The 56354-nt window shown below is 68.9% G+C and carries 56 protein-coding genes (1 of these 56 running past the window's edge); 27 read left to right on the top strand and 29 right to left on the bottom strand.

From position 1 onward, the window contains the following. Positions 1 to 62, bottom strand: the 5' end (the start) of a protein-coding gene (locus AC07FN_RS02050) for an Lrp/AsnC family transcriptional regulator (RefSeq protein WP_478393932.1). It extends 439 nt beyond the left edge of the window; only the first 62 of its 501 coding nucleotides appear in the window; its start codon is at positions 60 to 62; the stop codon falls past the left edge of the window. Positions 63 to 278: 216 nt separating this feature from the next. Here AC07FN_RS02050 and hppD point away from each other — a divergent pair, with 216 nt between their 5' ends. Next, complete coding sequence (gene hppD / locus AC07FN_RS02045) at positions 279 to 1424, top strand: 4-hydroxyphenylpyruvate dioxygenase (RefSeq protein ID WP_478394076.1); 1146 nt, start codon at positions 279 to 281, stop codon at positions 1422 to 1424. Between the two features lie 156 nt (positions 1425 to 1580). On the opposite strand, the gene ilvA is transcribed toward hppD, so the two are convergent. Further along, positions 1581 to 2792, bottom strand: a complete 1212-nt coding sequence (gene ilvA / locus AC07FN_RS02040; RefSeq protein WP_478393931.1) for a threonine ammonia-lyase — start codon at positions 2790 to 2792, stop codon at positions 1581 to 1583. Between the two features lie 236 nt (positions 2793 to 3028). On the opposite strand from ilvA, the gene AC07FN_RS02035 reads away from it, so the two are divergent. After that, positions 3029 to 3268 (top strand): hypothetical protein, encoded by a 240-nt coding sequence (locus tag AC07FN_RS02035; protein ID WP_478393930.1) that lies wholly within the window; start codon positions 3029 to 3031, stop codon positions 3266 to 3268. Positions 3269 to 3406: 138 nt separating this feature from the next. On the opposite strand, the gene AC07FN_RS02030 is transcribed toward AC07FN_RS02035, so the two are convergent. From AC07FN_RS02030 to AC07FN_RS02020, 3 genes are all read right to left on the bottom strand, one after another. Further along, complete coding sequence (locus AC07FN_RS02030) at positions 3407 to 4546, bottom strand: cystathionine gamma-synthase (RefSeq protein ID WP_358575171.1); 1140 nt, start codon at positions 4544 to 4546, stop codon at positions 3407 to 3409. Between the two features lie 103 nt (positions 4547 to 4649). Continuing rightward, positions 4650 to 5717 (bottom strand): hypothetical protein, encoded by a 1068-nt coding sequence (locus AC07FN_RS02025; RefSeq protein ID WP_478393929.1) that lies wholly within the window; start codon positions 5715 to 5717, stop codon positions 4650 to 4652. A gap of 102 nt (positions 5718 to 5819) precedes the next feature. After that, positions 5820 to 7187: a cystathionine beta-synthase gene (locus AC07FN_RS02020; RefSeq protein ID WP_358575174.1), complete on the bottom strand. Its 1368-nt coding sequence runs from the start codon at positions 7185 to 7187 to the stop codon at positions 5820 to 5822. Positions 7188 to 7434: 247 nt separating this feature from the next. Here AC07FN_RS02020 and AC07FN_RS02015 point away from each other — a divergent pair, with 247 nt between their 5' ends. Together AC07FN_RS02015 and AC07FN_RS02010 are read left to right on the top strand one after the other, a co-directional pair. After that, positions 7435 to 8361 carry an SGNH/GDSL hydrolase family protein gene (locus AC07FN_RS02015; RefSeq protein WP_478393928.1) on the top strand — a complete coding sequence of 309 codons (927 nt, stop codon included), beginning with the start codon at positions 7435 to 7437 and terminating at the stop codon, positions 8359 to 8361. Between the two features lie 218 nt (positions 8362 to 8579). After that, positions 8580 to 9800 (top strand): acetyl-CoA C-acetyltransferase, encoded by a 1221-nt coding sequence (locus AC07FN_RS02010; RefSeq protein ID WP_478393927.1) that lies wholly within the window; start codon positions 8580 to 8582, stop codon positions 9798 to 9800. 388 nt (positions 9801 to 10188) lie between these two features. Here the strand turns inward: AC07FN_RS02010 and AC07FN_RS02005 are convergent, their stop codons facing one another. Beyond that, the gene (locus AC07FN_RS02005) at positions 10189 to 10983 is read right to left on the bottom strand and encodes a Bax inhibitor-1/YccA family protein (RefSeq protein WP_478393926.1); all 795 of its coding nucleotides are present in this window, start codon (positions 10981 to 10983) and stop codon (positions 10189 to 10191) included. Positions 10984 to 11411: 428 nt separating this feature from the next. Here AC07FN_RS02005 and AC07FN_RS02000 point away from each other — a divergent pair, with 428 nt between their 5' ends. Together AC07FN_RS02000 and AC07FN_RS01995 are read left to right on the top strand one after the other, a co-directional pair. Next, complete coding sequence (locus AC07FN_RS02000) at positions 11412 to 12815, top strand: MSCRAMM family protein (protein WP_478393925.1); 1404 nt, start codon at positions 11412 to 11414, stop codon at positions 12813 to 12815. Next, complete coding sequence (locus AC07FN_RS01995; protein ID WP_478393924.1) at positions 12812 to 13459, top strand: class F sortase; 648 nt, start codon at positions 12812 to 12814, stop codon at positions 13457 to 13459. Before AC07FN_RS02000 ends, AC07FN_RS01995 begins: the two co-directional genes overlap by 4 nt. 168 nt (positions 13460 to 13627) lie before the next feature. Here AC07FN_RS01995 and yidC read toward each other — a convergent pair whose 3' ends face one another. Next, complete coding sequence (gene yidC / locus AC07FN_RS01990; RefSeq protein WP_478393923.1) at positions 13628 to 14686, bottom strand: membrane protein insertase YidC; 1059 nt, start codon at positions 14684 to 14686, stop codon at positions 13628 to 13630. A 180-nt stretch (positions 14687 to 14866) separates the two neighbouring features. Next, on the bottom strand, positions 14867 to 15115 hold the full coding sequence (locus tag AC07FN_RS01985) for an FAD-linked oxidase C-terminal domain-containing protein (RefSeq protein ID WP_478394075.1): 249 nt from the start codon (positions 15113 to 15115) through the stop codon (positions 14867 to 14869). A gap of 232 nt (positions 15116 to 15347) precedes the next feature. Between AC07FN_RS01985 and AC07FN_RS01980 the strand changes: the two genes are divergently transcribed. Next, complete coding sequence (locus AC07FN_RS01980; RefSeq protein WP_478393922.1) at positions 15348 to 16325, top strand: cation diffusion facilitator family transporter; 978 nt, start codon at positions 15348 to 15350, stop codon at positions 16323 to 16325. A gap of 194 nt (positions 16326 to 16519) precedes the next feature. Here the strand turns inward: AC07FN_RS01980 and AC07FN_RS01975 are convergent, their stop codons facing one another. The 3 genes from AC07FN_RS01975 to AC07FN_RS01965 form a co-directional block, all read right to left on the bottom strand. After that, entirely contained in the window at positions 16520 to 17227 is a 708-nt protein-coding gene (locus tag AC07FN_RS01975; RefSeq protein ID WP_478393921.1) for a hypothetical protein, read from the bottom strand. 727 nt (positions 17228 to 17954) lie between these two features. After that, complete coding sequence (locus tag AC07FN_RS01970) at positions 17955 to 20504, bottom strand: AfsR/SARP family transcriptional regulator (RefSeq protein ID WP_478393920.1); 2550 nt, start codon at positions 20502 to 20504, stop codon at positions 17955 to 17957. Positions 20505 to 20564: 60 nt separating this feature from the next. Next, a complete protein-coding gene (locus AC07FN_RS01965) occupies positions 20565 to 20942 on the bottom strand; it encodes a peptidase associated/transthyretin-like domain-containing protein (RefSeq protein ID WP_478393919.1) in 378 nt (125 codons plus the stop codon). A gap of 297 nt (positions 20943 to 21239) precedes the next feature. On the opposite strand from AC07FN_RS01965, the gene AC07FN_RS01960 reads away from it, so the two are divergent. The 3 genes from AC07FN_RS01960 to AC07FN_RS01950 are packed head-to-tail and all read left to right on the top strand — an operon-like array spanning position 21240 to position 22455. Further along, a complete protein-coding gene (locus tag AC07FN_RS01960; protein ID WP_478393918.1) occupies positions 21240 to 21719 on the top strand; it encodes an anthrone oxygenase family protein in 480 nt (159 codons plus the stop codon). Beyond that, on the top strand, positions 21716 to 21859 hold the full coding sequence (locus AC07FN_RS01955) for a hypothetical protein (RefSeq protein ID WP_478393917.1): 144 nt from the start codon (positions 21716 to 21718) through the stop codon (positions 21857 to 21859). Before AC07FN_RS01960 ends, AC07FN_RS01955 begins: the two co-directional genes overlap by 4 nt. Positions 21860 to 21864: 5 nt before the next feature. After that, entirely contained in the window at positions 21865 to 22455 is a 591-nt protein-coding gene (locus AC07FN_RS01950; RefSeq protein ID WP_478393916.1) for an erythromycin esterase family protein, read from the top strand. Here the strand turns inward: AC07FN_RS01950 and AC07FN_RS01945 are convergent. After that, entirely contained in the window at positions 22452 to 23342 is an 891-nt protein-coding gene (locus AC07FN_RS01945; protein WP_478393915.1) for a helix-turn-helix domain-containing protein, read from the bottom strand. The two genes, AC07FN_RS01950 and AC07FN_RS01945, sit on opposite strands and share 4 nt — an antisense overlap. Before the next feature lie 204 nt (positions 23343 to 23546). Between AC07FN_RS01945 and AC07FN_RS01940 the strand changes: the two genes are divergently transcribed. Continuing rightward, positions 23547 to 23879, top strand: a complete 333-nt coding sequence (locus AC07FN_RS01940; protein ID WP_478393914.1) for a carboxymuconolactone decarboxylase family protein — start codon at positions 23547 to 23549, stop codon at positions 23877 to 23879. A gap of 68 nt (positions 23880 to 23947) precedes the next feature. Beyond that, positions 23948 to 24352 carry a (R)-mandelonitrile lyase gene (locus AC07FN_RS01935; RefSeq protein WP_478393913.1) on the top strand — a complete coding sequence of 135 codons (405 nt, stop codon included), beginning with the start codon at positions 23948 to 23950 and terminating at the stop codon, positions 24350 to 24352. A 63-nt stretch (positions 24353 to 24415) separates the two neighbouring features. Here AC07FN_RS01935 and AC07FN_RS01930 read toward each other — a convergent pair whose 3' ends face one another. The 8 genes from AC07FN_RS01930 to AC07FN_RS01895 form a co-directional block, all read right to left on the bottom strand. Further along, positions 24416 to 25435, bottom strand: coding sequence for an SIS domain-containing protein (locus AC07FN_RS01930; RefSeq protein WP_478393912.1), 1020 nt, complete (start codon positions 25433 to 25435; stop codon positions 24416 to 24418). After that, positions 25432 to 26403, bottom strand: coding sequence for an amidohydrolase family protein (locus AC07FN_RS01925; RefSeq protein WP_478393911.1), 972 nt, complete (start codon positions 26401 to 26403; stop codon positions 25432 to 25434). The genes AC07FN_RS01930 and AC07FN_RS01925 overlap by 4 nt, the downstream gene beginning before the upstream one ends. Positions 26404 to 26537: 134 nt before the next feature. After that, entirely contained in the window at positions 26538 to 27443 is a 906-nt protein-coding gene (locus tag AC07FN_RS01920) for a carbohydrate kinase family protein (RefSeq protein WP_478393910.1), read from the bottom strand. Positions 27444 to 27472: 29 nt separating this feature from the next. Beyond that, positions 27473 to 28945 (bottom strand): lyase family protein, encoded by a 1473-nt coding sequence (locus AC07FN_RS01915; protein ID WP_478393909.1) that lies wholly within the window; start codon positions 28943 to 28945, stop codon positions 27473 to 27475. Between the two features lie 41 nt (positions 28946 to 28986). Next, positions 28987 to 30711, bottom strand: coding sequence for an ABC transporter permease (locus tag AC07FN_RS01910; protein WP_478393908.1), 1725 nt, complete (start codon positions 30709 to 30711; stop codon positions 28987 to 28989). Next, positions 30708 to 31775, bottom strand: coding sequence for an ABC transporter ATP-binding protein (locus AC07FN_RS01905; protein ID WP_478393907.1), 1068 nt, complete (start codon positions 31773 to 31775; stop codon positions 30708 to 30710). Before AC07FN_RS01905 ends, AC07FN_RS01910 begins: the two co-directional genes overlap by 4 nt. 306 nt (positions 31776 to 32081) lie before the next feature. Continuing rightward, positions 32082 to 33110, bottom strand: a complete 1029-nt coding sequence (locus AC07FN_RS01900) for an extracellular solute-binding protein (protein ID WP_478393906.1) — start codon at positions 33108 to 33110, stop codon at positions 32082 to 32084. Positions 33111 to 33112: 2 nt separating this feature from the next. Then, positions 33113 to 34279 carry an ROK family transcriptional regulator gene (locus AC07FN_RS01895; RefSeq protein ID WP_478393905.1) on the bottom strand — a complete coding sequence of 389 codons (1167 nt, stop codon included), beginning with the start codon at positions 34277 to 34279 and terminating at the stop codon, positions 33113 to 33115. A 405-nt stretch (positions 34280 to 34684) separates the two neighbouring features. On the opposite strand from AC07FN_RS01895, the gene AC07FN_RS01890 reads away from it, so the two are divergent. From AC07FN_RS01890 to AC07FN_RS01875, 4 genes are all read left to right on the top strand, one after another. Further along, positions 34685 to 35374: a Crp/Fnr family transcriptional regulator gene (locus AC07FN_RS01890; protein WP_478393904.1), complete on the top strand. Its 690-nt coding sequence runs from the start codon at positions 34685 to 34687 to the stop codon at positions 35372 to 35374. A 113-nt stretch (positions 35375 to 35487) separates the two neighbouring features. Further along, entirely contained in the window at positions 35488 to 36198 is a 711-nt protein-coding gene (locus tag AC07FN_RS01885) for a hypothetical protein (protein ID WP_478393903.1), read from the top strand. Between the two features lie 140 nt (positions 36199 to 36338). After that, entirely contained in the window at positions 36339 to 38375 is a 2037-nt protein-coding gene (locus tag AC07FN_RS01880) for a hypothetical protein (RefSeq protein ID WP_478393902.1), read from the top strand. A 10-nt stretch (positions 38376 to 38385) separates the two neighbouring features. Next, a complete protein-coding gene (locus AC07FN_RS01875; RefSeq protein ID WP_478393901.1) occupies positions 38386 to 39468 on the top strand; it encodes an SPFH domain-containing protein in 1083 nt (360 codons plus the stop codon). 449 nt (positions 39469 to 39917) lie between these two features. Here AC07FN_RS01875 and AC07FN_RS01870 read toward each other — a convergent pair whose 3' ends face one another. Beyond that, positions 39918 to 40370, bottom strand: coding sequence for a Pycsar system effector family protein (locus tag AC07FN_RS01870; protein ID WP_478394074.1), 453 nt, complete (start codon positions 40368 to 40370; stop codon positions 39918 to 39920). A gap of 290 nt (positions 40371 to 40660) precedes the next feature. On the opposite strand from AC07FN_RS01870, the gene AC07FN_RS01865 reads away from it, so the two are divergent. Continuing rightward, on the top strand, positions 40661 to 41191 hold the full coding sequence (locus AC07FN_RS01865; RefSeq protein ID WP_478393900.1) for a DUF4166 domain-containing protein: 531 nt from the start codon (positions 40661 to 40663) through the stop codon (positions 41189 to 41191). Continuing rightward, positions 41191 to 41844, top strand: coding sequence for a TetR/AcrR family transcriptional regulator (locus AC07FN_RS01860; protein WP_478393899.1), 654 nt, complete (start codon positions 41191 to 41193; stop codon positions 41842 to 41844). The genes AC07FN_RS01865 and AC07FN_RS01860 overlap by 1 nt, the downstream gene beginning before the upstream one ends. Before the next feature lie 390 nt (positions 41845 to 42234). On the opposite strand, the gene AC07FN_RS01855 is transcribed toward AC07FN_RS01860, so the two are convergent. Continuing rightward, complete coding sequence (locus AC07FN_RS01855; protein WP_478393898.1) at positions 42235 to 42810, bottom strand: DUF4232 domain-containing protein; 576 nt, start codon at positions 42808 to 42810, stop codon at positions 42235 to 42237. Positions 42811 to 42902: 92 nt separating this feature from the next. Beyond that, positions 42903 to 43451 (bottom strand): helix-turn-helix domain-containing protein, encoded by a 549-nt coding sequence (locus tag AC07FN_RS01850; RefSeq protein ID WP_478393897.1) that lies wholly within the window; start codon positions 43449 to 43451, stop codon positions 42903 to 42905. 59 nt (positions 43452 to 43510) lie between these two features. On the opposite strand from AC07FN_RS01850, the gene AC07FN_RS01845 reads away from it, so the two are divergent. After that, positions 43511 to 44410 carry an alpha/beta hydrolase gene (locus AC07FN_RS01845; protein ID WP_478393896.1) on the top strand — a complete coding sequence of 300 codons (900 nt, stop codon included), beginning with the start codon at positions 43511 to 43513 and terminating at the stop codon, positions 44408 to 44410. A gap of 32 nt (positions 44411 to 44442) precedes the next feature. Next, positions 44443 to 45300, top strand: coding sequence for a lysostaphin resistance A-like protein (locus AC07FN_RS01840; protein ID WP_478393895.1), 858 nt, complete (start codon positions 44443 to 44445; stop codon positions 45298 to 45300). A 190-nt stretch (positions 45301 to 45490) separates the two neighbouring features. Here AC07FN_RS01840 and AC07FN_RS01835 read toward each other — a convergent pair whose 3' ends face one another. Continuing rightward, on the bottom strand, positions 45491 to 45763 hold the full coding sequence (locus AC07FN_RS01835; protein WP_478393894.1) for a hypothetical protein: 273 nt from the start codon (positions 45761 to 45763) through the stop codon (positions 45491 to 45493). Positions 45764 to 45794: 31 nt separating this feature from the next. Beyond that, on the bottom strand, positions 45795 to 46004 hold the full coding sequence (locus AC07FN_RS01830; RefSeq protein ID WP_478393893.1) for an HC3 family zinc finger protein: 210 nt from the start codon (positions 46002 to 46004) through the stop codon (positions 45795 to 45797). A 102-nt stretch (positions 46005 to 46106) separates the two neighbouring features. On the opposite strand from AC07FN_RS01830, the gene AC07FN_RS01825 reads away from it, so the two are divergent. The 3 genes from AC07FN_RS01825 (at position 46107) to AC07FN_RS01815 (ending at position 48370) form a co-directional block, all read left to right on the top strand. Then, positions 46107 to 47033, top strand: a complete 927-nt coding sequence (locus AC07FN_RS01825) for a helix-turn-helix domain-containing protein (RefSeq protein ID WP_478393892.1) — start codon at positions 46107 to 46109, stop codon at positions 47031 to 47033. Between the two features lie 21 nt (positions 47034 to 47054). Further along, on the top strand, positions 47055 to 47267 hold the full coding sequence (locus tag AC07FN_RS01820; protein WP_478393891.1) for a DUF397 domain-containing protein: 213 nt from the start codon (positions 47055 to 47057) through the stop codon (positions 47265 to 47267). Between the two features lie 257 nt (positions 47268 to 47524). Next, a complete protein-coding gene (locus AC07FN_RS01815) occupies positions 47525 to 48370 on the top strand; it encodes a hypothetical protein (protein WP_478393890.1) in 846 nt (281 codons plus the stop codon). A gap of 16 nt (positions 48371 to 48386) precedes the next feature. On the opposite strand, the gene AC07FN_RS01810 is transcribed toward AC07FN_RS01815, so the two are convergent. Together AC07FN_RS01810 and AC07FN_RS01805 are read right to left on the bottom strand one after the other, a co-directional pair. Further along, positions 48387 to 48956 (bottom strand): dihydrofolate reductase family protein, encoded by a 570-nt coding sequence (locus tag AC07FN_RS01810; RefSeq protein ID WP_478393889.1) that lies wholly within the window; start codon positions 48954 to 48956, stop codon positions 48387 to 48389. Positions 48957 to 49339: 383 nt separating this feature from the next. After that, positions 49340 to 50224 carry an NAD(P)-dependent oxidoreductase gene (locus AC07FN_RS01805; RefSeq protein WP_478393888.1) on the bottom strand — a complete coding sequence of 295 codons (885 nt, stop codon included), beginning with the start codon at positions 50222 to 50224 and terminating at the stop codon, positions 49340 to 49342. A gap of 50 nt (positions 50225 to 50274) precedes the next feature. Here AC07FN_RS01805 and AC07FN_RS01800 point away from each other — a divergent pair, with 50 nt between their 5' ends. From AC07FN_RS01800 to AC07FN_RS01790, 3 genes are all read left to right on the top strand, one after another. Continuing rightward, entirely contained in the window at positions 50275 to 50682 is a 408-nt protein-coding gene (locus tag AC07FN_RS01800; protein ID WP_478393887.1) for a MerR family transcriptional regulator, read from the top strand. Between the two features lie 255 nt (positions 50683 to 50937). Continuing rightward, positions 50938 to 51492, top strand: coding sequence for an ATP-dependent Clp protease proteolytic subunit (locus tag AC07FN_RS01795; RefSeq protein ID WP_478393886.1), 555 nt, complete (start codon positions 50938 to 50940; stop codon positions 51490 to 51492). 853 nt (positions 51493 to 52345) lie between these two features. Beyond that, on the top strand, positions 52346 to 52900 hold the full coding sequence (locus AC07FN_RS01790; RefSeq protein ID WP_132493197.1) for a response regulator transcription factor: 555 nt from the start codon (positions 52346 to 52348) through the stop codon (positions 52898 to 52900). 80 nt (positions 52901 to 52980) lie between these two features. Here the strand turns inward: AC07FN_RS01790 and AC07FN_RS01785 are convergent, their stop codons facing one another. Next, positions 52981 to 53751: a tryptophan 2,3-dioxygenase gene (locus tag AC07FN_RS01785; RefSeq protein WP_478393885.1), complete on the bottom strand. Its 771-nt coding sequence runs from the start codon at positions 53749 to 53751 to the stop codon at positions 52981 to 52983. Positions 53752 to 54194: 443 nt separating this feature from the next. On the opposite strand from AC07FN_RS01785, the gene AC07FN_RS01780 reads away from it, so the two are divergent. Beyond that, positions 54195 to 55733, top strand: coding sequence for a tryptophan halogenase family protein (locus AC07FN_RS01780; RefSeq protein WP_478393884.1), 1539 nt, complete (start codon positions 54195 to 54197; stop codon positions 55731 to 55733). A 186-nt stretch (positions 55734 to 55919) separates the two neighbouring features. On the opposite strand, the gene tnpA is transcribed toward AC07FN_RS01780, so the two are convergent. Then, positions 55920 to 56339 (bottom strand): IS200/IS605 family transposase, encoded by a 420-nt coding sequence (gene tnpA, locus AC07FN_RS01775; RefSeq protein WP_478394073.1) that lies wholly within the window; start codon positions 56337 to 56339, stop codon positions 55920 to 55922. Positions 56340 to 56354 lie beyond the last annotated feature (15 nt).

The raw sequence follows: 56354 nt of genomic DNA, 5'->3' as shown, positions 1-56354 counted from the left end.
TCGGACAGCAACAGCAGCAGCCTGGCGTCCAACGCGTCCAGGCCCTCGGCATTGGGAGCCATGTCATACCCCTTGTTCAGGTTGACCAATCCAGCCAGCGGTTCGGCTTGAATACTGAACAGGTTGCGCAGCGAAATCAACGAGTGTTGCTCAGGATGACCTGCCCAGCGCACGCTGAGCCTCGTCACCGCTTCGGCGAACAACGGGAGGACATCGTGACCGGCACCGTCAACCACGGCAGCCAGACCGAGCAGCTCGACGACGTCACGTTCGACCAGATGAAGCGCCTCGTCGGCCTCGTCGAACACGACGATTCGAAGGACCCGTTCCCGGTCAAGGCGCTCGACGCAGTGGTGTTCGTCGTCGGCAACGCCACCCAGAGCGCGCTGTTCTACCAGGTCGCGTTCGGCATGGAGCTGATCGCCTACTCCGGTCCCGAGCACGGCAACCGCGACCACAAGGCCTACGTGCTGAAGTCCGGGTCGGCCCGGTTCGTGCTGAAGGGCGCGGTGGACCCGGACAGCCCGCTCGCCGACCACCACCGCCGGCACGGCGACGGCGTGGTGGACCTGGCGATGGAGGTGCTCGACGTCGACAAGTGCGTGGAGCACGCCCGCGCCCAGGGCGCCACGGTGCTCGAAGAGCCGCACGACGTGTCCGACGAGCACGGCACGATCCGGACGGCGGCCATCGCCACCTACGGCGAGACGCGGCACACGCTGCTCGACCGCAGCCGCTACACCGGTCCCTACCTGCCCGGATACGTCGTTCAGCAGGGCAGCTACGTCAAGCCCGCCGACGCGCCCAAGCGGCTGTTCCAGGCCGTGGACCACTGCGTCGGCAACGTCGAGCTCGGCCAGATGGACAGCTGGGTCGAGTTCTACAACCGGGTCATGGGCTTCGTGAACATGGCCGAGTTCGTCGGCGACGACATCGCCACCGACTACTCGGCGCTGATGAGCAAGGTGGTGGCCAACGGCAACCACCGGGTCAAGTTCCCGCTCAACGAGCCGGCCGTCGGCAAGCGCAAGTCGCAGATCGACGAGTACCTGGAGTTCTACCGGGGCTCCGGCTGCCAGCACATCGCGCTGGCCACCGGCGACATCATCAAGACCGTCACCGCGATGCGGGCCGCCGGCGTGGAGTTCCTGAACACCCCGGACGCCTACTACGACGACCCGGAGCTGCGGGCGCGGATCGGCCAGGTGCGGGTGCCGATCGAGACGCTGAAGGAGCACGGCATCCTGGTCGACCGCGACGAGGACGGCTACCTGCTGCAGATCTTCACGAAGCCGATCGGCGACCGGCCGACGGTGTTCTACGAGCTGATCGAGCGGCACGGTTCGCTGGGCTTCGGGAAGGGGAACTTCAAGGCGCTCTTCGAAGCGATCGAGCGCGAGCAGGAACGCCGCGGCAACCTCTGATCCTCCTGGAATTCCGCGGTTCGATGTTTCCGCTGGTCACGGGTCCGTGAGTCTTTTGTGCTGCTATGGCGACCCAAAAGACTCACGGCCTGCGGACCTGCCGGAACGCCGCTCCGGAGGCCGGCCCGGCCAACCCACCGCACCCATGGCCGGGCGTCAGCCTTCGGCGGCGACGGTGAAGCCCGCGGCCCCGAGCTCCTCGACCACGTAGTGGCGGTGCTCGGGGCCGCGGGTTTCCAGCGATATCTCCACGTCCACCTCGCCCAGCGCAAGGGCACCGGAGATCCGGGAGTGCTCGATGTCGAGGACGTTCGCCGACAGCTCGCCCAGCTTCGCCAGCAGGCTCGCCAGCGAGCCGGGCCGATCCGGCAGCCGCACCCGCAGCGACAGGTAGCGGCCCGCCGAGCCCATGCCGTGCTGGATCAGCTGGAGCAGCAGCAGCGGGTCGATGTTGCCGCCGGAGAGCACCGCCACGGTCGGCGAGCGGACCTGCTCGGGGTGCTCCAGCAGCGCCGCGACCGAGGCGACCCCGGCGGGCTCGGCCACCAGCTTCGCCCGCTCCAGGCACAGCAGCAGGGCCCTGGACAGGGCCTCCTCGCTGACCGTCAGCACCCCGTCGACCAGCTCCGCGACGTGCGCGAACGTCACCGGGCCGGGCTCGCCGACCGCGATCCCGTCGGCCATCGTCTGGGTTTCGGCCAGCCGCACCGGTTTGCCCGCCGCCAGCGAAACCGGCCACGCCGCGGCCTGCTCGGCCTGCACCGCGAGCACCCTGACGTGCGGGTGCTCCGCCTTCACCGCCGCGGCGATGCCCGAGACCAGCCCTCCGCCCCCGGTGGGCACCACGATGCTGCGGACCTCCGGCAACTGCTCCAGGATCTCCAGCCCGACGGTGCCCTGACCGGCCACGATGTCGGGATGGTCGTAGGGGTGGATGAACTCCGCCCCGGTCTGCTGCGCGTGCTCCCGCGCCGCGGCGAGCGTCTCCTCCAGCACCGCGCCGTGCAGCCGGACGTCGGCGGCGTAGGACTTGGTGGCCGCGAGCTTCGGCAGCGGCACGCGCACCGGCATGAACACCGTGGCGTGGATGCCGAGCAACGATGCCGCGAGCGCAACGCCTTGCGCGTGGTTCCCGGCGCTCGCCGCGACGACCCCGGCGGCCCGGCGCGCCTCGTCCAACGCCAGCAGCCGCACGTAGGCGCCGCGGAGCTTGAACGAGCCGGTGCGCTGGAGGTTTTCGCACTTCAGGAAGACTTCGCCGCCGCAGTGCTCGCCGAGCACCCGGGAGTGCTCCAGCGGCGTGCGCCGCGAGATCCCGGCGAGCTGCTCGCCGGCGTCGCGGATTCGGTCCAGATCGACCAGCCGCATGGGCCAATCGTGCCACCGCGAAACGCAGGCGACCCGGGTAACACGTTCGGTACCCTCGGAGAAGCGGCCGGTCACCCGCAACCGGACGGCACCGCGACGAAGGCTGGTGGGGGCGAGCTGTCGCGGCGGGGATTCGGACGATCAGCGATCATCGGCGTACACCGGCCAGGTGTCGCGAGGTCCGCTGCCCGACGTCGGTGCCGGGGCTGCACACGGGAGGAAGCATGGCGCGGCTGATGCCAACGAATGGCGCGTTCCCGCTGGTCACCGGATTCGTCACGGCCGCGGCCCTGTCCGGCGCGGCGGTGCTCGCGGTGCTCCAGTCCGGCTGCGACGAACCGGGCTCCTACCGATCGCGCGACGGCGTGGTGGAGCTGATCGGCGGCTGCCTGAAACCGGACGACCTCCCGGTCAACCCCCGCCAACCGGCCGACACCCGCCCGCTCGGCAGCGGCGACCCGGCCCTCGAACGCTGATCCCGACTGCCGGGACCACCCGATGACGGTTCTCGGCGGTTCATCCGAAACTCCGCCCCGGAACGGGGAGAGCGGCGATTTCGCGCGAAATCGCCGCTCTCCCCGCGTGCCTGGCGCGAAATCGACCAGTCCGCCGGGTCAGCCGAGGGCCGTCAGGAGGTCCTCGACCAGGTCGTCGGCCTCTTCGATGCCGACCGACAGCCGCACCAGGTCGGACGGGACCTGCAGCATCGAGCCGGCCGTGCTCGCGTGCGTCATCCGGCCCGGGTGCTCGATCAGCGACTCCACGCCGCCCAGCGACTCGGCCAGGGTGAACAGCCGGGTGCGCGAGCAGACCTCCAGCGCCGCCTCCTCGCCGTCGGCGTGCAGGAAGGAGATCATCCCGCCGAAGTGGCGCATCTGCTTCGCCGCCACCTCGTGACCGGGGTGCTCCGGCAGGCCCGGGTAGAGCACCTTCGAGACCTTCGGGTGGCCGGTCAGCGCGGCGACGATGCGCTCGGCGTTGGCGCTGTGCCGCTCCATCCGCACCGCGAGGGTCTTGATGCCGCGCAGCGTCAGGAACACGTCGAACGGCCCGGGCACCGCGCCCGCCCCGTTCTGCAGGAACGCGACCTGCTCGGCGAGCTCGTCGTCGGATGTGATCACCGCGCCGCCGACCACGTCGGAGTGCCCGCCCAGGTACTTGGTGGTCGAGTGCACCACGACGTTCGCGCCGAGCTCCAGCGGCTGCTGCAGGTACGGCGAGGCGAAGGTGTTGTCCACGACCAGCTTCGTGCCGGCGTCGCGGGAAACCTGCGCCAGGGCGGCGATGTCGCCGATGTTGAGCAGCGGGTTGGTGGGCGTCTCGACCCAGATCACCTTGGTGTTCGGCCGGATCGCCGCCCGCACCGCGTCCACATCGGACACCGGGGCAGGCGTGTACTCGACGCCCCAGGCGGTGAGCACCTTGTCCACCAGCCGGAACGTGCCGCCGTAGGCGTCGTCCGGGATGACCAGGTGATCGCCCGGCTTGAGGGTGGCGCGCAGCACCGCGTCGGTGGCCGCCATGCCCGAGGCGAACGCACGCCCGTGCCGGCCACCCTCCAGCGCGGCCAGACATTCCTCCAGCGCGGTGCGGGTCGGATTGCCGGTGCGGGAGTACTCGTAGCCGCCGCGCATGCCGCCCACGCCGTCCTGCGCGTAGGTCGACGTGGCGTGGATCGGCACGATCACCGAACCGGTCGTCGGGTCTGCCTCCTGGCCCGCGTGAATCGCGCGGGTGGCGAAGCCGTCACTCATGTGGAGCAGCGTACGACCCGGCGGCGGATCCGCCGACTCGGGTCCGCGATGCGAAACGGCCCCCGACCGGGCAGGTCGGGGGCCGCTTCCGTGGATCAGCTCGTCACCACTGCGGAGGCTGCGGCGGCTGCTGCCCGCCGGCGGGCGGGAAGCCACCGGGCTGCTGGCCCGGCTGGCCGAACTGCTGCGGCTGGCCCGGCTGGCCGAAGCCACCCGGCTGACCGGGCTGGCCGGGCTGGCCGAAGCCACCGGCGGCGGCCGGAGCCGGCACACCGGAACCGGCGGCGGCGACGTACTGCCGGGTGCCCGGCAGGAACGCCAGCACACCGATCGCCGCGGCGATGAGGATGGCCACGATGGTGCCGACGATGGAGATGCCGGTGACGAAGCCGGTGAAGAGGGTCACCAGCTGGCAGATGGCGTACAGACCCGAAGCGGCGACGACCAGGATCGGGCCGATGTTCTTCTTGAGGATGACCATGATCCCGCCGGCCAGCAGCACGAGGCTGGCGATCACGAACCCGACGTACAGCGTCATCATCAGGCCGTACGGCGGGAGGTTGATCTCAGGAACCTCGATGCCGTATTCCTTGTACTGCTCCAGCTCGGCGGTGCTGGTCTCCAGGTAGGAGTACGCCGCACCGAGGCCGATCAGGCCGATCACGTTGAAGATGACACCGAGGCCACCGATGACCGTCGCGATCCAACCGGCGGTCAGGGCGAGGCCCTTGCTGCCCTGGCCCTGGGCCGCGGGCTGGCCGTAGGCGGCCTGCGGCGGCTGGGCGCCGAAACCGCCCTGGGCCTGCGGGGCCGGGAAGCCACCGCTGGGCGTGCCCTGCGGCTGCGAGGGGAAGCCGCCCGGCTGGCTCTGGGTGCCCGGCTGCTGGTACATCGGCTGCGGCGGCTGCATCGACGGCGGCACCATCGCGGTCGTCTCGGCACTAGCGCCCTGGCCGGCGAGGCCGGGCTGCTGGTACATCGGCTGCGGCGGCTGCATCGACGGCGGCACGACCTGGGTCGAGTCGGACGGTGGCTGCTGGCCCTGCGGCTGGACAGGCCTCACGACCTGCGTCGCGTCGCTGCCGGCCTGGTTGGGGTCCTGCGGGTCCATCCGGTTCGAGATGGGGTCCGAACCCTGCTGACCGCCGTCCGGCGGCTGCGGAGAGCTCATCGGGTTGTCCTACTCCCTCGGGGCGTAATGCGAAGTCTGGGGCATGCGATCACACACGCTAGCTGATCGACCTGCAGCGTAGTGCCGTTCCGTAACAAGTCGTCATCGGCCGGCGATGAATCCAAGCACATCCTGCCGGGTCACCACGCCCGCGGGCTTGCCGTCGATCAACACCATGGCCCCGTCGGCACCGGCCAGCGCGGACATCGCCGCGCTGATCTCCTCGCCCGCGCCGATGGTCGGCAGCGGCGGCGACATGTGCAGTTCCACCCGGTCCGCGAGGTTCGCGCGGCCGGCGAACAGCGCGTCGAGCAGGTCCCGCTCGTTGACCGCGCCGACCACCTCGGCGGCCATGATCGGCGGCTCCGCGCTGACCACGGGCATCTGCGACACGCCGAATTCGCGGAGGATCGCGACGGCGTCGGCCACGGTTTCGCTCGGGTGCACGTGCACCAGGTCCGGGATGGTGCCGTCCTTTCGGCGCAGCACGTCGCCGACCGAACCGCCGCCGTGGTCCGGCGAGAGGAACCCGTAGGACGCCATCCAGGAGTCGTTGAAGACCTTGGTCAGGTAGCCGCGGCCGCCGTCGGGCAGCAGCACGACGATCACGTCGTCCGGGCCGGTCGTCTCGGCGAGCTCCAGCGCCGCCGCGACCGCCATCCCGCAGGAACCGCCGACCAGCAGCGCCTCCTCGCGGGCGAGCCGGCGGGTCATCTCGAACGAGTCGGCGTCGGAGACCGCGATGATCCGGTCGCAGACGTCCCGGTCGTAGGTGGTGGGCCAGAAGTCCTCGCCGACGCCTTCGACCAGGTAGGGCCGTCCGTTGCCGCCGGAGTAGACCGAGCCCTCCGGGTCGGCGCCGATGACCTGCACGCGGCCGTCGGAGACCTTCTTCAGGTACGAGCCGGTGCCGGAGATGGTGCCGCCGGTGCCGATGCCCGCCACGAAGTGCGTCACCTTGCCGCCGGTCTGCTCCCAGATCTCCGGGCCGGTGGAGTGCACGTGCGACTCCGGGTTGGCCGGGTTGGCGTACTGGTTCGGCTTCCAGGCGCCGTCGATCTCCCGGACCAGGCGGTCGGAGACGTTGTAGTAGGAGTCCGGGTGCTCCGGCGGCACCGCCGTCGGGCACACCACGACCTCCGCGCCGTAGGCCTTGAGGACGTTGCGCTTGTCCTCGCTGACCTTGTCCGGGCAGACGAACACGCAGCGGTAGCCCTTGCGCTGGGCGACCATCGCCAGGCCCACGCCGGTGTTGCCGGAGGTGGGTTCCACGATCGTGCCGCCGGGGCGCAGTTCGCCGGATGCCTCGGCGGCCTCGATCATGCGCAGCGCGATGCGGTCCTTCACGCTGCCGCCGGGGTTCAGGTACTCGACCTTGGCCAGCACCGGGGTCTGCCCGCTGGCCACCGCGTTAAGCCGCACCAGGGGTGTGTTGCCCACCAGTTCGGTGACGTGCTCGACGTAGTCCACGTCCGGTCCTCGATCCTTCGTAACTGCTGCTCGCCGGGTGTGTGACGTCGAGCCTAATCGCCTGGTCACCGGCTAACTCAAGGGACCTGGAACGCGACACACCGTCAGGGAACGATTTCGGTCCGCGCCGCGTCTTGCCAGTGACGGGGGAATTCGCCGCGCGGGCCAGCGGCGGTGTGGGTGACCATTTCCCATCCCCCGTTGGCGCGGCCGTGACCCGGCCGCAGGACTGGTGAGGGAGGGCCGAATGATCGCGGCGAAGGCATTCCGGCTCGCACTGCTGGCGGCGGGCACCGCCGGCGGACTTTCCGGCGCGGCGTACGGGCTGCTCAACGGGCAGGCCGGGTACGCGCGGCGGGTGATCGGCCCACCGGCCAACGATCCCCTGCGCGCCGACGGCATCCACCTGCCCAACGGCATCGGACCGGTGCCGCGCAGTGACCTCTCCGACGGCTCCGAGCCGCTGGAGTTCGCCGTGCTCGGCGACTCCGCCGCGGCGGGGCTCGGCGTCGATTTCCAGGCGGATCTGCCCGGGGTCCGGCTGGCCCGCGGCCTGGCCGAGGAGCTCGACCGGCCGGTCGCGCTGACCACGCGCGCGATCGTCGGCACCACGTCGCAGGAGCTGGCCGCGCAGGTGGATGCCGCGCTGCTGCGCCCGCCGAGGCTGGTGCTGATCATCATCGGGGCCAACGACGTCACCTCGAAGCTGCCGGTGTCGGCCTGCGCGGAACTGCTCGGCGACGCGGTGCGGCGGCTGGTCGACGCGGAGGTCGCGGTCGTCGTCGGCACCTGCCCGGACCTGGGCGCGATCCGGCCGATCCCGCAGCCGCTGCGTTCCATCGCGCGGCGCTGGAGCCTCGCGCTCGGCCGCGCGCAGCGGCGCGTGGTGGAGGCGGCCGGTGGGCGCGCGGTGCCGCTGGCGGACCTGCTGTCGCCGGAGTTCCTGGCGCGGCCGGGCGAGTTCTTCAGCCCGGACCGGTTCCACCCCTCGGCGGCGGGCTACGAGGCGGCGGCGGCGATCCTGCTGCCCGCGATGTGCTCGGCCATCGGCGAGTGGCGGGGCGGCCCGCTGCCGCCCGCCCCGACCAGGTCGAAGGCGGCCGAGGCACGCCGCCCGACCAGCCGGATCGTGGCCCGGCTCAACCACAGGCTGCACCGGCGCGGAACCTCCTGAGCTCACCCTCCGGCCTTGAGTGCTTTGGGGCGCTACAACACCCCAAAGCACTCACGGGTGGTGACCAAGGCGACGTACTGACCGGTCGGTTTGGGGGTTGTCCGGTGACCGTAGTCACCGCGAAGATGGCGGTACCGGATCTAAAGTGACCGTTTGGTAGGCCATGTCGCCCTGAGGCGGCCGCACCGCGTTCCGCGGCCGCGAACAAAGGAGTTCCCATGCCCGAAGCAGTCATCGTCGCCACCGCGCGCTCCCCCATCGGCCGAGCAGGCAAGGGCTCGCTGAAGGACCTCCGGCCCGACGACCTCACCGCGCAGATCATCCGCGCCGCGCTGGACAAGGTGCCCGAGCTGAACCCGGCCGACATCGACGACCTGATGCTGGGCTGCGGCCTGCCCGGCGGCGAACAGGGCTACAACATGGCGCGCGTGGTCGCCGTGCTGCTCGGCCAGGACCAGCTGCCCGGCACCACCGTCACCCGCTACTGCTCGTCGAGCCTGCAGACCACCCGGATGGCGCTGCACGCGATCAAGGCCGGCGAAGGCGACGTGTTCATCAGCGCCGGCGTCGAGATGGTGTCCCGGTTCGCCAAGGGCAACTCCGACTCGCTGGAGGACACCAAGAACCCGCTGTTCGCCGAGGCCCAGGCGCGCACCCAGCAGACCGCCGAGCAGGGCGCGGACTCCTGGACCGACCCGCGCACCCTCGACGTGATCCCGGACGTCTACATCCCGATGGGGCAGACGGCCGAGAACCTCGCCCGGGTCAAGGGCATCAGCCGCGACGAGATGGACGACTTCGGCGTCCGCTCGCAGAACCTGGCCGAGAAGGCGATCGCCAACGGCTTTTGGAGCCGCGAGATCACCCCGGTCACCACCCCCGACGGCAAGGTCGTCGACGCCGACGACGGGCCGCGGGCCGGCGTGACCAAGGAAGGCGTCTCCGGGCTCAAGCCGGTGTTCCGCCCGGACGGCCGGATCACCGCGGCCAACTGCTGCCCGCTCAACGACGGCGCCGCCGCGCTGGTGATCATGAGCGACGCGAAGGCCAAGCAGCTCGGCCTGACCCCGCTGGCGCGGGTCGTGTCGACCGGCGTCTCCGGCCTGTCGCCGGAGATCATGGGCCTCGGCCCGGTGGAGGCGTCCAAGCAGGCGCTCAAGCGCGCCGGGCTGGGCATCGGCGACATCGACCTGGTGGAGATCAACGAGGCGTTCGCCGCCCAGGTGATCCCGTCCTACCAGGACCTGGGCATCCCGCTGGAGAAGCTGAACGTCAACGGCGGCGCGATCGCGGTGGGCCACCCGTTCGGCATGACGGGCGCCCGGATCACGACGACGCTGATCAACTCCCTCCAGTGGCACGACAAGCAGTTCGGCCTGGAGACGATGTGCGTCGGCGGCGGCCAGGGCATGGCCATGGTCCTGGAACGCCTTTCCTGATTCCTTTTCGGTTCCAGGCTCGTTTTCCGTAGCGGTGCGAGTAGCGGAACCTCAGAGGCCTTCTCGACTCCGGGATCCCCGACGCACGTATGACCAATACGTCGCGTCGGGGCTGTCCTCGCGAGAAGGCCTCTGAGAACCCGCGGCGGTGCGAGTTGCGTGCGTGGACTAAGCGGCTGCGCCGCTTGCGACGACTTCTGCGCGCCTCACCCTGAGCCTCGCGGTAACGGTTCACCGCAGGAAGCGGCTTCGCCGCTTGCCTGACGCCATCCGGACCTCCGGCCAGGTCACCGCCGATCTGCATCATCGGAGCAGACACCCGCATACGAAACGGGGCACCACCGTCCGTTGGACGATGGTGCCCCGTTTCAGGTCAGGGTCCTGGGGGTCAGTCGCTGCTTTGGAAGTAGGAGAGCAGGCGGAGGATCTCCAGGTAGAGCCAGACGAGGGTGGTCATCAGGCCGAAGGCGATGTACCAGGCGAACTTGGCGTCCACGCCGCCCTTGATCGCCTGGTCCGCGGCGTCGAAGTCGAGCAGGAAGCTGAACGCCGCGATGCCGATGCACAGCAGGCTGAAGGCGATCGCGAGGCCGCCGCCGTCGCGCAGGCCCAGTCCGCCCGGGGTGAAGAAGCTGGCGATCATGTTGACCAGCATCAGCACCGCGACACCGGCGACGGCGCCGATGATCCACTTGGTCAGCTTCGGGGTGACGCGGATGGCGCCCGTCTTGTAGACCACCAGCATGGCCGCGAAGACACCGACGGTGCCCGCGATGGCCTGGATGATGATCCCCGGGTTGCCGACCGCCAGGGCGATCACGTAGCTGATGCCGCCGAGGAACACGCCCTCGACCGCTGAGTAGGCGATTACCAGCGCCGGGCTGACCTTCTTCTTGAAGATGATGACCAGCGAGATCACCAGACCGATGATCGCGGCCGGCAGGGCCAGCGCGACGGCCGGCGGACCGACCAGGTAGGTCAGGGTGCCGGTGATCACCGCCAGGCCGAGCGTGATCGCGGTCTTGGTGACCACGTCGTCGATGGTCATCGGTCGCGCGGTCTGCGGCGGCGCGGCCGGCGCCTGGCCGTAGGGCGCAGCAGGCTGCCCCTGGCCGTAGTTGAAGTTCGCGTAACCGCCGGTCGTCGGCAGGTTGCGGAACGCTGGGTTGCTCGATGTGCGCAACTCATCCTCCTGGGGCGTGCTTGCGCCGTCACTCGGAACAACGATCGGGGGCGTTGACCGGTTCCCGTTTCGGTAAAACCGACTTTACCGTTCGATCTCGCCGCTCCCCATCGAGGCGGGGCACTACTGGGTATCGATTTCGCGAACAGTAACGATCGCATCGAGTCGCCAACCGATCACCGGCGCTGCGACCGGTAGGCACCGAACGAGGCCGGGACGCCCGCGGTGCGGCCCAATGGGTGACCGAACCGAACGGTACGTGCGCAAGATTCGGCGGGCAGTAACCGGAAAGGTCCGCCTAATGACCTCTTGTGGACACGCTCCGTGATCGGAATCATCGCTGAGGCGACCCGTGCTCCTGGTCGGGGTTCGCAGAACGAGCACGTGGCGCCTCTCACCTCCACCACCGGAACTGGAGCTGCATGCGCATGTTCAGGAAATGGCTCACGGCGGTGCTCGGCACCGCCGTGCTCGCGGGGGGCAGCTTGCTCGCCACCCCGGGCGCCGCTAGCGCCGACCCGCAGGAGGCGATCGGCCACGAGACCCGGCCCGGGCAACCGTACCGGGGCAACCCGGAACCGGACCGCGACTGGCTGGGTTCCTACCTCGTCAACGGGCAGCAGGTCTGGTGCGTGCAGTTCGCGCTGACCGCCCCGGACAGCGGCGAGGAGTACCAGCCTGGCGACGAGCTCAAGACCAAGTGGGGCACGAAGCTGCCGGACGACGTGGCGGCGAACATCTCGTACCTGCTGCTGCGCTACGGCAACACGCAGTCGCCGGACGAGGCCGCCGCGCTGGCGCACCTGCTGCACTCGTGGACCGCCGCGCCGCGCAGCCAGGCGGACCTCGACCCGGAGAACGACTTCAAGCGCATCGGCTACGACGCCGACGCCCACTTCGCCAAGCTGCCGCAGGGCGCTCAGGCCGCGGTCGAGGAGCTCGAGGCGGAAGCCGCGGCGAACCGGGGCCCCTGGAAGGCCGAGCTCACCGCGTCCGAGGGCGAGCAGACCATCGGCCAGGCCGCGGACTGGACGCTCGTGGTGCGGCGCGCGGACGACAAGGGCGTCGGCGGCGTCCCGGTCGAGCTCGCGCTGACCGACGCGACGGTCGAGGGCCTGGACGCCGACGGCACCGTCACCACGCCGGAGGACGGCAGCCCGCTGGCGCTGAAGGTCACGCCGACCGGCCCGAACCCGAAGATCACCGGCAAGCTGTCCGCCCCGGCCGAGCGGCCGTACGTGCGGCAGGCCGTCAACCAGCCCGACACGACCCAGCGCGTCGTGTCCACCGGCGGCGAGCAGGAGCTCTCCGTCGAGGCCACCGCGACCGCGGTGACCGCGCCCGGCGTGGTGCACGTCGGCAAGGTCGACGCGGAGAGCCAGGCGGGCATCGCCGGCGTCTCGCTGCGCGTGACCGCCGCAGACGGCTCGCCCGCGCTGCGCCAGGACGGCACCCCGCTGCTCGGCGAGGACGGGCAGCCCCTCGTGGTCGTCACCGGCGATGACGGCACCGTCACCGTGCCCGACCTGCGCACCCCGCAGGAGATCAAGCTCACCGAGGTCGCGCCCGCCAAGGGCTACGAGGAGGCGTTCGACGAGGCGAACCCGCCGTCGGTGTCCGGCACGGTCCAGCCCGGCGAGACGCTGGAGCTGAGCCTGGCCAACACGCCGAACACCCCGACCGTGCCGATCCACATCCCGGCCGGTGACCCGACCCCGGCGGACGGCGGGACCCCCGCCGGGCTGATCGGCGGTCTGGCGGGCCTGCCCCTGGTCGCGGCCTTCGGCGCGGTGGCGGTGCGCCGCCGGATCGGGGCGGGGCGGCAGCAGTGAGCAAGTCTCGACGTTCCCTGTTCGCGCTGGTGGCGGCCGGCGTCATCGGACTGGTCGCGGCGGTCGTCCTGATCGCCGGCGGCCTGTTCGGCGGCGATCAGCCGGCCGCCCTGACCGTCCCGGTCGCACCGGCCGAACCGACACCGCACGCCGCGGCGGTCGCCCCGCAGGCGCTGCCCGCCCAGCCGGTGCACGTGCCGGCCGGGCAGCCGCCGGGCACGATCCGGCTGCCGCAGGGCGGCACGGCGGAGCTCGTGCGCAAGGAGATCGACCGCTCGGGAACCCTGCCGGTGCCGGACGGCGTCGGCGAGGCGACCTGGTGGGGCGCCGGGCTGGACGCGCCGAAGGGCGCGACGGTGCTCGCCGGGCACGTCAACTGGCAGGGCACCGTCGGACCGTTCGCCGAGCTGTGGGAATCGCGGACCGGCCAGTCGGTCACCGTCGTCGACGACGCCGGCCGGGAGTACCGGTACCGGGTGTCGGAGGTCGTCACGGTGGACAAGGACGAGCTGCCCGGCCGGGCCCGCGAGCTGTTCGGTCAGGGCGGCGCGCATCGCCTGGTGCTGGTGACCTGCGGCGGGCGCTACGTCGGCGGTGATCTCGGCTACGACGAGAACCGCATCGTCGTGGCCACCCCGGAGTAACCCGCCCGACCGCCTCCGGGCGGCCCGGCGGACGTCCCGGAACAAGCGAAAGGGCCGGTGGATCTTCCTCCACCGGCCCTTTCGCCACTTCCGAACTACGGAACCTTCGTTCCGTTCGCCGCAATTTCAATGGAAATCAGGGCTCTGATTTCCATTGAAATTGCGGACCTAACGCCTCTTCTTGCCCTTCTTGGCCGACGCGGCCTGCTTCCCCGGCCGGTTCTTCGGCTGGTTCTTCTTGCCGCCCGGCCGCTGGCCGTTGGCTCCGCCGGCCTGATTGCCGCCGGCCGGCTTCGCGCCTCCAGCGGTCGCGCCGCCCGTCGTCGCGGCGGCCGGCTCCGCGTCCTCTTCGCCGTTCTTGGCCTCGGCGCGCACCGGCTTCTGGCCCGGCTTCGGCCGCGGCGCCGCCTTCTTGGCCTCGATCTCCTTGGCCTTCTCGCGCTCCTGCTCGCGGTCGATCTTCTTGGTCAGGAAGTGCTGCTGGCCCAGCGTCCAGACGTTGTTCGCCAGCCAGTACAGCAGCACCGCGATCGGCAGGAACCAGCCGGAGATGATCGCGCCGACCGGCGCGATGTACATCATGAACTTGGCCATCACCGCCGACTGCGGGTTGGCCATCGCCGCGTCGGTCTGCTTCTTGACCGACAGCCGCATGGTGAAGAACGTGGCCACCGACGCGATGAGCATCAGCGGGATGCCGACGATCATCATGGACGTCCGGTCGGTGCCGAACAGCGCGAGCTCGGCCTCGGGCTGGGTGATCCAGTTCGACAGCTTGGCGCCGAAGATGTCGGCGTTGATGAACGACTCGACGCCCGCCCGGTCGAAGATGAAGTTGCTCTGCGCGCCCGGCGTGAAGTTCCGCAGGACGTGGAACAGGCTCAGGAAGACCGGGATCTGCAGCAGCGCGGGCAGGCAGCCGCCGAGCGGGTTGACCCCGTGCTCGGACTGCAACTTCTGCATCTCCTGCGCCATGCGCTGGCGGTCGTTCTTGTACTTCTCACGCAGCTTCTGGATCTGCGGCGCGAACTTCGCCATCTTCCGGCCGGCGCGCAGCTGGCTGATCGCCGGCTTCAGCAGCACCACGCGCAGCGAGAACACCAGGAAGAACACCGAAAGAGCCCAGGCGAACCCGTTGTCCGGCCCGAGCACGGCGCCGAAGATCTTGTGCCAGAACCACAAGATCGCCGACACCGGGTAGAGGATGAAGGAGAAAAAACTTTCCACTCAGCCACTCCTGGTCATGGCCCGGCTATCCGGCGCTACCGGGGCGTACGTGCGCAGCCGCACCCTTGCGAAATGCAGGAACAGCCAACCCAAGGGTGCCATGCCCGGGCATAACACGGCCGCCGCCCCCTCGAAATGTGGCGCGCCCCAAGTCGCCCGGCCCGCGGCACGGACCCCGTTTCACCTGCTCACCCGGTCAGGTGACGAAAGCGATCGGCCGAGGATGCCGTCCGGGTCGAAGCGCCGCTTCAGCGCCGCCGAGAGTTCGCGCACGTCCTCCGGCACGTAGTGGCAGTACATATCCGCGTTCTTCGGCCCGGTGCCGTGCTCGACGCTGAAGGTGCCGCCGTGATCCCGCACCGCCGTGTCGTAGACGAGCCGGCGCACGTCATCGACCGCGTCGGGGTCGGCGGCGACCTGTACGGGCAGCGGCAGATCAGGTGCAGCCCGCCGTCGCCGTAGTGGCCGAGCTCGATCGGCGTGATCTCCGGGTGCCTGGCGGCGAGCCGCGCGAGCTCGTCGCGCCGGAACCCGGATGCGCTGGAGGAGATCCGCGCGGCGCTGCGGGAGGCCCGACTCGCGGCGTGACCGCCCTTGGCGGGCCTGGCCGCCCCGGCGCGCCTAGCGTGTTCGCCGGAGTGACGAGGACCTGGAGTCGACGATGGCGGACGCGGACAAGGGCGGCGAGAGCACGCTCACGGTGCTGGTGGCGCTGACCATCAACCTGGCCATCGCGGCCATGAAGGCGTTCGCCGGGGTGATCACCGGGTCGGCGGCGATGCTCTCCGAGGCCGCGCACTCGGTGGCCGACACGTGCACCGAGGTGTTCCTGCTGACCGCGCTGCGGCGCTCCGGCAAGCCCGCCGACGCCCGCCATCCGTTCGGCTACGGCAAGGAGCGGTACTTCTGGTCGCTGATCGCCGCGATGAGCATCTTCGTCTCCGGCGCCGTCTTCGCCTTCATCGAGGGCTTCCGCACCCTGCTCGGCCCGCCGGAGGAGCAGACCCAGCCGCTGGTCGGGTACGTCGTGCTCGCGATCGCGTTCGTCCTGGAGGGCGTGTCCTGGCTGCGCGCGATGCGGCAGGTGCGGGCCGAGGCCGCCGAGAGCGGCGACAAGATCCTCCACCACCTGCGGATTTCCGACGACCCGACGGTCAAGACGGTGCTGTTGGAGGACAGCGCCGCGCTGGCCGGGCTGCTGCTCGCGTTCGCCGGGCTCGGGTTGCACCAGCTCACCGGGTCGAGCGCCTGGGACGGGCTCGCCTCGCTCGCGATCGGCGCGCTGCTGGCCGCGGTCGCCTACACCATGGCCCGCACCAACCTGGGGCTGCTGATCGGCCAGCAGGCCGACCGGCGGCTGCTGGCGGCCGTGCGGAACAGGCTCGCGGAGCAGCCCGAGGTGGACTTCGTCGTGGACGTGCTGTCCATGAACACCGGGACCGACCGGGTGCTGTTCTGCGCCCGCCTGGACTTCGCCGCGACGCTGGACTCCACCGAGCTGGAACGCGCCGTGGTGCGCATCGACTCGATGTTGCGCGCCGAATTCGCGGAACTGGACGAGGTGTTCCTGGAGCCGGTGCCGCGCAACGACCCGGAGCTGCGCGCCCGGATCCTCGCCCGCTACGGCCACCCGCTCTAGAACCTGTTCCCAAAACTCGCCCTGCGTAGCGGCGCGGGTGGCGGCCCCCTGCGGCAATTACGGTCGCCTTCTCGCTGTGGGATCCCCGCCTCATGAATGCCGCTACATCACGACATTCGAAACGGGCTCTCCAGCGTGGTCGTGAGCGCTTTGGACTGCTACGGCACTCCAAAACACTCACGACCGGAGAACGCTCAGCGCTTCAGCGCGCGGGCGATGATCCGGCCCGCGAACAGGTAGATCAGCGCCGCGAGGCCGTAGTTCAAGATCAAGCCGATCGTCGCGTCGCCCGGGGTGAACACGTCGCCGAGGCCGAACACGAAGAACTTCGCCGTGCCGTAGGTGAACGCGACGAAGTCGTTGTCCTGGTTGGCGCCGACGACCGAGAAGATGATGTGCAGCACGAAGACCAGCGCGATCAGCGCCGTGAACACCTGGACCACGCGGCCGATCGTGTCGGCGCTGGGCCCCTGGAAGCGCGGCCCGCGGTCGCGGCGGTCGTCGTAGTCCCGGTCCCGGTCCCGGTGGCGGTCCGCGCGGGACTCCCGGTAGCGATCGCGCTCCGGCTCCCGGTACTGGTCGTCGCGGTAGTGATCCCGGTACGGGTCGTCGCGATAGCGGTCGTCGTACTGGTCGTCCCGGTACCGGTCCTGGTACTGGTCGCGGTAGCGGTCGTCGTACTGGTCGTCGCGATAGCGGTCCTGGTACGGCTCCGGGTCGCGGAGCGTGCCCTGATCCCGGAACGGCTCGGGTTCCGGGGGCTCCATGCGCTGCTGGATGCGCGTCGCCGGGTGCTGGTTGGCGGGCGGCTGCTGGACCGGGTGCTGCCCGACCGGCGCCGACTGGCCCATCGGCACCGTCCCGGACGGCGCAACACCCTGCGGACCGCCGGGCGGCGGCATCGGCGGGCCTCCCGGGGGCGGGCCCTGCGGCACCACCTGCGTCGGCTGGCCCCCTGGCGGTGGTCCCTGCGGCACCACCTGCGTCGGCTGGCCTGCCGGCGGCGGTCCGGGCGGCGGGCCTTGTTGCTGGCCGGGCGGCTGGCCGGGCTGACCTCCTGGCGGGCCTTGCACGCCACCCGGCTGACCGGGCGGTCCCGGCGGACCCTGGTGCGGTCCCGGCTGGCCCGGCGGCGGTCCCGGCTGGGGCGGCATCGGCTGACCCGGCCCCTGCCGGGGCGGCCCGGGTTGGCCCGGCGGCATCTGGCCGGGTGGCACCTGGCCTTGCGGCGGCTGGCCCGGCGGCTGCGGAGGCCGCCCCGGCGGCGGTCCGCCCTGCGGTGCTCCGGGTGGCGGCCCCGGCCGCTCGGAGGGTTGTCCGGGTCCCGGCCGCCCTGGATCACCGGCTCGGGGATCTGCGCGCTCATAGGCCATGGCCGCGCATTGTCCCGGTTGATCGCCCCGGTACGAAACCCCCCTCGCCGCGCGCGGCCGATGAGACGCACCACAACACCCACCGGAAACACCCCAGGTTGGCGCGAACGGACCGGTCGCCTCGTCTATCGGGACGAACGCGACCTGGGGATCACCGCTGCACTTCCGAGGTGTCCTCCGGGGATGCCGGGGGCTCGTTCCGCGGCGTTTCGCGCGAAACCAGTTCCAGGTGGGCCTCCGCAGCTGTCCCGGAGGCTCACCGACCCATGCCTCCGGGGTCCGCGAGGTGGTGTTCGAAGAGGTCGAGGATCTCGTTTCGGTTCAGGCCGTTTCCGCGGGCCGTCGCTTCGGACGCTGCTCGTTCGCCCAGCGCCGCGCCCAGTTCGCTCGCCAGGCGCGCGATGTCCGGGTTCAGCGCGTCCGGCGCTCCTCGCAGCGCTGCGGCCGCTCCGAGGAGTTCCGCCGCCGCCGCGAATTCCCCGGTTCGGGCCGGTAGTTCGGCGATCGCGCTGCCGATCGCCGCCACCAGGACCAGGTCCGACGTCTTCGACGCCGCCGCGAGCGCCGATCGCAGGTCGCGCCGGGCCTCCTCGCACGCGCCGCGGGCCAGGGCGAGCCGCGCCCGGGCCACTCCGTGCATCGAGCGGAAGACCGGGTCGACGTCTCGGCGCGGCCCGGCCGCCCACCACGCGAGGTCGTACTGCTCGTCCGCGGCCCGCAGGTCGCCGCCACCGCGCGCCAGGTCGCCGAGCTTCAGCCGGGCGAGGGCGAGGTGCTGGGCTGCCGGTTCGGACTCGACCACGCCGCGCAGTTCGGCTTCCGCGCGTTCGGCGTCCCCGGCGTGCGCGTACGCGGTCGCCAGCCAGATCCGCTGATGGTGGTCGTTGCCGAGCTCGCGGGCCGGGGTCATCGAGCGCCGCAGGGCCGCGATCGCCGCGTCGGGATCGCCGAGCATCGTCCGCGTGATGCCGAGGTAGGTCAGCGAGCTGACCAACCCCCACCGGTCGCCCAGCTCCCGGAACCGCTCGGCGGCCGTGGCGAGGTCGTCGCAGGTCTTCGGCAGGGCACCGCGGTTGCCGTTCACCAGCGCCCGAACGAACGACAGCATCGCCCGCGCCAGCGGTGCCGGATGCGGTTGCCGCCGGTCGATCGCCGCCAGGGCCGCGTCGAAATCCCCGGTGAGCAGCGCGATGAGCGGCTCGATCACGGCTCCGGAAGGGTGCTCGCTGCCGGCGGCTTCGCGGCATCTGCCGATCGCCTCGGGGGCGACTTCGCCGGAGAGCACCGCGTTCAGCAGGTAGGCGGCCGTGGCGGGGACGCGGTTCGCCGCGGTGGCGCCGGCCGGGAGTTCCAGCGCCGTCCGCAGGAGCCGGGCCGCCTCGGCGTGATCGCCGTGCATGGTCAGGTAGTAGGCGAGCGCCGTCGCGAGCCGGATCGCCGTGTCCGCTTCGCCCGCGCCGCAGGCGAAGCGCAGCGCGACGCGGAAGTTGTCGCGGTCCGCGGCGAGCCGGGGCGCCCATTCCAGCTGTTCCGGTCCGCGCAGGTGCGGTGCGGCCTGCTCGGCGATCTCGCGGAAGTACCGCGCGTGGGCGGCCCGGACCCGGTCGGCGTCGGCCAGCTTCTCCAGGCCGTACTCGCGGATCGTGTCCGGCATCCGGTACCGGATCGACCGTCCATCGTGGACCGGATCGACGACCAGCAACGACTTGTCCACCAGCGCGGACAGGACCATCGCCGCGGGCAGGTCGCCGGGGCAGACGCGGTCGGCGGCCTCCGCGGTCATCGAACCGCCGAACACCGCCAGCGCTGCGACGACCGATCGTTCCGCCTCGTCGAGCAGGTCCCAGCTCCAGTCGACCACCGCGCGCAACGTGCGGTGCCTGGGCAGCGCGCCCGCCTGCTCACCGGCCAGGGCGGCGGCCGCGGTCGTCGCCAGCCGCGTCTTGCCCACGCCTCCCGGGCCGGTCAGCGTGACCAGCCGGTGCTCGGCCAGCCTCCGGTCGACCAGGGCCAGTTCGGCATCGCGCCCGACGAAGCTCGTCAGCGCGGCGCGCAGGTTGCTGCCGCGCGGCCGGGTGGTCGTTTCCTCGCGGAGCACGGCCAGATGCGCCTCGCGCAGTTCCGGCGATGGGTCGGCGCCGAGCTTTTCCGCCAGCGCCACGCGGAATTCCTCGTAGCTGCTCAGCGCTTCGGCCGTTCGCCCGGTCGATTGGAGCGCGCGCAGCAGCAGTGCCCGGGCGCGCTCGCGGTCGGGATGCGCCGCGGTCAGGGCCTGCAATTCGGTCACCAGCTGCGGGGATTCGGCTCCGGTCTGCAGATCGACCTGCGCCCGGTCCTCGATCGCGGCGAGCCGCAGCTCGGCCAACCGCGCCCGCGCCGCCACGGCGAACGGCGCGTCCGGGACGTCCTCGAACGCGACTCCGCGCCACAGCGCCAGCGCTTCGCGCAGCAACCGGCCCGCCTGCTCGATGTGCCCGTCGTGCAGGGCCCTGCGGCCATCGCGGGCGAGTTCCTCGAATCGCCTGCAGTCCACCGATTCCGCGTTCAGCCGGTATCCGTTGGACTCGCGCAGCACGGCGTCCGGCAGGAGCCGCCGCAGCCTCGACACCAGCGAGTGCAGTGCGTGCACGCGGTCGGCGGGCCCGTCGGCGCCTGGCCACAGGGCCTCGGTCAGCGCCTCCACCGAAACGGTGCGCCCGGAGTCCAGCGAGAGCCGACCGAGCAGCGTGCGCAGTCGAACGCCGCCCACGACGACCTTCTCGCCGCCGGCACTGATGTCCAGCGGCCCGAGGACTCCTATCCGCATGCGCCCGCCCTGCCAGGAAAGCGCGGAGCGGCGAATTCCGCCGCTCCGCGCGAATTCCGCTCAGCAGACCTTTCCGGTGGATCCGATGGTGGCCGAGTCACCGCCGGTGGTGACGATCAGCCGGTATTCGGCGCGACTGCCGCACTCGAAGTTGAAGAGGGCGTTCTTCGAGCCGTCGGAGGTCGCGGCCTTCGTCTTCACACCGGTCCAGCCCGAACCGCTCTTGCGCTCCAGCTTCCCGGTGACCTTGCAGCCCGACTGGTTGGTCGTGGCGCTGGCGCGCAGGCCGAATCCGGTTTCGCCGAGGCTCTTCGAGTGGCCGGTGAACGTGCAGGACGCGGCCGCCTCCGGATCAGCGGGCGCGGCCTGCGCGGGAACGCCGACGAGGGTCAGGGCCAACGCGGCGGTGCCGATCATCGACAGGGCTAAGCGCTTCATGGAACTACCACCTACACAACGATTCCCCTTGCCCGGTCAGCCGGAAACAGCACGGCGAACCGGGCTGGGCGAAGAATTTCAACGGACTCCGGTCACGCTACGCGCGGCGGATCAACGGCATATGCAGAACGGCGCGGCCGGGAAATTCCCCACAGAACAAGCGGAAAAAGCAACCCCGCACCATTCCGGCGCGTCCGTACATTCGCGTCCCGATTCCGGATCGGGACGAAGCGGACAACCCGCCTGCTGCGAGCGGGCTGTGTGCGGTTTGCGAGCGCCGCACCGCAACCTCACCCCATGTCTGCGAAATCGATCAACGCGCGGCTCGCCACGGGCTTCGCGCTGCTGGCGACCGGAGTGCTCTCCGGGGCGTTCTTCTACGGCTGGGCCAACGTGACGCCGACGTTCTCGGCCGTGCCGCTGGACGTGCACCTCGCGTTCCGCACCGAGTTGATGAAGGTCAACGGCGTCGTCATGCAGCTCCTGATGGCGGCGGCTGTCGCGACCACCGGCTGGCTGGCCTTCAGCGCCCGCGGCCGGGCGCGCACGCTGGCGATCGCCGCCACCGCCCTCGCGGTGGCCTCGTTCCTGGTGACCAGGTTCGGGAACGTGCCGATCAACCAGGAGATGAAGCGCTGGGCCGCCGGCCGGCTCGCCCCCGACCACCTGGACCGGCTCGCGGTCTGGGGCACGTTCAACGACATCCGGGTGACCACGGCGCTCACCGCCTTCGTCCTGGTGATCATCGCCGCGAACGTGGCCGGAGCCCGCCGGTGACGCGGGCCCAGGCGGTGACGGCCTCGGTGGACCCGGATGCACCGCTGGACGACCTGGAACCGCTGTGCGACGTGATCGGCGACGCCTGCGTCGTGGGGATCGGCGAAAGCACCCACCACGCCGCGGAGTTCTACCGCTGAGCCGGTTGCTGGCGCGCATGGAGTGCATGGCCGCCCACCACCGCTCCGAGGGCCGTGGTCGCGAGCACGCCGCGGCGGTAAGGCACCTGCGCGGCGCCTGGCACCTGGACCACTTCCACCGAAATCTCAGCGGTACGGGTCTCGCCGTCGGCACGGCCGAACTCGACCGCTACGCGGCCGAAACGGTCCTGGACCTGCTGGCCGCGGAACCCCGGATCGTCTTCGCCATGCACAACACGCACCTCCGGCGGACCCCTGTCGAGCACGAAGGCGCGTTCGGGCTGTTCCCGGCCGGCTACCACCTGGCCGAGGCGCTGGGCGACGACTACGTGGCGATCGCCGCGACGAGCATCGGCGGCCGAGCCGTGGACGGCGCGCTGACCCCGGACGGCCTGGAAACGCGGGAAGTTTCGTTGCCGCCGCTGGAACCGGACTGCATCGAAACGGCTTTCACCGGCGACGCACCGCTGACGATCGCGGCGCTCGACCCCGAGGACGGCGCCTACCGGAGGATCCGGGCGGAGGGCGGCTTCATGACGGCCCCGATCTCCAGGGCCTTCAACGCGATCGCCTGCGTCCCCACCACGACCACTTAGGACGATTTCAGCGGTGTGGCGGTGGCCGCCCAGCTGGCGAGCAGTTGGAGTGCCTCCGCCGAAGGCGAGCCGGGTTCGGCGGTGTAGGCGCTGAGGGTGAGGCCCGCGTCGGCGGTGAACTGCATGGCTTCGAAGTTGAGGGTGAGGTCGCCGACGACGGGGTGGTGGAAGTGCTTGGTGCCGGTCCGGTGGAGGCGGACGTCGTGCGCGGCCCAGCGGGTGCGGAAGTCCTCGCTGCGGGTGCACAGCTCGCCGATGAGGTCGGTGAGGCCGCGGTCGTGCGGGTTGTGGCCCGCTTCGGTGCGCAGGATGGCGACCGAGGTGTGGCAGGACTCGTCGTAGTCGGGGAAGAAGTCGCGGGCGGCGGGGTCGAGGAAGCCGAAGCGGGCGATGTTGGGCGGCGTGACCTCGCTGGTGCGGGTGGGGCTGTCGAAGACCGGCGAGTACAGCGCCCGCCCGAGCGCGTTGGCGCCGAGGATGTCCAGCCGGCCGTTGCGGACGAACGCGACGGTGTTGGTCATGCCGTCGATGATCTGCTGCACGACCGGGCGCACCCGCTGCGCCGGGCGCCGGCGCTGGCCGGCGTGGGGGCGGCCGGCGGCGTTCGCGGCGCGGGCGAGGTCGAACAGGTAGACGCGTTCGGCCTCGTCGAGCCGGAGGGCGCCGGCCACGGCGTCCAGGACGCTGTCGGAGACGCCGGCGAGGTTGCCCTTCTCCAGCCGCGTGTAGTAGTCGACGGAGACGCCGGCGAGCAGCGCGACCTCCTCGCGGCGCAGGCCGGGAACCCGGCGGTTGCCGCCGAAGTGGCTGAGCCCGGCCTGGTCCGGGGTGATCTTGGCCCGGCGGGTGACCAGGAAGTCGCGGGCCTCGGTGCTCTTGGCGCTCACGCCGTCCACGGTACGACGGGCCTCGGCGGCGAGGGGGGTTCTGCCGTGACCCGGAAAGATGCGCCCTCCCGCACGTGCGCCGACCGGGGTTTGCTCGTGATGTGACCGCCTCCTGGACGACGCGGCCGGCGGCCGAAGCGGCCGCCACGCCGCGCCACCGGAGTCGCGCCGGTCACCGAGGACAACGACCCGGATAGGACACGCATGACCGACCAGAACGTGCGGCGGGAGCCGTCCGCCGCGGAGAAGATGTTCGGCGACTTCGCGCCCGCGCTCGTGCACTTCACCGACGACGTGCTCTTCGGCGAAGTCTGGCAGCGCGCTGATCTCACCCCGAAGGAACGCAGCCTGGTCACGGTCGCCGCCCTGGCGACCGCGGGCAACACCGACCAGCTCGTCTTCCACCTCGGCCTGGCCAGGGAGAACGGCAACACCGAAGCCGAGCTGATCGAGGCGCTGACCCACCTGGCCTTCTACGCGGGCTGGCCGCGCGCGATGGCGGCGATGGCCGTCGCCAAGAACGTCTTCGCGGCCTGATCCCGCCGCCGATGGCGGGCCCGCACCGGGCCGCCGACAATCCGGCACGACACGAGAAGGAGAGATCCGTGGAACTCATCCCCGTCAACGACACCGTCAAGGCCCCGGCGGCCGCGTTCACCGGCGACGTCCACGTGACGCCGCTCAAGAAGGCGGAGCCGCCATCGCGGCTGGTCGCTGCCCTGGTCCGGTTCACCCCCGGCGCGCGCACCAACTGGCACTCCCACGCCGTCGGCCAGACCCTGCACGTCACCGAGGGCGTCGGCTTCGTCGTCAACCGCGACGGCAAGGTCATCCGCATGCGGGCGGGCGACACCGTGTGGACCCCGCCCGGCGAGGAGCACTGGCACGGCGGCACCAACAGCACCTGCATGAGCCACATCGCGATGCTCGAGGGAACCGACGACGGAGACGGCACCACCTGGCTCGAACCGGTCACCGACGAGCAGTACACCGCCGCCCACAAGCCCTGACCAGGGCACGAGCAGAGCGAACCACGTCGCGCAAGGCCCCGGTCGGTCCGGCGGCACGGGGCTTCAGCGGGTTTCGGTGACCTTGCGCAGCCCGGCCGGGCGGTCCGGGTCGTAGCCGCGCGCCGTGGCCAGCGCCCACGCGAGCCGCTGGAGCGGCAGCACCTCCAGTACCGGCGAGAACTCCTCCGGCAGCTCCGGGATGCGCAGCTGCGCGTCGTCGCCAGGGCCGACCCGCAGGATGTCGGCGCCCTGCCCGGCGAGCCTGGCCAGCGGCTCCGCCATCGCCGCGCCGCCCGGCCCGGTTCCGGTCACCGCCAGCACCGCCGTTTCCTGGCCCACCGCCGCGATCGGCCCGTGCAGCAGATCTGCACCGCTGTAGGCGCGGGTGACCAGGTAGCTGGTCTCCGCCAGCTTCAACGCCGCTTCGTGCGCGGTGGCCAGCGAATACCCACGCGCGGTGGTGATCACCTGGTCCGCGAAGCGCAACCGGTGCGCGGCAGCGGCGACCCGCTCCTCATTTCCGTCCAAACAGGACTGTGCGAGCTCGCCGATGCGCTCGGCGGTCGCCCCGCCTCGGACCCCGGAGAACAGCAGGTGCAGCGCGAGGAGCGTCGCGGTGTAGGTCTTGGTCGCCGCGACCGCACGCTCCACCCCTGCCCCGATGTCCAGGGTGTGCTGCGCCGCAGCACCGAGGGGCGAGTCCGGCGTGTTCGTCACCGCGACCGTGAACGCCCCGCGCTTGGCCGCCTGCTCGGTCACCTCCACGAGGTCCGGGGAACCGCCGCTCTGGCTGACCGCGACGAGCGCGACGTCCGTCAGGTCCGGCTCGGCCCCGTACAGCGTGGTCGTGGAGGGCGACACCAATCCAGCAGGCAGCCCGAGCAGCACCTCCGCAAGGTACTTGCCGTACAGCGCCGCGTTGTCGCTGGAGCCGCGCGCGGCGAACAGCACGAACCGCGGGCGGCTGCGTTCGAGCCGCTCCGCCACCTCCCGGAACTCCCCCGCGCGCCCGGCCAGGTCGGCCAGCACCCGCGGTTGTTCGGCGATCTCCGCGGCCATCCAGGTGCCCGCTTCCGTCGTCATTCCGTTCCCTTCCCGAGGCCGGGAATCCCCAGCAGTCGTGCGGCGTTGCCGCCGAAGATCGCGCGCAGGTCCGCCTCGGGCATGCCCATCTCGTGGCACACCCGCAGCTGGTCGGCCAGGTACCGGTGGCAGTAGCCGCGCGGGAACCAGGAGGAGTCGCTGCCGAAGACGATGCGTTCCGGGCCGATCGTTTCGTAGCAGCGCCGGAACAGGTCCTCCAGCGTCAGCTTGTAGGGCATCCAGCGCACCCACTGGTTCGAGCCCGAGGTGTCCACCAGCACGTTCGGGCAAGCCCAGCACAGGAACAGGACCTGCTGCACGTGCTGCACGCCGAAGTGCGGGACCACGAACGGGATGCCCGGGAACCGCTTGGCGACCGGCTCCAGCCACGCGGGTTCGATGTGCGCGTTGTGCGCCACTCCCCCGCTGGAGCCGCAGTGCCCGAAGTGGATCAGCACGGGGATGCCGCGGTCGGCGGCCACCCGCCACACCGGGTCGGCGGCCGGGTCGTCGATGCGGTGCGGCAGCAGCGGGGCGAACAGCTTCAGCCCGCGCAGGCCGAACTCGTCGATCGCCCGCGCCAGGCGCTCGGCGGCGTCCGGGGCGGTGAGGTCGCGCAGGTTCGCCATCCCGGAGAACCGCTCCGGTGCGCGGGCGACGAGCTCGGCCACCCGCTCGTCTCCGCAGCCGGTGACGAACGCCGCGTGGGCGATCTCGTAGCGGTCGAGCTCGGCCAGCCACATGTCCGCCTCGGCCTGCCAGGTCCGCTCGGGATCCGGCTGCGGATCGGGGAAGTCCCAGGCCCGCCGCCAGCGCCGGGACTGCTCCGCCACCTGCTCGGCGCGGCGGCGCTGGGCCGCCTCGTCGTGGTCGGCGCAGCTGAACTGGCCGCCGGAGAGATCCCTGGTCGCCTCGTCGTGCTCGATCCGGAAGTGCAGGTGGAAGTCGACGATCGGGATCCCGCGCACTGTTCCGCCTCTCCGCGAATCACGGTGGTGGTCCCGTCCGGGAGTGATCTCGCGTTTCGCGGTTTCTTGTGGCTGGGTTGCGTCACGGTCCCCTGAGGTGCCGTTGAGCAGAGCTGGGGCTGACACAGGGCCGCTCATGTCATCACGTCCTCCAGTGCGAAGGCCCGGTCGTGCGAGGGCCTGCTGATCACGGTCGCTGCGACCCGGACGGCGTAGTCGGCGGCGTCGCCCGTGGACGCGCCGTCGGCGAGCCTGTGCAGCAGTCCGGCGTTGAACGCGTCGCCGGCGCCGGTGGAGTCCCGGACCTGCACCTCGGGCGCCGGATGAGTGCTGTGCGGCTGGCCTGGTCGAGCGACGAGGGCGCCTCGTGCCCCGCGCTTGACCACCACGGTCGCCCCGGTCTCGTCGGCGATGCTGCGGGCCGCGACCTCGTCGTCGCACCGATCGCCGTGCAGGGCGTGCAGTTCGTCGTCGTTGGGCAGGAACACGTCGACCTCGCGCAGCAGCCGCAGCACCTCCGCGCGGGTTCCGGCGTCCCAGCCGGCCGGATCCCAACCGGTGTCCAGCGCGGTGCGCGCCCCGGCCTGCCGCGCCTGCGCCAGCAGGTCACGAGCGGGCTCGCCCTGCAGCGCAGGAAGCAGGAAATAGCCGGACAGCAACACGAACCGGGCCGTCAGCGCCGCTTCGGGCACGGCGGTCGCGTCCAGGTCGGCCATCGCCCCGAGCGCCGAGAGGAACGCGCGATCCCGGCCCGGTGCCTCGGCGGCGACGGTCACGCCGGTGTGCTCGCCGGGCACCTGGGCCAGCTCCAACCGCAGGCCGGGGATGTCCAGCTGGTCGGCGAGCAGCCGTGCGGTCCCGTCGTCGCCGACCCGCCCGGCCAGCACCGTCGGCCTGCCGAGCCGGGCCAGCACGATCGCGGTGTTCGCGGCCGAACCGCCGGGCCGCAGCACGATCGACGGCACGATCTGCTCGGTGCCCGGCGGCGGGAGCTCCGCCGCCCCGGCGACCAGGACGTCGAGGTTCACGTTGCCAACCACGGTGATTCGGTTGTCGGGAGCTGGATGGCTCACCCGCGGCCTCCGGCCAGCACGGCGTCCACGGCCGCGTCGAGCTTGCTCCCGGCTTCGCCCAGTGCGGCCCTGCGGTCGGCGAACGCGCTGGCCAGCACCCGGGCGCGGGCCAGGGCGAGCTCCGCCGTGCGGCGCACCGCCGCGGCGCCGGGGCCGCCGTCCTGGGGACGGTCGAGCACCTGCTGCGGGCGAAGCCCCGCGGCCAGCGCCGCCTCCACCACCGAATCGTCCACGGTGCCCAGTCCGGCCTCGGCGATCGCGGCGGCGACCACGGCGGCGGTCCACTCCGCCGGCGGCGCCTGCCGGACGAGCGCGCCGACCACGGAATGCGCGCCCCGCCAGGGGATTCCCGCGCCCGCCAGCGCTTCGGCGATCGCCGTGGTGGTCGCGCCGGTGGCCACGACGTCCTCCGGCGAAGGCGGGTTCTGCGGGCTCAGCTCCTCCAGCAGGCCGCGCATCAGCGTCAGGAACCGCACCGCGCGGTCACCGGCCCGCCAGAGGTGCTCCTGGACGTCCGTGGTGGCGTTGTTGGAGTCCTCGTACCAGGCTGCGCCGACGTTGTTCATCGTCGCGGCCAGGTCGGCCGCCGCCGCTCCGGCCATCGAGCACATGTGCTCCAGCACCACCGGGTTCTTCTTCTGCGGCATGATGCTGGAGCCCTGGCAGTACGAGTCCGGGGTGACGATCCAGCCGTACGTCATCCAGTCCAGCATCGTGCGGGCCATCCGGGCACCGGTGGCCAGGATGCGGGCCTGGACCGCCGCGGTGCGCATCAGGTGCTCGGCCCCGGCCACCGCCTCGTAGCTGGAGGTGAAGGTCTCCCGGAAGCCGAGCAGCTCGGCGAGCCGCGGCGGCGCGATGGGCAGGTCGGTGCCGGCGAACGCGCACGAACCGAGCGGGTTGACGTCGAGCTCGTCGTAGACCGACAGCAGCTCCTCGGCCTGGCTGAGCAGCGCCTCGGCGTAGCCGGCCAGCACGTGCCCGAGCGTCGTCGGCTGGGCGGGCCTGCGGTGGGTGAACCCGGTGATCAGGACGTCGGCACAGCGACCCGCCTGGGCCGCGGCGGCCTCGGCGGCGGCACATGCCTGGCGGGCCTGATCCAGCACGTTCTCCCGCAGCACCATGCGGAACACGCCGGCGTCGAGGTCGTTGCGGGAGCGGGCCAGCTGCACGTCCAGCTCGGACGGCCGGATTCCGGCGGCCGCGGCGAGCCGCTGCTCGACGAGGTAGTAGACGTCCTCGACGCTGCCGTCGAAGGCGAACCGGTCGTCGTCGGCCGCGAGCAGCTCGCGCAGCCCGCCGAGCAGCTGCCGGGCCCGGGCGGCGGGCAGCAGGCCCTGCTCGGCGAGCATCACCACGTGCACGAGGCTGGCGTGCAGCATCGGCCGGTACAGCTGCGGCGCGGACTTCTCGAAGGCCACCCGGAGGTGGTTCTGCCAGTAGTTGGACAGTTCCGGAGGCTTGGTCATGTGAACAGCTCTTTCCACTGTGGATTGTCGTGGACGTGGTGCTACGCGGCGGGGATCACCGTCGGCGAGCGCTTCTGGCGCGGGCCCTGGCCGAGGCGGTTCGACACCGCGAGGACGACCAGGATCAGCACGATCTGCAGCGCGCCGTAGGCGGCCGCCGTGCCGAACTCCGAGGAGTAGATGCGGTTGTAGATCTCCACCGACATCGGCGGCAGGCCGGGCGGGTAGATCACCACCGAGGCGACGTACTCGCCGACGCCGTCCACGAAGGCCAGCAGCGCGCCGGCGAGCACGCCGCGCAGCACCAGCGGCAGCGTGACCGTGCGCAGGACCCGCAGCGGACCGGCGCCGAGGTTGCGCGCCGCCTCCTCCAGCGACGGGTCGAGCTGCTCCAGGGAGGCGCTGGTCGAGCGGAACACCAGCGGCACGAACCGGACGAAGTAGGCGACCGGCAGGATCCACAGCGTCCCGACCAGCGTCAGGCCGAGATTGCCGACGCCGGGTTCGTTGAACGCCGTCACCAGGTTCACGCCGATGACCGTGCCGGGCAGCGCCCACGGCAGCATGATGATCACGTCCAGCGCGCCGCGGCCCGGGCCCTTCCAGCGGGCGACGACCCACGAGGCCGCCGCGCCGATGACGATCGCGGCCAGGGTGGCCAGCAGCGCGGTCTGCACGCTCACCGAGATCGGCAGCAGGCTCTGCGGCTCGGCGAAGATCCGCAGGTAGTTGTCCAATGTGTACTCGGGCGGCAGCACCTGCGTCGTCCAGGCGCCGTCCACCGAGAACGACACGAGCACGATCACCAGCACCGGCGCCAGCAGCACCACCGTGAGCAGCAGGCTGCCCAGCGCGGCGGCGAACTTCGCGGCGGCGGAGCCCGGTGCGCGGCGCGCGCTCGGCGTGCCCTTCGACAGGCTGCGGTGCACGCGGCGGCCCTGGTACCAGCGCATGCTCAGCAGGAAGGCGATGGACACCACCGAGAGCGCCGTCGACTGGGTGGCCGCGAGCGCGGCGTTGCCCGAGGTGCGCGCCGAGACGATCTCCATGGTCAGCGTCTGCACGTTGTAGAGCTGCGGCGCGGTGAACGACGCCATCGACATCATGAACGTCAGCAGCGCGCCGGAGACCAGCGCCGGGGTGAGCATCGGCAGCAGCACCGTCCGCCACACCCGCGCGCGACCGGCGCCGAGGTTGGTGGCGGCCTCCTCCAGCGAGCCGTCCAGCCCCGCCAGCGCGGCCGAAACCGACAGGTAGAAGTACGGGTACATGGTGAACGCGTGGACCAGGACGACGCCCGCCAGCCCGCTCACCGACGTGCTCGCGGGCGAGATGCCGAGCAGTGCGTACAGCGTCCGGGGCACGATCCCGGTCTCGCTGTAGAGGAGCACGAACGACACGGCGCCGATCAGCGGCGGCAAGGCCATCGGCAGCACTGCGAACACCGAAAGCGCCCGGCGGCCGGGGAAGTCGAAGCGGTGCAGCAGCACGGCCAGCAGCGTCCCGAGCACACCGCAGAAGAACACGGAGACGAGCGAACTCACCAGCGACAGCAGCAGCGCCTGGCCCGAAGACCCGCCGAACAGGCTGCCGTAGTTGTCCGCGAGGCCGTTCCCGCCCGCCGAGGTGAGCGCGGTCGTCGCCATCGGGATGACGACGAGGAACAGCAGGACCAGCACGACCGGGATGGCCAGCACGTAGACGAAGCGGTCGCCGTCGGAGGCGGGCAACCTGCGGCGCCGCGGCGCCGCGGCCGGGGCGCTCATGGCCGCACCAGCCAGGCGTGCTGGGCCTCCGGGCGAAGCCCGACGACGTCGCCGGGCTTCGGCAGGCCGGGCCGGTCCGGCACCGCGACCGACAGCTCCAGACCGTCCGCGGTGACCTCGTACTCGCAGGTGGCGCCGGTGAACTCCACCGCGCGCACGACGGCGTCGAAGCTGCCCTCGCCGGCCTCGGTGATCGTCAGGTGCTCCGGCCGGACCGACACCGCGACCCGGTCGCCCACGGCGGCCGCGAACTGCGCAGAACGACCGGCGGCGAACTTGGCCCCGGAGCCCGCCAGCTCCACCACTGCCTGCTCGCCGGAGCTCTCGACGATCTCGGCGTCGAGGACGTTGCTGCCGCCGATGAACTTGGCCACGAAGGCGGTGGCGGGCTGGTGGTAGACCTCGCGCGGGGTGCCGACCTGGTGCAGCTTTCCGGATTCGAGCACGGCGATCCGGTCGCTCATCGCCATAGCCTCGGCCTGGTCGTGCGTGACGTAGACGCTGGTGATCCCGGCTTCCCGCTGCGCGCGGCGGATCTCGACGCGGGTCTCCTCGCGCAGCTTGGCGTCCAAATTGGACAGCGGCTCGTCGAGGAGCAGCACCGAGGGCGAGATGACCAGCGCCCGGGCCAGTGCGACGCGCTGCTGCTGGCCGCCGGAGAGCTGGTCGATCCGCCGGTCGGCGTAGCCGTCGAGCCCCACGGAGGCGAGTGCGGCGGCGACCCGCTCGTTGCGCTCGGCCTTGGCCACCTTGCGCGTGACCAGCCCGTAGGCGACGTTCTGCGCGACGTCGTAGTGCGGGAACAGGGCGTAGTTCTGGAACACCATGCCGGTGCCCCGCTTGTTCGGCGGCGTGGCGGTGATGTCGCGGTCGCCGAACAGGATTCGGCCGCTGGTGGGCGTGACGAATCCGGCGATCATGCGCAGCGTGGTCGACTTGCCGCACCCGGAAGGGCCGAGGAGAGTGAAGAACTCGCCGGATTCGATCGTCACGTCGATGTCGTGCACGACCGGCGAGGCAGAGCCGTAGCTCTTGCTGACGCGGTCGAGGCGAACGGGGATCATGCTGAACTCTCCGTGCTGGGCGAGGAATGGCTTTCCGTGCAAGCGGCGGCCGAGGCGGCCCGTGAGTACTTTGAGGTGCTATAGCGGCTGTTTTGGAAGTAGCACAGCGGGCTTTTTGAAGCGGCGAAGCCGCTTAGCCCACCTACGCAGCTTGCACCGCCGCGGGTTCTCAGACGTCGCCTGGCGAGGACAGCCCCGATGCCGCGTATTGGTCATACGTAAGTCGGGGATCCCGGAGTCCAGGCGGCGTCTGAGGTTCCGCCACTTGCACCGCTACGCAAAACGAACCTGGAAAAGGTATTCCGGCTAGTTCTTGTTCTTGATGTGCTCGCTCCAGTAGGAGATCCACTCGGTCTCCTTCTCGGCGGCCAGGCTCCAGTCGACCGGCATCTCGTGCAGGTTCAGCGGCGCCAGCCAGCTCGGCTGCCCGGCCTGCTCGACGGTCGGGATCTGGAAGTACTCCTCGGCCAGCTGCTTCTGCTTCTCGACGCCGAGCAGGAAGTCGAGGAACTTGTCCGCGGCGGCGGCGTTCGGGCCACCCTTGACCTTGGCGATGCCGTCGATCAGCTGCGGGACGCCGGAGGTGGTCGCCACCGGCTTGAACGGCGCGCCGGTCTTCTTCTGCTGCAGCATGACGTCCTGCAGGTTCCACACGCTGATCGGCGCTTCCTGCCGCTGGATGCGCAGGTACAGGTCGGTCGGGTTGGCCGCGTAGACCTTCGTGTTGGCGTCGAGCTTGCGCAGCCACTCGTAGCCCGGCTCGGGGTTCGCGCCGCCGTTGCGGCTGATCATCGCCGAGTAGATGCTGCGCATCGTGCCGGACGCGGCCACGTCGCGGACGACGATCTTGTCCCGGTACTCCGGCTTGATCAGGTCGTCCCAGTCCTTCGGGGCCTGCTCGGGGGTGAGCATCTGGTCGTTGTAGAAGACGACCTCGGCGAGCACCATCTCGCCGACCCAGCGGCCCTGCGCGTCGCGGTAGCGCTCCGGAACCCGGTCGCGCACCTGGTCCGGCACGGGGGCGAGCAGGTCGGCGTTCGCGGCCTGGGTGAACTGCTGCTGCGAGCCGCCCCACCAGATGTCGGCCTGCGGGCGGCCCTTCTCGGCGGACACCCGCTCGGACGCCTCCTGCGCGCCGAGCGTCAGGATCCGGACCTTGCCCTGGTATTCGGGGTAGGCGGCCTCGAAGTCCTTGACCACGCTTTCGGCGAGCGCCTTGTCGCGGGCGGTGTAGAGGGTGAGGCCGGAGTCGCCGCCGGCGGGGGTCAGGCCGCAGCCTGCGGTCACACCGGCGAGCATCAGCACGCCGGCGACGATGGAGAGGATTCTGCGCATGGCTACCCTTCGCGCGAGGGCTGCGTGGTGTTCGCAGCGGGGGACATCAGGGACGGGGAAACGGCGCCGATGTGCAGCGCCTGCGCGCCCAGCTCGGCGAACACGACCTCGGGCGCGGACGGCGCCGCCGAACCGACCAGCTCGGCGAGTTCGGCGAGCCCGGCCGGACCGAGTTCGGTCGCGGCACCGGCGAAGACCACGCGCGCCGGGTTGACCACGCACGCGCAGACGATGGCGGCGTAGGCCCAGGCCTCGATGACCTGCCTGCGCAGCGCGGCGACGGCGGGCTCACCGGCCCGGTCGGCCAGCTCGGCGACCGGCGCACCGGTGGTGCCACCGTCCATTTCGGACAGCGCCTGCCGGATTCCCGGCACGCTCCAGCGCCGCTCGAACTCGCCGCGCCCGCCGGTGTGCGGCGTGGGCGGCAGCCCGGCGGGCAGGAAGCCGATCTCACCGGCGAACCCGGCGGCGCCCCGGCAGAGCGTGCCGCCGGAGACCACGGCGGCGCCGATGCCGTAACCGACGTAGATCAGCACCAGGTCATCGACGTCGGCGGCGGCGCCCCGCTCGCGCTCCCCCAGCGCGATGAGGTTGACGTCGTTGGAAACCTGCACGGGCAGCCCGACCCGCTCGGTCAGCGCGTCGGTGAGCGAGCGCCCGCCGAGCGCCTCCAGCACGGGCGAGAGCGTCACGGCGCCCGCCTCGGTGGCGACACCCGGAAGCGAGAAAACCACGCGCCCGGGGCGAGGCCGCGGATGTTCCTTCAGCGCCTGGTCGATGACGGCGACCAACCCGTCCAGCGGCTCGTGCGGATCAACGGCGCGGCTGTGCGCGCCGAGCAGCTCGCCGGCCAGGTCGACCACGGAAACGCGCGCCTGCTCGCCCTCCAGGGAAACGGCGATCAGCGATTCGGCGGCCGGGTTGAACTCCAGCATCCGCGGCCGACGGCCGCCGGAGGAGTCGCCGGCACCGGCCTCGACGACGTGCCCAGAGGCCATCAGCTCGCGCACGATCTCGGTCAGCGAAGAGGGCCGGTACCCGGTCAGCCCGGCGAGCTCGGTGCGGGAAACGGGGCCGTGCTCGCGAAGCGCGGCCAGCACCGCATCGGTGCGGATGCGACGCAGGGCCTCGTTCCCCGTGGGCGCCGAACGCTCGTTGACCTCGGACATGCGTAACTTTATACGTCATCCGAAGTAAGTTTCCAATACTTCGCCACCGCCAAAATCCCCAAGCCCCACAAGGGCTTTCGCCGACTCCCGAACGCCACGAGTCGATCACGATCAGTGACATCGACCGTTGCTGAGCGACTGCGCCACGCACCCGATCCGGCAGACGGACCGCAACATGTCCTGCCCCGCCGACTCGCCCTACAGGCCACGGAACAACCTGAGTGGTCGAGCCCCTCCCCAGGCTCTACCCCATCGGCTGATCGAGACCAACGCGCCAGCATCCAACAGCGAGCTGTTACGAACCGCATTACCGGCCACATCCGTTCAGGTAGTGGCGTTGGTCCGTCAAGGCATGCGTGTCTGGATCCATACCGAGTACCTCGAACGCCATCGCAAGCTCAAGAGATGACCACCTACAAGCGAACCGGACATGACCGCCCCTACGCGTTACCCACCAGCTTGATCGAGCATTTGCGCACGCTAGGGCGAAAAGTCCATTTCGCCAGTGGTGAAGCGCTCATCCAACAGCACGGGGATGAAGACTCGGTGATGCTCATTGAACAAGGGCTGGCTGTGGTCGACCATGTTGACGAATCCGGAAAACGAACACTCTTGGCCCTACGGGGACGAGGGGAACTAGTCGGAGAACTCGCCGCCCTCAACTGCAGTCCGCGGTCAGCCACAGTGAGGGCATCCACTGCCGTTGAGGTCACTGCGGTCCCCGCTGGACGCTTTCGAACACTGATGAAATCAGAGCCCGGACTGGCATTCCACGTGCTTCAACACGTCGCTATGCGGGTCAACGAATCAGATCGTCGGCGGATCGATGCCGGGACCGCGCCGGTCGCCGCAAGGCTGGCACGGCTACTCCTGGAGCTAGCAGACCTCTACGGGCACCGGAAAGGGAACGGATCCATCGAGATCCGTCGCCTCTTCACGCAGCAGGAGCTCGGTAACGCTATCGGAGCAACTCGAGAGTCGGTTGGACGTGCACTGGCCACGCTACGCGCCCAAAACGTCGTCAAAACCGGCAGGCACACGGTCACCGTACTTCGGATGGACCAGCTAACCCACCACGCTCGGCAGCAATCTTGAAGTTGTGTGCGAAATGTCGCAGACCGGCGCCGTCACGCCGTGTAGACACGTCGTCGACGTCTCAACCTTTCGGCGATCGGAGTACTTGCATGGGACCTCTACAGACCAGGTTGGTGCTCGCCGTTGACGTAGTCGACTTCAGCAAGCAGGACAACCGGTTTCAACAAAACATGCGTGCGGGCGTTTACGACGTGCTCCGCAGCGCGCTGACGGAGAGCATCGGGATGTCACTTGACGATCTCGATCACGAGGACCGCGGCGACGGCGTTTTCGCCCTTATACCACCCGAATCAGACAAGACGCGGCTTATCGACCCGCTGCTCGATCGCTTGCACACGGAACTCCGTCAGCACAACGACTTGGCCAGCTTCCGTAGCCAGCTTCGTTTGCGTGCTGCTTTGCACAGCGTGGACGTTCATCGGGACAATAACGGGTGGATCGGCAGCGACTTGAACGACACGTTCCGGATGCTCAACTGCGATGCAATACGCTCAGCGTTGAGGGACCGACCGGCCTGCGTGCTCGGGGTGATCGTCTCGCCAGCATTCCAATCAGTCATTAAGCACAGCTACGGCGCGATCAACCCTGCGGACTATGCAGAAGTCCCGGTCGAGCGGACCCATGCGCCGATGTCAGGATGGCTTCGTCTCGTTGGCGAAGCCGGAGCAACTCAGAACCCGCCTATTCATCAGCAACCCCAGCCCAGGGCGTCGGCGGCGCACGATCCCACCACCTCGAGAGGCACTCACTTCCACGCGGGAGTGAGCGTTCGTGGCGACCTGGTCAGCGGTGACAAGACCGTGCACCACTGGGGGCGACGATGACCGCTGAACGTCAGGAGGCCAGAGAGCCTGGCCGCAACGAGCAGGACGAAGTTGAGCCAACCCGAGACGACGGAAGCCTTGAGCGAGACCGAGCTGAGTCCGACAGGACAAATGACTCAGCTTTCGAAAAGAAATCCTCTGTGGACGAAATCAGCATCGCCAAGCAGCTGGAGTACAAGGAGCGCCCTCGCGCCGGCGAAACCGAAAGGAACATCGAAGACATCCGCGCCAGCCTCACAGAGGGTGGCTGGTCGGCCGCGGACTACGAGTTCTACGGCGATTTGGTTCAAGGGCACAAGTTCGTCCAGATCAGGAACATCGAGTACGACGTCGGCACCGAACCTGTCCTGCACATCTTGACAGATGACGAGCTCACCGAGTACGACGACCACGTTCCAGCCCCAGAGCAAGCCTCTCTTCGGAAGCGCGTCAGTGGATCCGTCCTCACTGTTCTGAGCGGGCCGGCCGGTTGGGGCCGTGCGGCGACAGCAACTGACCTGCTGCGATGCGCCGGAGCAGAGCACGTAGTCATCATCGATCCATCGTCAGACCTGTCGAAACTGGGCAAGCGCCTGTTCCGTCCCGGGGCTGGCCTGCTCGTACCAGACTGTCCTGCGAAAGTCCTACGAAGACTGTCCGAGGCACAGTTGCGTCACCTGCTCCAAACCTTGCGCGAAGGACAAGGACGGATGGTGATCACCAGCGACGTGATCGCCGATGACCTCCGAACTAGCTTGCACAAGCATGTTGTCAAACTCGGTAAAGCAACATCTCGCCGGGATATCCTGGTCTGTCACCTGCGCCGAATCACGACTGACGCCCGCGCAGCCGAGCTGATCGACAGCGCTGCAGCGCAAGCCTGGCTGGCGGAGAACGCGGAAGCGTCAGCAACTACGACAGTGCGTTTCGTCGAGGAACTCGCTGTTTCGCCGGACCTAAGCCAGCTGTCAAGACAAGAACGGCAGCGCCGCCGCACTGCCATAGCCGCTAAGATCGCAGAGTCGTCGTGCTGGCAATGGCCATGGCTGCTCACCGCCGCTGTCCACAACAATCAGCGTTGGCGGGATGCGATCGACTCCGCAAGTCGACTGTTCGATTTCTTCGACATGGACGATCGCCGTAAGCAACAGCTTGCCCTAGCAAACACGAAGGAGTACATTAAGCGCTCATCCACTATCGAAAGAATACAACTCGGCGCCGTACCGATTGAAACTATTCAACTCCAACAACCTGAATCTCGCGCATGGATAGTTGAGCGAGTGTGGACAGTTGCCGGCACGTACCGAGAACCGCTCCTTAAGTGGCTCTGCTGGTTGGGTGAAGACCACCACGAGACCGTTGTGCGACACTCCGCCGCAGCGACAGTCGGTCAGCTGATGAACCTCGACTTCGTAGACGTCGCGTACAACACTGTGGAGAAATGGGTAGGACAACTTTCACTGGAAAGCACCGAGTCCGCCGCAATCGCACTCTCCTTCGCTGCCGACAACCGAAATCTGCGCTCCGCCGTCGTCCGATTGGCGCAGTCGTGGGCGCGCGCTGACGAGACGAGAAAACTCGGAGCTGCAGCTGCGTTTGGCGTTCCCCTGGGCACACGAGCCCCCGAGCAGGCAATCTCCGTGCTCGACGATCTGATGCACAATTCCTCGACGCGACTACGTTACCGGATCGGGCGTTCACTCGCCGATCTCGCGTACCACCAGCCAGATGTTCTGTTGCCGAGCGTACTTTCGCTGGTCAACTCGTGGGCTACTTCGCACAACAAGAACCTCAAGCGAGGCAGCGTGACTGCCTTCTTAATGCTCGCAAATGACCTCGCCGTTTCAGACACCAAGGCCAGCCACCCGAGACTCCTCGCACTCTGGATGGAGCGAAACGCGTCGAGAAGTCACCTGGACGACATGGCTCTGCTCTGGCGAATGGCTCTCACCGACCAGGACTTGTACAAGATCGCGAGGAACTACTTCAGCGAATGGGCCGAAATGTGCGACCTTAGTCCGCAGTATCGTGACGCTTTCGCAGAGCTCGCCCGAGAAATCACTAATGGTGATCGACGAATCCTCGACATCGTTACTCGAATCGCACAAGGCTGGGATAGCGGCGAACGGAAAATCTACGCACCAGCCACCTCGGCGGCCGTGCTCTCCCGCCTGACTTCAACCTCCCGAGAACAGTAAGGAGTTCTTAATGCACGAGCTTGTCGAACAGATCAAACAGTACGAAGATCTCGCCGGAACTCGCCGTCGCAATACCCAATCACCGATTACCAATACTCGAACCATCGGACCATGGCGAGTACTCGGACGGCGGCCGACAGTAAAACACGATACCTCTCTGGTACTACTCACGTCCCGGGGCGAACTGACATACGTGCGTGATCGCCTTCCCGCCACCACATGGGCATTCGGGCATATCAGAAGGTACTTCGAGATCGACATGAAACAGCACAGGCAGGTTATCCCTCTCACGCTGCCATGCAAGAACGACATTCTGAGATTCCGCGCAAACATGGAGGTTCGGTGGAGAGTTGTCGATCCCAAAGAAGTAGTTCGATCCAGCGTCTCGGACGGGGCGGCAGCCTTCACCGCAAGCGTCGCGGTATCTCTGCGACGGATATCCAGAGGTTTCGAACTCGATAATTTGGGCGAAGTCGAGGACGTTCTCAACGAGGAGTTGAGCGCCCAAACTCCAGCTGTCTCACAGGGCATTGAAGTTCTCGGCGCAACACTGGAGATGGACCAGGACAACATGTTACGCGCTCACGAGCTGATGAAGCGCCGAGAAGAGCAATCAGCTGAGATCGTGGACATCCGGTCGGGACACGTCGATCAGTACGTGCAGCGTGGCCCAGGCGGGATGCTTGCATATCACTTGGCCCAGAACCCAAAGTCCGTGCTGGAGATACTCGACTATATGTCCCAACAGGAGGACAAGAATTTGGCAACGACAATCAGCGTCGTCGGAGAACTCATAGGGTCGGGAGCGATCCAAGACATCGAAGCAGAGCACGAGGTCAAGGATGCGTTGCAGAACATCTTGGAACGTTTTCGCTCAGTCAAGCCTCGCATCACAATGGAACCTATTTCGACCGATCCTCGCAGGGCGAGGCACAAGAAGCCGGAAGTCCAGGAGGGCGCCAACGCACTGCAGCTGGCTAACCACAAGAAGAGCGAGGGCAACGACTACCCTGCCGGCTCCGAAGCCAACCCGCCAGAAAGCCTGGATACCACTCACAAACGACCAAACCAAGATACCGCACACGATGAATGACATCTAGATGTTCAGTCTTACAGATGGACTTGTCGCGAACTTGCTCGATGGGCACCCCGCCTTCGTGATCTGGCTTGCACGTCTTCCGATTCGTTTTATGTTCATCCTTGGCACAGCGTGGCTGACATCCAGATATCTTCTCCCATCTTTTCTCAAGGCCGTGCCGAATTGGTCGTACATCTTGCTCCACGCCGCATGGTATCTCTTACTTCTCGCTGCACTCCCATTCGGCCGCCACAGAAGCCCCATACGGTACATCACGCACAGCTACTGCGATTCGACAGAAGATCTACTTTTGACTGTGCAGCGAAAGATCCGTCTAACCAGGAAACTGGCTCGCCACGTTCGAAATGTTCACATCTCATCACTTCTCTGGCTGAGCGGAGGAACCGTATTGGTAACCGCCTTCTTCATCTGAAGCAGAGATTTAGCCCGCCGACCACAGAATGCTATCCCGCAAGCAAGAACCAACACAACAGGAAGGTCGCCGAAACCAGCCACGAAGCGATGGCCGCGCGAAGATATTTATATTTAATGGCAAGTATTCGGGACATATCATGTGCCGTCCGCCATGCCTCATTACGCTTACCTCTGAAACTAGCCGCTATGAGTACCTCAGAGGATACCTTCGCCACCGCTGGCCACGAATAGCGACTGTATCCTGACACCAATAGCCGTGGCCACAGAGCTCGCGCGACGGCGCCGACAGCGACAGCACCACCAAGTAGCGCGAGCACAAAAGAGCCAAACTGCATCCACTCTAGATCTTCAGCCTGCTGCACTAGGCGAGCCACATCTCGACGTTGAGAAAAGGCGATTCCAAGCAAAACCGTGGTCGCAGTTGCCACGAGACCCGCTTTAGTATCCGCATTGTTAGTTAACGAAGCAAGGTGACCTATCATGAATCGCGCATCATCGACAGATTCCGTTTCCTCCGAATCGACACCGTCATACACCCCCTGGGTTACCTCTGACTCTGACACCAAACTCCCTCCGCAGTATTGCCGCAACCTTATTATCCGACCCACGTGTTCATCTTTCGAGATCCAGCCGGGTGACATTATCGCCACTAATGGCGTATTAGAAGACCCGCGAGTGCAGCCATCGGGAACCAGAGTCTAAATCGGCCTTACGCGGAGGCATCGCACGACTGGGCCGAGCATCGACGAAAGACCAAACAGAATCGCCTTCGATGTGGCACATCCCGCAATTCCTAGAAACGAAACCATCGCAAGCCAACAGGCGCTGCGGGCCCGAACGCGGCCGGAACATCCCGTTCGTCATCGAGAACTACCCGTACGTCGACTCCTACGGCCGCGAGACGATCTCGTTCGTCCGCACCTTCGAATTCCCGCGGCGGCGAAGGAGGTTCGACGCGCAGATGCTCTACACCGGCGACCGGATCGTCGACTACCTCGGCACGCACCAGCACCTCGCGGTGGACCTCGACATCGCGGTGCGCCCCGACGGCGGATTCCGGATCCGCTCCGGCGGGTTCCGCGTCGGAGCGCGCACGCCCGTCCCGCAGGCATTCGCGGGCACCGCGCACGTCGACGAGTGGTTCGACGAGGAGAGCGGGCTGTTCCGGATCCAGGTCGCCGTCGTGAACCGGCGGTTCGGGCCGCTGTTCGGCTACCGCGGCAGCTTCGCCGCGCGGTACGTCCGGCTCGACGGCGGGGTGAGCGGGGCGGTCAAGCCGCTCCGTGAGAAGGTCCTGGACTGATGAGCACGGGCCGGCGAACCAGCAGCGCGGCCACCAAGCAGCGCTTGGTGGACGCGGCCGTGGGGGTCATCCGACTGCAGGGCATCACCGCGGTTTCCGCGCGGACCGTCGGCGCCGCCGCCGACGTCAACCAGGCGCTGATCTTCTACCACTTCGGCAGCGTCGACGAGCTGGTCGCGCAGGCCTGCATCGCGGCGACCGAAGACCGGGTCGCCCGCTACCGGGCGCGGTTCGCCGAGGTGTCCACGCTGGGCGAGCTGCTGGCGCTGGGCCGGGAGATCCACGTCGGGGAACGCGCCGACGGCAACATGGTCGTGCTGGCCCAGACCCTCGCCGGGGCGCAGGCCGGTGGCCGGCTCGCGGAGGCCACCCGCGCGGCGCTGGACAAGTGGATCGTCGAGGTGCGCACGGCGCTGGAGCGAGTGCTGGCCGGGTCTCCGCTGGCCGAGGTGGCCGCCCCGAGCGCCCTGGCGCACGCGGTGTCGGCGAGCTTCCTCGGCCTCACGATGTTCGAGTCGGTCGACCCCGAAGGCGGCGAGCAGGCGCTCGAAGCCCTCGGCCGGCTCGCCGAGCTGGCGGACGCCCTGGAAGGGCTCGGCCCGATCGCCACCCGAGCGGTCCGCGCGAAGCTCCGCAAGAACGCCAAGGCGTAGCGCGCAGGCTTCGGCATCCATCTGTCCGAAGTGGATGATCCTCGGGCACGCCGATCAGCCGTCCGCTTCGGCTGCCGGCGGGGTTGTTCGGCACGGCGACGACGCTGATCACGCGGCGGACGCGGTCGTCGCTCGGCTCGTTGCCCACCCGCGCGATGATCGCCGCCTGGACTTCTTCGATCAGCGCGGCACACGGCGGCACCCCAGGTTCGGTCCTCCGCAATTTCAATGGAAATCAGACCTCTGATTTCCATTGAAATTGCGGAAGTTGTCCACAGGACCCGGCGTGTCGGGGTCCGACATGCCGAAGATCCGCAGTTTCAATCGACACTGCGAGTTCTTCCTCCGTCAGCCACATCGCGGCCTGCCGGTAGCGCACTGTCCCCCGGATCAGGAGTCGACGGCCCAGGCGTTCACGGCCAGCCGACCGGTGGTGCCCAGATCGATCCCGCCGTCCGGCTCGAGGACCTGGACCGGCTCGCCCGCCGCCGGAGCGATCTCCAGGTAGCTGCCGTCCACGGCGGGCACCGTCGAGTCCGCCACGTCGTTTCGCCACAGGACCCGCGCGGTCACCTGGTCGCCGGGCCGCAGCGTGACCGGCTCGGGCGGCACGTCGTAGCTGTCCGGGGCGCTGACCGGCTCCGATCCGTTGCCGACCACGACGTGCAGCGGCCGGCGGGCCGCGTCCAGCACCCGGACCACCGGGAACCCGTTCGCCGTGTAGTCGCGGGTGCCGCAGTTGGTCATGACGATGCCCATCGCGCGCAGACCCATCGCGGCGTCCACCGGGCCCGCGGTGATCTCAACGCCGGACTCCGGGCAGCCCGCGGCCTGGCTGGTCGGAGCCGGTTCCGGCGGCGGCGCGGAGCCGGGGCCGGGGCCGGGGCCGGTGCAAGCGGCGAGCACTGCGACACCAGCGAGCACCACGCCGAAGCGGCCGAAAAGCGTTGCCGGAGTCAGGTTCACGGACCGATCTTTCCACATCCCCGACCGGGATCGTCCCATTCGCGGTGATCACGGCAGTCCAGCCGGCGAAGCCCCGGAGATCGCTCTCCCGATCACCCGTCGCTGGGTGGTTCCGCTGCGTTGTCCGGCACGGAGACGAGGCTGAACACGTGGCGGACCCGGTCTGCGGTCGGGGCGTTGCCGGTCCGCGCGACGACCGCCGCGTCGAGTTCCTCGATCAGTTCGGCGAACTCCTCCTTCGTCAGCCACACCGCACCCTGCCGGTAGGCGACACCGTCGCTGGCGGGAGCGGCACCGTCGCTGGCGAGGTAGCGCTCGAAGTCCGCCATGAGCGACGCCGAGAACGCGGTGAAGGCGCGGCGGTTGTCCTCCAGGGCCATCGCCTCCCGGGCGGCCGGGTCCACCACCGCCTGCTCCTGGCGCACCCGGTAGCTGCGCTCCACCGTGCCGCGCACCCGCTTCTCCTCCACCACTTCCAGCACGCCCGCCTCCGCGAGCACTGCGACGTGCCGGTACATCGTCGCCGGCGCGACGTCCGGCAGGCGTTCGCGCAGCTGTGCGGTGGTCAGCGGATCCGAGCCGAACAGCGTCTGCAGGATGCGCGCCCGGACCGGGTGCAGGAGGAGATCTGCGGATGCCATGGACCAACAATCTCACACCTGATAACGTTCTCAAAACTGATAACAATGGAGGCTGGACCTTGCGGGACGTAGACATGACGGCCACCGCGGACGACGGGCTTCCGCTGGCGGGAACCCTGACCCTGCCCGCCGGACCAGGCCCGCACCCGGCAGTCCTGCTGCTGCACGGCTCCGGGCAGGTGGACCGCGACTCCAACGCCCGCGGTCTCCGCCTGGAGCTCGGAGCGCCGCTGGCCACCGCGCTCGCGGCGAAGAGGATCGCCACGCTGCGCTACGACCGGCGCGGCGTCGGCGCCACGCCCGGCGACTGGCGGACGACCGGGTTCACCGACAACACCCGCGATGCCGCCGCCGCGCTCCGCGCCCTGGCCGCACGGCCCGACATCCGGGCCGACGCCATCGGCGTGATCGGCCACAGCGAAGGCGCGGTGCACGCCATGTCCCTCGGCCCGGATCCGCTGGTCCGGGCGGTGGTGCTGCTGGCCGGGTTCGCCCGCCGCGGCGAGGACGCGCTGCGCTGGCAGGCCAGGATGATCGCCCGCGACCTGCCCGCGCCCGTTCGGCCGCTGCTGCGCGTCCTCGGTTCCCGGCACCTCGCCCGGATCAAGGCGACCAGCGCGGACGCGGCGCGCGTCCACGGACTTCCGGTGAACGCCCGGTGGTTCCGCGAAATGCTCGGCCACGACCCACGCGCGGACCTGGCGAACATCCAGGCGCCCGTGCTGGCGATCACCGGCGGCAAGGACATCCAGGTCGACCCCGCCGACCTGGACGAGATCCGCCGGCTGGTGCCCGGCGAGGCCGAGGTCCACCGGATCCCCGACCTCACCCACCTGCTGCGCCGCGACCCCGGTCGACCGTCGGTGCGCGCCTACCGCAGGCTGCTGCGCCACCCCGTCGACGCCGAGCTGCTGGCGCAGGTGACCGACTGGCTCACCCACCGCCTCCCCGCCGCCTGAGACGACTCCGAACTCCACGAAGGGAAACTGTCGTGACCACCAAAAGCCCCGCCCGCCAGAAGAGCGGCATCCTCCTCTTCCTGGTCGTCACGTTCACGACCGCCTGGGCGTCCTGGGGCATCGCGATCCTGCTCGGCGAGCCGGCGATGAGCTTCCCCACCGTCATCCCCTACCTGCTCGGCGCCTTCGGCCCGATGATCGGCGCGATCGTGATCCGGCTGCGCCGCGCCTCCCGGAGTCAGCCCGCCCCAGCGCACGCGGTGCGATTGCCGTTGATAGGCCTGCTCTGGACGCCCGTCCTGCTGGCAGTGGCCGCCGGGACCGTCGTGGGCGCCGCGCTGCTCGCGCAGCAGCTGGGCGGTCCGCCGGTGAGCTTGACCGCGGCGCAGGCCCTGATCGAGGTGTCCGGCGGCCCTTTGGTGTTCGCGGGCGTCATGCTCGTCGTCGGCCCGCTGAGCGAGGAGTTCGGCTGGCGCGGCACCATGCACCCGCGCCTGCGCGCGAAGGTGGGCCGTCTCCTCGCCGGACTGCTGCTGGGCGTCATCTGGTCGGTGTGGCACCTGCCGCTGTTCTTCGTCGCCGGAACCGTCCAGAACGCCTTCGGCCTGCTCACCTTCAGCGGCGTGACCTACATGCTCAGCGTGATCCCGATGGCGCTGCTGGCCGCGTACGGCTACGAGCGCGCCGGCGTCCTCGGCGCGATCGCGATCCACTTCGGCACCAACGCGACGATGTCCCTGGTAGGCGTCAGCGAGCTGCTGCCGCAAGCGCTCATCGTCGGTGTGCAGACCGTCGTCGCCCTGTTCCTGCTGGCCGTGCACCGCGACCGGAAGAAGGTCAGCGCGACGCCCGAACCAGCACACCAGGAACTCGTCCCGGCCCACCGCTGAGTGTCCAGGGCGGAACCGTGCCGCCGGGCCGGGGAACCGGCGGCACGGAGGCCGGGAACGTCCGTCCAAAGCGGACTTCAGCGCGTTTGGGCCGGTGACCGGGCGCGGGGCGGGGAAGACGCCCGGCCACCGGGTGGGCCGGTGCAGTGGTCGGGGAGGCAGCTGCACCGGCCCGGCTCAGGGGCCTGGCTCAAGTGCGCAAATGGTGCCGACCAGTGGGCTGGTCATCCGGCTCTTGGCCGGGAAGATGCGATCGAGGCGGCCACGCTATGGCGCGGTCCTGCCCTTCATCTCGTTCGGCTTCGACCTGTGCGATGAGATCCCAGACGTTGTAGGCGCCCTCCCCTGCCCCCTCGTGCTGCGCGCGAGCGAGCAGTGGCAACCGCATCGCGGTGGAGCTGACGAGCAGAGCGGCGATCAGCACGTTGATCAGCACGAGAACGCTCAGGTGCAGCCAGAACATGGTCGTCTCCTTCTCAGTGGGGTTGGCGATGTCAGGACCGTTGGGCGAGGATGCGCCAGCAGTCCGTGCAGGAGTGCTCGCGGATCCAGTCCACCTCGGTGCGGTCGTGCAGCTCAGCCGCGTCGGCCTCCGCGCCGCAGTAGGCAGAAACCCGTTCGCCCACCGGGGTTTTCCGTGCCGCGATCGGGAACGCGTGACGTCCACCAGTGACCGGACGCCAGATGTAGGTCAGGTACTCCATGAGGCTTCCTTCCGAACCGAACACGGGGACTTGAAACCAAGGTTTCGTGGAATTTCCACATTCGCAATGTCCGATACCTGAAAGGTCCAGGACTGCACACGAATGAGCGACTGCGTGGAAGGTTCCGGGCCTGCGAAGATCCAGGTGGCGAACTGGGCGAAGGAGGACACCGTGGAAGAGCGGATCAGCCCGACGGTGCGGCTGCGGAGGCTCACCCGAGGAATTCGGCGTTGGCGCGCGCAAGCCGGACTTCGCCAAGAGGACGTCGCGGCTGTGCTGGACTGGTCGAAGCCGAAGCTGAGCAGGTTCGAGAACGCCGAGAAATCCGCCGGGCCTGCCGAAGTTCTCGCGCTCGCGGCGGTCTACGGCGTCCCCGACGCGGAACGGGACCAGTACGTCGCGCTTGCCTTGCAAGCCAGGCAGAAGGGCTGGTGGCAGCGGTACGGCCAGGACGCGCTGGCGTCGAACTTCGAGGAGTACGTCGGACTGGAGTCCGAAGCCGCCGAGGTGCACGAGTTCTCCGGCGAGCTGATTCCCGGGTTGTTGCAGACCGAGCGCTACGCCACCGAACTCATGCAGGCATGGATACCGCAGGCCGACGAGGTCGTCATGAAGGAGCGCACCGACCTTCGCTCACAGCGACAGGCACGCCTGCACGAGACGAACCCGCTCACCTTGGGAACCGTCATCCACGAGTCAGCGCTGCGACAACTCGTCGGTGGCCCCGAGGTGATGCGCGAACAGCTCAAGCACCTCGCAGCCAGCGCGAAGCTGCCAAATGTGACGGTTCAGGTTCTGCCGTTCAGCGCCGGCGCAATCCCCGCGCTCGGCGCACCCTTCATCGTGCTGTCCTTCCCCGACCAGGAAGATCCCGACGTGGCCTACGCCGACTACCTGACGGGCTGCCTCTATTTGGAGGATCCGGCCGAAGTCGAGACGTATAGCCTGAACTACAGCACCTTGCGCGCCAAGGCGCTGAGCCAGAAGGAGTCGATCACTTTCCTCAACCGGCTCGCCCGCGAGTTATAGGCAAACCAAAGGGAGCACGTCATGTTCACCCCCGACTTCACCCAGGCGCACTGGCGCAAGAGCAGCCGAAGCAACGGGGGTGGAGCAGCATGCGTCATGGTGGCGCGCATCCCGGGGGCTGCTGGCGTGAAGGACAGCAAGCTCGGCTCCGCCAGCCCCGTTCTCCCGTTCACGACCTCGGCGTGGTCGGCCTTCCTGCGCGACGTGAAGACCGGAAAGCACGACCTGCGCTGACTGGACGCGCTGAGAGCTCCGCCCGAGGGCGTCCGGGCGGAGCTCTTCGTTCGGCAGGTCACCTGTCGGCGAGTTCTCGGCCCGAGGTTTCCGGGCACCAGACGTCCGACCCGGCCTCGGTGGACCGGACCGAGATCTGACCAATGTGGACGGTGGTGGACCGCGGTTCGTCATCCGGCCGCGCGCTGCGGGAACGATCACGGCCAACGGCACGTCGGAGGGAAACGACATGTCGTTCGCCCGAAGGGAAGTCCGCAGTGAAAGACGATTGGCCCCAGAAGGTGCGCGGCTGGGAGCTCGCCCGGCACGGCCACATCGAGAACTACCGGAAACGACTGGCCAACAACGTCACGGTCACCGCGATCTGGGAGAACGCGACCGGCACCGGCACGGTGGATGCGCGCGTCGAGACGCTGGGATTCGGCCGGACGCTGACCAGCAGCCGCAAGGAATTCCGGGACAAGGAGGCGTTCTGGACCGCCGCGCGCTGCGTGGTGGAGATGGCCGCGAACCTCCCCTCGCTGGGCGCGGGCAACGAGAGCCCCGCCGATTCCGAGCTTTTCGGGGAAGTCGCCGGGAACGTCGACGCCGAACCCGGCACCAACGGCACCCCGGAAGCGGAGCTGACGTTCACCCTGCTCAACGGCCGCACGGTGACGCTGATCCTCTCCGATGACCAGGCGTTCGACATGTGCGCGCGCATCTACAAGCTCGACAAGTACGTGTGGGACGAGCAGCGCGACGAGGACGACGAGCACGAGGCCGAAGAAGACGAGGACATCACCGACGACGAAACCGAGGAAGACGACGACGAAGACGACGAGGTGCCCGACATCAGCGATGTCAGGTCGGGCCCGGACACCGGCCACGACGTGGTCACGCTCCTGGAAGCCCAGTTCGGCGTCACCGAGGACCACCTCATGGCGCACGTCGACTGGTCGGCCCTGATCGTCGTGGGCGAACCCGCGGTGAGCTCGCTGATCAGCCGGGGCGAGGAGTTGCACGCGGCGCTGCAGCCGCGCTGGTACCCGGTCGTCGTGGACCGGCCCGGCGAGCAGTGGGTCGTGCTGCGCCGGACCGGCCTCCGCTACGTGGGCGAGTGAACTTCACAAGGCGGCCTCACTTCCGGGCGTAGGTGTGGATCGCCGCGCCGCTGCCGAGGACGTGCGCGTCGGCGAGGGCGAGGTGCGTGGGCGCGATGTCGCCGTCGAACACGCCGATGCCCTTGCCGAGGACGAACGGGTAGATCTTCAGGACCAGTTCGTCGATCTCCGGCAGCAGCGAGGCGGCGAGGCTACCGCCGCCGGCCAGCCAGATCCCGCCGCCCGGCTCGCGCTTGAGCGCCCGCACCGCCTCGACGGGGTCGCCGGAGAGGACGGTGACCGCGGGGTCCGGGCTGGTGAGGCTGCCCGACACCACGTACTGATCCAGGTGGGAGTACGGGCTGATGACGCCCTCCCGCACGCCCGGCTCGTACGTGCCGCGCCCCATCACCACCGCGTCGAAGCGGTTGCCCAGGTCGGTGACCCCCAGCGTGCCGTGCACGTGCGTCGGCAGCGTCTGCGGATACTCCGCGACGAGGTGCTCGACGAGCCCGTCGGGCAGCGGGAAGAACGCGTCGAGCGAGCCATCGGCGCCGGCGATGTAGCCGTCGACGCTGCAGCCGACGAAGTAGGTGAGCTTTCGCATGGGGCTTCTCCTCTTCGAAGTGGTCGATCAGCGACGGGTGCCGGGCTTGGGCAGCGGGCGCCGAGCCGGCACCGACCGAGGCATGCGCGGGTGCGGCTGAACCCGCTTGCCGCTCTTGGCCGACGGGAACGAGAACTGAGCGGTGACGGGCTTTCGCATGGGTTGACCACCTCGCCATTAGTACTTCGTCTGTCGTACTCAAAACGTAGTACTCCACTTGAAGTGGTGTCAAGCGCTAACTTCGAAGAGGTGCGAGACCGGCGGCCGCGACCAGCGTCGAACGCCTGCTGACCTCGGATTCGCTGTCCCGTTCGGCAATGCACGTCCAGTTCTGAGCGGTCGGTAGCCCGAGGGACGGGCTACCGACCGCGATGCCGGATCGGTCAACCGTTGCGGGGCCTGGCGAACTCTTCGATCAGCACGGGGTACTGCTCCCCACCGTGCCCGGCCGCGATCGAGCGGTCGGCCATCGCCTTGATCAGCCTCGGCAGTTCGGCGTTGACGCCCACCGCCTCGCTCTCCTCGATCAGGTGCGCCATCGCCCGCACATCGGTCTCCAGAGCCGACACCTCGGCCGGATAGGAGCCGCTGTCGATCTGCTCGGCGTACCCCGGAAGCCATCCGGCCACGCCGGCGGCGATCTGCTGCGCGAACGGCGCATACGTCGCGGCGTCGACACCGGCCGTCCGAAGCAGGGCGGTGCCCTGGAGCCAGGCGTTCAGGACGCTCCACATCATCGCCAGCCCGGCCACGTCGTACAGGGACGCCAGCCCGTGGTCGGCGCCGAGGTAGGTGACGGTGCCGAGCGCGGCGAGCGTCGACTCGTGCGCCTCGAAGTCCGGCCGCGGCCCGCTGTGCAGGATCACCGCCTCGGCGGTTCCGATCACCGACGGGATGGCCATGATGGCGCCGTCCAGGTAGCGGGCACCGCGCTGTTCGGCCCACCGGGCGGCTTCCCTGGCTTGGGTCGAGTCGCCCGAGGTCAGGTTGATCAACGTCGTGCCGTCCAGCTCGGCATCGGTAGCGCCGAGCAGTTCGTGCACGGCCTGGTAGTCGGTGAGGCAGATGATCGTCACGGAGCCCGCCGTGAGCGCGTCGCCGACCGTCGGCGCCAGCCGTGCCCCTGCTGCCACCAGCCGGTCGGCCTTGGAAGTCGTGCGGTTCCACACGGTCGTGGGGTGCCCGGCCTTCAGGAACGCGCCGGCGAGGGCCTGGCCCATGAGTCCGAGCCCGATGACTGCGACCGGTGCATCGTTTTCGTCGTTCATGGCAGCATCGTCAACGTTGATACCGGTGTGAATGTCAAGCGAGGTTGTCGATGCGGATCGGGGAACTGAGTCGCCGGACGGGCGTCAACACCCACCAGCTGCGCTACTACGAGGCCCAGGGCCTGCTGGAAGCGGACCGCGGCGCGAACGGCTACCGCGAGTACGACGAGGACGCCGTGCTGCGGGTGAAGCAGATCCGGCACCTGCTCGGCGCCGGTCTGTCCTCAGAGGACATCGCATACCTGCTGCCCTGCGCGATCGGCGAGACCCCGGAACTGCTCGGGTGCCCCGAGCTGCTGGCCGCGATGCGAACGCGACTGCAACGGCTGAACGACCAGATGGAGAAGCTCGCCCGATCCCGGAACGCGCTCATCGACTACATCGACGCGGCGGAAAGAGTGGCCGGCGAGAACTACCCGCCCTTCGACGGCTCCGACCGGCACCCCGTCCCCGCCTGAACTCCCGGCGGGAAACACTGGCGCAGACCGGCCGACGAACGCCGGACCGGGCATTGCCGCCGGCGTCGTGCCGCGCAATGCGTTCGGCCGAACGCTGCCAAGATTTCCCTGATTTCCCTTGCCGCGGACGTACGCTCTCAGCGAACCGCTCGTGCCGAAAGCACGTGTTCCGGCGTTCAGGACTACAGTGATCTTCGCACGCGAGACCGCGACGAGGGAAGCGAGCAGCGCGAGATGCCCATACACAGTTGGGCGATGAACAAGTTGATGAACGATATGTTCGATGATCGGACGATCATCATCAGCGGCGAGCTGAGCAGAAATTCCTCGACCGCCGCGATATCGCAGTTGCTGCTGCTGAACGCCACGGATCCGGATTCGGAAATCAAGCTTTACATCGACAGCGCCGCCGGGTCTTTACCGGCCGGATTCGCGATTTGCGATGCGATCAACTGCATCAAGCCGGAGGTTTCGACCTGGGCGATCGGCGCGGTGGGATCAGCGGCGACTCTCGTGCTGTGCTCCGGAGCGACCGGCAAGAGGTACATCCTTCCGGGATCGTACGTGGTCCTGCGGCAACCCGACCACGACGAGGGTCTCGACGGGGAGCCCGTGACGCCGACGACGGCGGACCATCAGAAATGGTCCGATGAAATGGTGCGGCTCCTCGCCGCGAAGACCGGGCAGGATTCGGACACCATCGCCCGCGATCTTCGCAACCACCTTCGCCTCTCGACCATCGATGCGGCCCCCTACGGCATCGTCGATCAGGTCATGGCCGGCGGCAAGTACGCCCCGCAGGGAAACTGACGCGCCAGGCGCCGCAATCCCGTTCCCGATCGAAGGCGGTCGGCGTGACCGCCACCACGATCGGCGAACTAACTCCACGCCCGGAACGGGGCTCCGCCGCCAAGACCGGAGCCAGCCGACTCCAGGCTCCTTCCAACGCGCTGACCAGCGCGTTGCCCTGCACTTCGCTTACTTCCGAATCCGGGCACAACGGCCAGGCATGCGGTCGGCATGCGAAACCGACCACTTGGCGGGTGGGGTTACGCCCGATATCGGACACCACCCCACGACGCTGCGTCTTCCGGCGGCCCCGACTGCACCATTTGACGATTTTCACCTAGTGCTCTGCTACTGCATTGAGCGTATCTTCCGGGATCACAGTGACATACTCGTGATGCACTCGATATTTTCGACTTGTCACCTGACGCCGGCGGCACCCGGCGTCCGGTTTCCCAGCGGGAGCAGACGGAGGGGCAGGGCACGGTGCGATGAGTAACGAACGGCGGCGCCCGCCCCGATAAGGCCGCTGGGACCGGCAGAGCCGGTACGGCGCGGTTGGGACGTACGAACCGGGAAAACTGGGGATGCAGCACGAACACGGCCAGCGATAGCACGACGCCACGCCGACAAAGGTGTCCGCATCGAAGAAGTACGGAGCAATTCCAACGACACGAGCAGTCCGCCCCGCACGAAAGGAAGTTGCGTCATCAACGGGGATATAATTCCATTAGGAAACAAATGGGAACCCGCCACAGGTCGACATGATGCGGATGGCATCGCCCGATTCCGCAACGCGGAACTGGCCGTCCTGGTGTCCCTTCCCAACGAGGTTTCGAGATGGGGCCTCACGTACATGCTGCGCAGTCTTTCCCTGGTGAACTTCGTGCACGGCTGTGCCGATTTCCGAGAGGCCGTGACCCTCCTGGAAAACCGTCCTTTCGACGTTGCCCTCATTTCCGCCGACGAATTGGCGGAGTTCGAGCAGATTTCCTCGGTCGCGGCGAAGCGCGGCGTGAAGACGGTCGCGCTGCTGCGCGACGCCAGCGATGACGTGGTCGCCCAGGCCGCGACGCTGTCGGCGGATGGATTCCTCCTGGAGTCCGCGGTCGATCCGCAGAACCTCGAAGACGCCCTGCTACGACTGCAGCGCGGTGATATGGCGCTGCCGTCCTCGCTCGCCAGGAAGCTGATCACGGAGCTTCGCCGCCGAGGCCAGCCGCGAACGAGCACCGTCCGCCTCACGCCGCGCGAACGGCAGGTCCTCGGCTTGCTCGCCGAGGGGATGAGCAACAAGCAGGTCGGCCGCCGGCTCGGCATCTCCGCGCACGGAGCCAAGCGGCATGTCGCCAACCTGCTGGCCAAGCTGAACTGTCCCAATAGGACTCTCGCAGTCGCCTACGCCATCCGCGATGGCTTGTTGACCAGTTGACCTGAAGGGGTCGGGGTGGGCGCTGCAACGGAGCACACGCCCACCCGACAAGCCCCGGCCGCGATGAGCGCGGAAGACCGTCACAGCTGGGACCGGACCTCCCAGAGTTCCGGGAAGAGGCGGGAAGTTATGCGAGAGCGCAGGTAATCCACCCCGGATGATCCACCGGTGCCCGGTTTGTACCCGATTTGGCGCTCGACGCTCAGCGCGTGGTGCGTTCGCCACCGGCCGTACGCCTGATCGACGTCGAGCAGGGCCTCGGCCACCCGCAGCAGTTCCCAGTGCGCGGCGGGCAGGTCTTGGTAGCCCTGCTGCCAGACCTTGGCGAGCGAATCGACCCCCCGCTTCTCGACCAGGGCGATGAACGCCTCCCGCAGACTGGGTTCTTCCAGCCTGCGGACCAGGCGTTCGCGCTCGGCGTCGGTGAGCTGAACCTGGTCCAGGTAGCCGGCGTCCTTCCGCCCGGCCAGGAACTCGATCTCGCGATGCTGCACGGACTCGAAGCCGCTGCCGCCCCGGAGGGTGTCCCGGAAGGCGAGGAAGTCCATCGGCAGCATGGTGTCGAGCACGGCCCACTGCGAGATCAGCACGTTCTGGATCGCGACGAGCCGGCGCAGCAGGTGTTCGGCCGCGTCGAGCCGGTCGGCCACCAGGAGGTCGCGCGCCTCCTCCAGCTCGAACAGCATCAGCTTGAACCACAGCTCGTGCACCTGGTGGACGATGACGAACATCAATTCGTCGTGCGTGCCCTTTTCCGGTTGGCAGCTCAGGAGTTGATCGAGCCGCAGTACGTCGCGGTAGCGGGACCCCACAGCGTGCTCAGCGCAGTTTCGCTGGTCCGGCTGGACCACGGAAACCTCCTCGGTCGACAACATCTCGGAAACCGTTCGGCTCGGCACTGCCGGCGGGGGCGCGGTCGTGGCCGTGCCTGCCGCACCGCAGCGGAGTGTCGCCGGACACCGACTCGGCCACGACGAGATGCGGGGCAGTCCCCGCGGTACGGCGTCGCGTCCGATGGACTTCACCACGGCGACTCCACCGGGAAACCGCTCATCGGCTCCTCGAACGCGGCCGCGCCAGTCGTTCGCGAGCCGGTCCGGCGGAGGGACTGCTCTGGGCGGTCACGAAGCCAAGGTTAGGAACGGGGCCGTTCGGTAACCAGTGCCCAAACGGACGCCCCAACGAGCCCCACCAATGGTCCACGACCAGTGCCCGAACGAGCAGTCGCGCACGGACGTCCGGCCGTGCTGCACTGCGGCTGGAAATCCGGTGAAGATCCGCGAAGAGGTGGGACATGCTCCGCAACGTCGTCATAGTCGGTGGAGGTACTGCCGGTTGGATGACCGCGACTTACCTGAAGGAAGCGCTGGGCGACCAGATTTCGGTGACCCTGGTCGAGTCCGCCCGCGTGCCCACCATCGGCGTGGGAGAGGCGACCTTCAGCACCGTTCGGCACTTCTTCGACTACCTGGGGTTGGCCGAACGGGACTGGATGCCGGCCTGCCACGCGTCCTACAAGCTGGCCATCAGGTTCGAGAACTGGCGCGAACCGGGCCACGTCTTCTACCACCCGTTCGAACGGATGGCCAAGGTGCAGGGGTTCACCATGGCCGACTGGTGGCTCAAGCTCGGCGGCGAGCGGTTCGACAAGGACTGCATGGTGATCCCCGAGCTGGTCGACGCCAAGCGGGCGCCCAAGTACTCGGACGGCGAACTGTTCGAGCGGTCCCTGCACGACGGCGGTGACCGGAAGCGCCAGAGCACGATGTCCGATCAGGACACCCAGTTCCCGTACGCCTACCACTTCGACGCATCGCTGCTGGCCGAGTTCCTCGCCGACTTCGGCACCCGCCGGGGAATCCGCCGGGTGCGCGACGACGTGCTGGAGGTGCGCCAGGACGAGCGGGGCTGGATCAGCCACCTGGTCACCCGCGAACACGGCGAAATCACCGGTGACCTGTTCATCGACTGCACCGGATTCCGCGGCCTGCTGATCAACCAGGTGCTGGAGGAGCCGTTCGAGTCGTACCAGGAGTACCTGCCGAACAACCGCGCCGTGGCGCTGCGCGTGCCGGCCGACGTGGAGCAGACAGGAATGCGCCCGTGCACGACGGCCACCGCGCAGGATTCCGGCTGGATCTGGACGATCCCGCTGTCCAACCGCATCGGCACCGGTTACGTCTACGCCGACGAGTTCTGCTCGCCGGAAGAGGCCGAGAAGACCCTGCGCGAGTTCGTCGGCCCGGAGGCCGCCGACGCCGAGGCCAACCACATCCGGATGCGCATCGGCCGCAACCGGAACTCCTGGGTGCGCAACTGCGTGGCGATCGGGCTTTCCAGCGGGTTCGTCGAGCCGCTGGAGTCCACCGGGATCTTCTTCATCCAGCACGGCGTCGAGCAGCTGGTGAAGCACTTCCCGGACGCCAACTGGGAACCGGAGCTGATCGCCAGCTACAACCGGGCGGTCGCGCGCTGCCTGGACGGCGTCCGCGACTTCCTGGTGGTGCACTACCGGTGCGCCGCGCGGGCCGACACGCCGTACTGGAAGGCCACCAAGGAGCGGCCGTTGCCGCCCGGGCTGGACGAGCGGCTGGAGGCGTGGTCCGTCCGGCTACCCGACCACACGTCCGTTTACCCCTACTACCACGGTTTCGAGCCGTACTCCTACAACGTCATGCTGCTCGGCCTCGGCGGTCATCTGCCCAAGCGGTCGCTGCCCGCGCTCGACTTCCTCGACGACACCGCGGCGCGTGCGGAAATGGCCCGGGTGCGGGAGGAGAGCGCCCGGCTCGTCGGTTCCCTGCCGAGCCAGTACGAATACCTGACGTCGTGAACGCCGGGTTCCCGTCCTGATCCCAGTGGCGGATAGCAGGAGGGCCTCTGCTGGTCGCGATCACGCCGTGATCTCGACCAGCAGAGGCCCGATTGCTTTGCGCGGGATCATCGGAGAAACGTAGCGCGGATGCCCGTCTTTTAGGGCGGAGAGGGAGCGCATCAATCCCGTGCTTGAGCCGACCGCTCAAACAGCGGGACGGGCTTGCCGTTCGATGTACTGGCGCACTACGGAAATCGGTGCGCCGCCGACCGACCCGGCAAAGTACGAGCCCGACCACAACCGGGCACCTCTCCAGTAAGCGAACCGCAGGTCTTCGTACTCCTTGCGCAACAGCCGGGAGGATACTCCCTTGAGGGAGTTGACCAGTTTCGACACCGCGACCTTGGGTGGGAAGCTGACGAGCAGATGCACGTGGTTGGCTTCGCCGTTGAACTCTTCCAACTCGGTTCCGAAGTCGCCGCACACCTCCCGCATGATTTCTTCCATGCGGCTCAGGTGCGCGTCGGCGAACACGGGGTGCCGGCACTTCGTGACGAAAACCAAGTGAGCGTGCATGAGGAAAACTACGTGTCTGCCGGTACGGAACTCGCTGTCGGTAGCCATAAACCAAATGCTACG

This window comes from Saccharopolyspora sp. NPDC045941, assembly GCF_056431445.1.
This window is presented reverse-complemented; position numbering and strand designations above follow the sequence as displayed.

Coding starts and splice junctions, on each gene's coding strand:
- hppD (WP_478394076.1), top strand. CDS start 279: ATGAAGCGCCTCGTCGGCCTCGTCGAACACGACGATTCGAAGGACCCG.
- ilvA (WP_478393931.1), bottom strand. CDS start 2,792: ATGCGGCTGGTCGATCTGGACCGAATCCGCGACGCCGGCGAGCAGCTC.
- AC07FN_RS02035 (WP_478393930.1), top strand. CDS start 3,029: ATGCCAACGAATGGCGCGTTCCCGCTGGTCACCGGATTCGTCACGGCC.
- AC07FN_RS02030 (WP_358575171.1), bottom strand. CDS start 4,546: ATGAGTGACGGCTTCGCCACCCGCGCGATTCACGCGGGCCAGGAGGCA.
- AC07FN_RS02025 (WP_478393929.1), bottom strand. CDS start 5,717: ATGAGCTCTCCGCAGCCGCCGGACGGCGGTCAGCAGGGTTCGGACCCC.
- AC07FN_RS02015 (WP_478393928.1), top strand. CDS start 7,435: ATGATCGCGGCGAAGGCATTCCGGCTCGCACTGCTGGCGGCGGGCACC.
- AC07FN_RS02010 (WP_478393927.1), top strand. CDS start 8,580: ATGCCCGAAGCAGTCATCGTCGCCACCGCGCGCTCCCCCATCGGCCGA.
- AC07FN_RS02000 (WP_478393925.1), top strand. CDS start 11,412: ATGTTCAGGAAATGGCTCACGGCGGTGCTCGGCACCGCCGTGCTCGCG.
- AC07FN_RS01980 (WP_478393922.1), top strand. CDS start 15,348: ATGGCGGACGCGGACAAGGGCGGCGAGAGCACGCTCACGGTGCTGGTG.
- AC07FN_RS01975 (WP_478393921.1), bottom strand. CDS start 17,227: ATGCCGCCGCCCGGCGGTCCGCAGGGTGTTGCGCCGTCCGGGACGGTG.
- AC07FN_RS01970 (WP_478393920.1), bottom strand. CDS start 20,504: ATGCGGATAGGAGTCCTCGGGCCGCTGGACATCAGTGCCGGCGGCGAG.
- AC07FN_RS01965 (WP_478393919.1), bottom strand. CDS start 20,942: ATGAAGCGCTTAGCCCTGTCGATGATCGGCACCGCCGCGTTGGCCCTG.
- AC07FN_RS01960 (WP_478393918.1), top strand. CDS start 21,240: ATGTCTGCGAAATCGATCAACGCGCGGCTCGCCACGGGCTTCGCGCTG.
- AC07FN_RS01940 (WP_478393914.1), top strand. CDS start 23,547: ATGACCGACCAGAACGTGCGGCGGGAGCCGTCCGCCGCGGAGAAGATG.
- AC07FN_RS01930 (WP_478393912.1), bottom strand. CDS start 25,435: ATGACGACGGAAGCGGGCACCTGGATGGCCGCGGAGATCGCCGAACAA.
- AC07FN_RS01915 (WP_478393909.1), bottom strand. CDS start 28,945: ATGACCAAGCCTCCGGAACTGTCCAACTACTGGCAGAACCACCTCCGG.
- AC07FN_RS01910 (WP_478393908.1), bottom strand. CDS start 30,711: ATGAGCGCCCCGGCCGCGGCGCCGCGGCGCCGCAGGTTGCCCGCCTCC.
- AC07FN_RS01905 (WP_478393907.1), bottom strand. CDS start 31,775: ATGATCCCCGTTCGCCTCGACCGCGTCAGCAAGAGCTACGGCTCTGCC.
- AC07FN_RS01900 (WP_478393906.1), bottom strand. CDS start 33,110: ATGCGCAGAATCCTCTCCATCGTCGCCGGCGTGCTGATGCTCGCCGGT.
- AC07FN_RS01895 (WP_478393905.1), bottom strand. CDS start 34,279: ATGTCCGAGGTCAACGAGCGTTCGGCGCCCACGGGGAACGAGGCCCTG.
- AC07FN_RS01890 (WP_478393904.1), top strand. CDS start 34,685: ATGACCACCTACAAGCGAACCGGACATGACCGCCCCTACGCGTTACCC.
- AC07FN_RS01875 (WP_478393901.1), top strand. CDS start 38,386: ATGCACGAGCTTGTCGAACAGATCAAACAGTACGAAGATCTCGCCGGA.
- AC07FN_RS01870 (WP_478394074.1), bottom strand. CDS start 40,370: ATGATAGGTCACCTTGCTTCGTTAACTAACAATGCGGATACTAAAGCG.
- AC07FN_RS01865 (WP_478393900.1), top strand. CDS start 40,661: ATGTGGCACATCCCGCAATTCCTAGAAACGAAACCATCGCAAGCCAAC.
- AC07FN_RS01860 (WP_478393899.1), top strand. CDS start 41,191: ATGAGCACGGGCCGGCGAACCAGCAGCGCGGCCACCAAGCAGCGCTTG.
- AC07FN_RS01850 (WP_478393897.1), bottom strand. CDS start 43,451: ATGGCATCCGCAGATCTCCTCCTGCACCCGGTCCGGGCGCGCATCCTG.
- AC07FN_RS01835 (WP_478393894.1), bottom strand. CDS start 45,763: ATGTTCTGGCTGCACCTGAGCGTTCTCGTGCTGATCAACGTGCTGATC.
- AC07FN_RS01830 (WP_478393893.1), bottom strand. CDS start 46,004: ATGGAGTACCTGACCTACATCTGGCGTCCGGTCACTGGTGGACGTCAC.
- AC07FN_RS01825 (WP_478393892.1), top strand. CDS start 46,107: ATGAGCGACTGCGTGGAAGGTTCCGGGCCTGCGAAGATCCAGGTGGCG.
- AC07FN_RS01820 (WP_478393891.1), top strand. CDS start 47,055: ATGTTCACCCCCGACTTCACCCAGGCGCACTGGCGCAAGAGCAGCCGA.
- AC07FN_RS01810 (WP_478393889.1), bottom strand. CDS start 48,956: ATGCGAAAGCTCACCTACTTCGTCGGCTGCAGCGTCGACGGCTACATC.
- AC07FN_RS01805 (WP_478393888.1), bottom strand. CDS start 50,224: ATGAACGACGAAAACGATGCACCGGTCGCAGTCATCGGGCTCGGACTC.
- AC07FN_RS01800 (WP_478393887.1), top strand. CDS start 50,275: ATGCGGATCGGGGAACTGAGTCGCCGGACGGGCGTCAACACCCACCAG.
- AC07FN_RS01795 (WP_478393886.1), top strand. CDS start 50,938: ATGAACAAGTTGATGAACGATATGTTCGATGATCGGACGATCATCATC.
- AC07FN_RS01780 (WP_478393884.1), top strand. CDS start 54,195: ATGCTCCGCAACGTCGTCATAGTCGGTGGAGGTACTGCCGGTTGGATG.
- tnpA (WP_478394073.1), bottom strand. CDS start 56,339: ATGGCTACCGACAGCGAGTTCCGTACCGGCAGACACGTAGTTTTCCTC.